The organism is bacterium, from assembly GCA_009926305.1.
In the GTDB taxonomy this organism is placed as follows: Bacteria; Bdellovibrionota_C; UBA2361; order UBA2361; family RFPC01; genus RFPC01.
Window position 1 is genome coordinate 1 of sequence record RFPC01000016.1, and the last position, 40891, is coordinate 40891.

A 40891-nucleotide genomic window follows, 5' to 3' on the forward strand; every position below is an offset into this window, starting at 1 on the left:
AAACAGTTGTGACTCCAGTAGATTTTCACTCAGTGCTCCACAGTTAATAGCGAGAAACGTATGTTCGTTGCGAGGGCTGGTTGCATGAACAGCTCGGGCGAGAAGTTCCTTTCCAGTTCCCGATTCTCCGATTACTAAAACTGGAGCTGAAGAGTCTCTGAATCTTAGGATTTGAGAAATGACTTCTTTTATCTCGTGCCCTTCTCCAATAATCCCATCGAATGGATCTTTTTCATCTTGCTTTTTGGGGTGAGTCTTTAAAAAGAGGACTTCTCTGTAGAGATTTCCAAGGTGCAGACCAGAGCGAATGCGTGCAAGGAAATCCGCTGGTTCAAATGGTTTTCGAATGTAATCTTCAGCCCCTGCTTGAACGCCTGCAGAAATGTCATCCAGCTCATCACGCGAGCTTAGAATAAGGATGGGAATATGTCTTGTTGCGTCGCTGTTTTTCAGTTCTCGAGCCGCCTCAAGGCCACCTTTCAGCGGCATAACGACATCCATAACGATTAGAGCTGGTTTTTTTGAGTTCGCGAGTTTGACTGCTTCGAGGCCATCAGTGGCGGTTAGTACTTCAGCTCCTGCGGACTCTAGCAGAGTCTGAGTTGTAAAAAGCTGCTCTTCATTGTCATCAGCAACGAGAATAAGAGCTCCATCCAAACTTTCAACTGCATTATGCATTCAGTTCTCCAGCAACCAATTTATACGGCTTAGAAAGCCCAATTCTTAGAACCGATTCGGCCAGACTGATCGAACACAGACTGATCGAACACAGACTGATCGAACACAGACTGATCGAAGCAGCATCAGCCTCCCTTCATCATTTCTAAGAAATCTTTATTACTCTTGGTTCCATCCATTTTACTGATTAGCCACTCCATTGCCTCAATGGTGTTCAGCGGATTGAGGACTTTTCTGAGTAACCAGATCTTTTGCAACACATCTGGTTCCAAGAGGAGATCTTCTTTTCGCGTACCAGACCGATTCAGATCGACGGCTGGATAGACCCTTCGGTCAGCGAGCTTTCTGTCTAAGACAAGCTCCATGTTTCCAGTTCCTTTGAATTCTTCAAAGATGACTTCATCCATTCTAGAGCCAGTTTCAATAAGCGCAGTCCCAATGATCGTTAAGCTTCCTCCTTCCTCTACGTTACGAGCGGCACCAAAGAAGCGCTTTGGTTTATGAAGAGCATTTGAATCAACTCCTCCCGATAAGATTTTTCCGCTAGGTGGTACCACGGTGTTATATGCACGGGCTAGGCGCGTGATCGAGTCAAGAAGAATAACGACATCTTTTTTGTGTTCAACTAAACGTCGTGCCTTCTCAATTACCATTTCGGCAACCTGTACGTGCCTCTGCGCTGGCTCATCAAAGGTGGAGCTAACGACCTCGCCTTTAACAGAACGAGACATATCAGTTACCTCTTCTGGACGTTCATCGATCAGCAGAACGATGAGTACGCATTCTGGATGATTCTCAGTGATAGCATTTGCAATTCGTTGTAAAAGAACGGTCTTTCCCGTTCTAGGAGGGGCAACAATCAGTCCTCTCTGACCTTTGCCGATTGGACAGAAGAGGTCGATGATTCTCTGGGAGAAGTCTTTCTGAGTTGTTTTTGTTTCGAGCTTCAGTCGCTCGTCAGGATAAAGCGGTGTGAGGTTGTCGAAGTGAATCTTACTTTTTAAAGCGTCAGTGGAGTCACGGTTTACCGATTTTACCTTCAAGAGAGCAAAATAACGCTCCCCTTCTTTCTCTCTTGGAGGACGTATTTGCCCCTCGACAGTATCTCCTGTTCTAAGGCCGAATCGTCGAATCTGATTCGGTGATACGTAGATATCGTCGGAGCCGGGAAGATAGTTGTCATTTGGAGAGCGGAGAAAGCCAAAGCCATCAGGTAAACATTCGAGAACACCATCTCCATAAATATTACCGTTTGTTTCGGATTGCGCGGTTAAGATGGAAAATATGAGTTCCTGTCGTCTCAAGGTGTTTGCGTTTGTAATTTCAAACTCACCTGCAAGTTTGACGAGTTCTTCTGACTTTAACCCTTTCAGTTCACTTAGGTTCATTTCTCTTCCTCTTATTTCTGTATTTGCACATTAAGACGCAAACACTGATTATCTACTAATAAAACTTGTCTTATTTGCTAGCTAGCAAACGCGAGCTTTGCGCTGCTTTACCTCTTCTTCTCCAACGTCCGTCAGCTACTCCTAATTTCTCTAATGGTCGTCAACAAAATCTAAAGGGGGTATCTTCATGCGAGCAAAAAACTAAATTTTGAAATCTGTTCTTTACATCCCTTACATAAAATTTCTCAGTATGGATATTTCTCAGTAAGCCTATTTCTCAGTAAAACTGCGTCCGTACCTTTAAATCCTCTTTCTTTCTTTGTGACGTTCTAATTTCGTCAGAGCATTCGCACTAGAGCATTCTCTTTATAACACACTGTCTTAAGGGATTGGATTATGCGAAGTGTAAGAGGAAAGACTCCCCTATCCCAAAAGTCTACCTGAAGACTCCCTCTATCTCAAGCTACCTTCTTTCAGAAATTTTGCGAGTTTTCGTCTTCTTTTGCTCCTGAAGGGTAAGAGCGGAGAATTTAAGGCCATAATCAGGCTCTAACCTTGATATCGCCTCTGGATCATAGGTCGAGAGGCCTTCGACTGGTCCGCTCAGGTTTGCTACTGACAGCTCCTCAGCAAAGCAGATCGGATAGGTCTTCTTTTGATCGGCTGTTTGGAGACTCAGTGGTTGAATAATAACTCCGTATTCAGAGACGTTCAGCAATTCAAGAGCATCCTGTTCACCACGAATTTCCCAGTTTGAGACCTCCGAGGGCTGGTGAATGGATAGCTCCTCAACAATCCACCTATCTTTTCCGATGGATTGCCCGAAGCGTATAGTTTTTGGCTGAGAGAGCTCCCTAACGAGTCGATGCCGTGCAACCTCGAAGGTCGAGGTTGGAATTAATGGAATCTGCAAGGCTGTAGCGAGTCCCTTTGCAAAACACATCACCATTCTTAGACCAGTGTAACTCCCTGGCCCGGAAAGGCATCGGATCATATCGGGTTGGAAAGCGATGTCCTTTTTCTTAAGACATTCCTTTAGTTCGGATAAGAGACCCCCCAGAGTTTTTTCCGCTAAGCGTAGAGAGTTATTCGTGGAAGAGAAGCTTAATAACTCATCCTTCTCTGTTCGATAGTTTAGCCTTATTACGTCTCCGACCACAGCTATGCTAAGAATCTTTACCATCTTCTTCTCATCAGGTACTTCAGACTGATAATATAGCTACCCGAATAGCTTTTTAATATCATTTGATACTGCAAATAACATAAGACCCAGAAGAAAAAGCATCCCAATCTGCGTCGCAATTTGTTGTAGTCGCATACTTACTGGTGAACCTTTGATAGCTTCAATGGTAAAGAAGACCAGATGGCCACCATCAAGCACAGGAATTGGCAGCAGATTTAAGAGCGCTAAGCTCACACTGAGAAACACCATGAAGTCGATAAGACGGTCTATTCCACTCTGGGCAGCATCAGCACCATGCTTAAAAATATACAGGGGACCTGATATGCTATCAGTCGAGAGCCTTCCCTTGATCATTCCATAGAGCCCCTTGAGTGTTAGTTCACTGATAAATAAAACTTGCTGCACACCAAGGGTAGCAGCTTCGAAAAATCCAGCTGCCTCACGAGTCGTGGCAGGAATAATTCCCACTTTATAACGTTCTCTGTATTCATCGTCATCTAAGAGGATATCCAGCTCAGATTGCTCAAGGGTGGGAGTTAGGGTGAGTGAAACAATTTCGCCATCTCTATCGAGGTCAAGTTGTAGCGACGCTCCCGCAGAGTTTTGAATAGTTCGTGCCATTTCATCCCACAGGGTAATCTCTTTTCCATTTATTCGAATCACGGTATCACCTGCCTGAATTCCAGCTTGCTCAGCAGGTAAGTCTGGAATGGTCGCGCCTATTTTTGCTATCTCCACAGAAGTTGCCTTGCCGAATAAAAACAACGCGAACCAAGCAAGTAAAATTGCGAACAAGACATTAAATAAGGGTCCAGCGAAGACAATCAGGAACTTAGGTATATAAGATTGCGAAAGAAACCACCTATTACGATCCGTTGTTACTGGTGGTAAGAACGAATCATCGCTGAGCTCATCTGTTAGGCTTTCCGAAGCGAGATCTGCGGCTCCACTCATAGGCTCTTCGCTCGTCGTGTCACCCTTTTCTTGGTCAGGAGGAGTGTTATTTTCAGAGACAGTTGGGGAAGCACTTTCAAAGTCTAGAGGACTCTCTCCAGCCATTCTTACATAGCCACCCAGCGGAATGGCTCTAATGGAATATGCTGTCCCGCGGAACTGGCGCCCCCAGATTCGCGGACCGAAGCCGACAGCGAATTCAAGCACTTGCACCGAGAAAAGCTTGGCGAAAAGAAAATGTCCGAGTTCGTGAACAAAGACGAGAATGCCGAGTGCCAGAATGGCTGTAATAATACTCATAGAATAACCCCTACTCCCTTATTTGTTGCACCTTCTTGAAAAGTCTACTAACCACTCTTTCAGTTGTATTCTTTCTTCGTTTAATAGAGTCCGCAAGTCTTCTGGCTGCCTCAGTGGAGCAATGCAATTTCGCATCAAGGCTTCTTCAATAAAGGAAACAATTCCAGTAAATGGTAGCTTTCTTTCCAGGAAGGCATCAGCCGCAACTTCATTTGCCGTGTAGAAGCGCAACGCGATTCCAGCCTCCTCTTCTTGCTTTGCAACCTGGCGCCCTAGTCGAATAGCTGAAAAGCGTTCCTCATCACATGCCAAAAGTTCAAGTGCTCCTTCAACAAAAGGGGGCATGACGATCGGAGAAATGCCCGGATAATGCAGTGCATAGGTAATTGGAAGTGCCATATCAGGTGGCGAGCCATGAAAGAACTGACTACCATCACTACATTCTATGAAGCCATGGAGAATGCTTTGTGGATGGATCTTTACGGATATATTCTCAGGAGCTACATCAAACAACCACTTTGCTTCAATAAGTTCAAAGGCTTTATTCATAAGGGTAGCTGAGTCGAGGGATATGCGCTTCCCCATTTTCCACGTCGGATGAGCAAGCGCATCTTCAACGGAGACTGCCTCGAGCTCCTGAAGAGGAGTTCGGAAAAATGGTCCTCCTGAAGCAGTTAATCCAATCTTGGCAATAGAATTTTGAGGTATACACTGAATAAGTCGAAAAAGTGAGCTGTGTTCGGAATCTACTGGAAGTAAGGTTCCGCAGTGGCTCTCTTTTAATGCATCACGGAAAAATCCTCCTCCTACCACGAGTGCTTCTTTATTTGCTAAGGCTACCCGCTTCCCGCTCTTATAGGCTGGTAGAGCTGTAAAAATCCCCTCTATCCCAACGATAGCACCGATATGAATGTCGTAGTGGTTTGAGGTCGCGAAGGTGATAAACTCATTTTCTGATTCAAGCCACTCCCCCTGGTAATCGTTACCAAGAGCGGCTTTCGCTACTTTGTTTGCTGCATGATCCGCTAGACCTGCAAATCGAGGTTTGAATTCACGGACTTGCTCGACAAAGAGTTCCACTGAACTATTTGCAAACAGGCCAATCACTTCATGTTCTGGCGATTGTCTCAGAACGGATAGTGATGTCTTTCCGATTGATCCCGTTGAGCCAAAGAGTGCAACGCGTTTGAGCTGAGCGATGCTTGAATTATCTGGCGGTTGCGATGGAACAAGCATACTTAGGGACCTGTCTGAAGCAAAAGATAGAAAGCAGCGAAAACTGGACAAGAGGCTAGAATGCCATCAAGTCGATCTGACATGCCTCCATGCCCTGGCAGCGTAGTGCCCATGTCTTTCATCCCATGGGCTCTTTTGATGATTGATTTCATGAGATCTCCCAGCTGTGCGATAAGAATCACCGCCAGCGTTCCAGTACACAGGAGGAGATTGCTAGGAGAGTTCGCTGGCGTGGATAATGTGCTTGTAAGTAAGAAGCTAAGCATGAAGCCCGTCAGCATTCCACATCCGAGACCACCAATCGAGCCTAGAACCGTCTTTTTCGGCGAGAGAACAGGACTCAGGGATGGCGAAGAGAAGCGAGCCCCAACGAAATAAGCGCCAGAGTCATTCATGGCATTAACAAGGATAAACCAAACAAACAGGCGAAAAACATGTTCACCTGAAACGAGCGATACGAATGTTCCACCTCCTAGGGCTACAAGTATGACCGCTATGATTCGCTCAAGAACTCTTTTTTCTATAGCAGTAATACTCGACTTATTCTGAAAAATAACTGGGAAGAGTGCAAAGAAGAGAGAGATGCTACTAGCAAGTAATATGACTGGAAGCATGAAGTGCACTGCATGCTGACTACGAAACCAAGCGGCGTCATATCGCAGAAAAAGAATAGTAGTTGGTGTTAAGATTAAAGAGAGGAAAAAGACTAATTTCCCGACGAAGGTGATGTCTTCTTCTGAATTTTCAGACGAGGTGCTACAGGCCGCAACAATTTCTGCAGCAACGAGCATGACAAACAAATAGGTGCAGAGAATGATGCCCCACGACAGCAGCGGACTTAATGTAGTGCCAATCAGCAAAGCAACCGCCAGAAGAATCAATAGTGAAGCTGTGCGCAAGCGCTTCATCAAGCCAGGATATGCTTTAGGAGTGTCCCTGTGTGTTTCTTTAACTGACATGGTTTCCAACTGTAGCAAACTCTCCTATCTGCTATTTTTAAAATGGTGAATTGATTTTCTCTTTTCTAAGCGCTATCACTCGCTGCTATGACGTGACTGTCTATCGTTGTCCTCCCATAGCGTCGATCTCTTTTCGCATAAGCACTCAAGCAGGAGGCGAACTCCTCTCGAGAGAAATCTGGCCAGAGTGTCTCTGTTACCAAAATTTCTGTATACGCCAGTTGCCAGAGGAGAAAGTTAGAAATTCTATACTCACCGCTAGTTCTGATGAGGAGATCCGGATCAGGAATACCTGCTGTATCCAGACATTGAGCAAAGTTCTCGTCATTAAGTTCCTCGACAGAAAGAGAGCCTTCTATCACCTCTTGCATAAATCGACGTGAGGCACGGAGAATCTCGTCGCGACCTCCATACGAAATCGCAAGAATCAGATCCATTCCCTCGCAGTGCTTCGTGTCATGTTCCAGCGCCTCGAGCTTTGAGCAGACATCATCTGGCAAGCGGGAACGGTCACCGATCGAACGCATTCGAATATTCTGATCGAGTAGAGCCTGGCGCTCTTTTACTAAATATTCAGCAAAAAGGCTCATGAGGGCATTGACTTCGTCTTGTGGTCTATTCCAGTTCTCACTAGAAAAGGCATACAAAGTGACGTAACGGATGCCGTACTTTCTAGACTCTTCGAGCACTCTTCGTACGGAGTGTACGCCAGCTTCATGCCCCTTCACTCTTTGGGCACCTCGTTGCTCAGCCCAGCGACCATTTCCATCCATGATGATTGCCACGTGTCTAGGAATGCCATCCATATGCAGCGTGCTGGTAGCGGATAAAGGTGGTGAGCTGGAGCCGTTTTCCAAATTCTTACACCTCAAGTACTTCGTTTTCCTTCTTCTGGAGCAGCTCATCAACTTGTGCAGTATATTTATCAGTGATGCCCTGCACTTCTTTCTTGAGCGTATTGAGATCGTCCTCGGAAATATCCCCTTCCTTCTTTTGCTTACTCAGTATATCGATAACTGCTCTCCGATGATTTCGGATAGTAATCTTCATATCTTCGCCCTGCTTATTGAGTCTTTTCACGATTTCTTTTCGTCGCTCCTCAGTCAACGCAGGTATAGGGACTCGTATCAAACTGCCATCACGCGACGGATTAAGGCCTAATCCAGATTGGTGGATGGCTTTTTCAACAGCATCCACAGCTCCAGTGTCATAAACTTGAATAGTCAACAACCTGGCCTCTGCGACGTTAATCAGTCCAAGGGAATTAAGAGGAGTCTGAGTTCCATAGTAGTCTACCATGACCCCTTCGAGGATGCCGGTTGAAGCTCTGCCAGTTTTTGTTTTTTGAAGCTCTGCGCGAAAGTGCTCTATTGTTCTTTCGCATTCTTGGGTAAAGGCATCAAGTTCTTCAGATGGCATAGTTCTTCTCCAGTTTTCTCTTCATAAACTGCATTTTGCTTATTCGCTTCGTTTATGCGCTATCTCTCCAACAACTGTTCCTACCTTTTCGCCCAGTACAACTTTGCGGAGGTTATCAGCAGTGTTGATATTAAAAACGACGAGCGGAAGATTATTATCCATACACAGTGAAATAGCGGCAGCGTCCATTACCTTCAATTGTTTCTGAAGGACCTCTAGGTGAGATATCTGATCATATGGAGTTGCCTGCGGATTGGTCACTGGGTCCGAGTCATATACCTTACCTACCTTCGTACCTTTCAAAAGAATATCGGCACTAATTTCCATGGCACGTAAGCTTGCAGCTGTATCTGTGGTGAAGTACGGGTTCCCTGTGCCACAAGCAAAGATTACAACTCTATTTTTTTCGAGATGTCGAACTGCTCTTCTGCGGATATATGGCTCTGCTATCTGTCGCATCTCTATAGCAGAGAGCACTCGGGTATCCACCCCTGCTTGCTCTAGACTATCTTGCAGAGCCAGTGCATTCATGGCTGTTGCTAGCATGCCCATGTAATCACCAGAGGCCCGATCCATGCCTTGAGCTCCAGCCTGAGCACCTCGGATGATATTTCCGCCGCCTATGACAATTCCAACTTGAACGCCCAAGTCTGAAACGACTTTGATCTCACTGACCAACTGAAGAACTACCGATGGGTCGATACCAAAGCCCTGCTCACCAGCAAGAATTTCTCCAGAGAGTTTGAGGAGTATTCTGTTAAATATTGGTGAGCTCATGGCACTCCTTCGCTTGTTTCGACATACACGCTCTTTCAGGTCATCGGGGATTCGCGTCCTCGATAACCCCTCGTTATAATTGCGTCCTATCCAGCAGGTTAGCACACATTTCGGCAGACGCCAGAGAGGGAAACTACGCTCGTATCAAAACAGAGTAGCCCTTGACCGCTCTGCGACCGTGTATTCCCTCATTTCCGATAAATTTATCCACTAGCGATGGTTGCTGCCACCTCGTCAGCAAAGCTCTGTCCCGAGCTCTTTTCAATGCCTTCGCCAACCTCAAAGCGTTGAAAGCGCCGGATGGTGACTTTCTCTCCGCACTTTACTCCGAGCTCTTCGATGATATCTCTCACGGTTTTTTTGCCTGAATCATCTTTCACAAATGGCTGCTCAAGTAAAACGCATTCCTCAAAGAATTTCTTCAGCTTTCCAGGGATAATTTTGTCGGCTTTCGCTTTCTGAGCATCATTCAAGGATTCAATGATGATCTCCTCTTCCTTCTTCACAATTTCAGAGGGGATTTCCTCAGTAGTCACATACTTTGGCTTCATCGCAGCAACATGCAGCGCGATCTCAGCGGCTGCTTTTTGGAAGTCTTCTCCCCGTGCCACGAAGTCTGTTTCGCAATTAAGTTCTACAAGCACTCCGACCTGACTTCCAGCGTGGACATAAATACCCACAGTACCTTCCGCTGCAATCTTACCAGCTCGTTTTCCAAGGTCTTTTAAACCTTTCTTTCGTAATATCTCTATTGCGCCATTCACATCACCATTAGCTTCCTGAAGGGCTCCCTTACAGTCCATCATACCAGCTCCAGTCTTCTCTCGTAGCTCTTTTACCAGTGCTGCTGAAATTGCTGCTGACATACTCCTCTCCTTTTTTCTTCTCTTTGTAGTCTTTGGTTTTGGTTCATTTATGTTCGGCTAACGAGCCTTCCCTCAAATGCATCATGTAGCTCGTCATGTCCTACATGTCAGAGATAGGCTCCTGCCATTCACGAGCTATGCCGAAACGGCTAGTTCAGCGCCATCTTTCAGCTCGGCATCTTTTTCTCCGCTGGATCCTTTTCGAGTAACAACTTCGACGTCACTTCCCGCCTTTTTCGAGCGGTTTTGTTGCCGATCCGCTCCTCTCGACAAAAAGGAATGTCTGCCACGTGAGAATGCTGCAGCAACATTTTCTACGAAGAGCTTCAGTGTTTTTGAAGCATCATCGTTTGACGGGATTGGATAATCGATAAGTGATGGATCTACGTTTGAATCTACGAGTGCTACAACTGGTATGTGTAATTTTCGTGCTTCACGTACTGCTATAGCTTCTCTGGCAACATCTATGACAAACAGGACATCTGGAACGTGCCGCATGTTGCGAATTCCGCCAAGGTTCGCTTCGAGCTTCTCCAGCTCTCTACGTATGCCGAGTCGCTCTTTCTTTGCGATACGGACAGTGCTGCCTTCTTCCTCAGCCTTTGCGAGAAGTTCCTCTAGCTTCTTGACTCGATTGATAGAACGTTTGATTGTCTCAAAGTTGCTGAGTGTGCCGCCTAGCCATCGCTGAGTGACCGAAAAGCCGCCGACTCTTTCGGCAGTATTGCGGACTAATTCTCTCGCCTGCGGTTTGGTGCCCACGAATAGAATATTACCACCTCTGTTTGCTATGTCCTCTAGGAACTTCTCAGCCTGTTTCCAGAGCTCAAGAGTAATATCGAGGTTAAGAATGTGTGTGCCATTCTTTTCCCCAAAGATGTATTTAGCCATCTTGGGGTTCCAACGATGGGATTGATGACCGAAATGGGCTCCAGCCTTTAAAAGGTTTTGAAGGGTGATCTCGGAACCCTCGGCTATCTCGAAGACCGTCTCTTCGGCATAGGTTTTTTGAGATGGGGAAGCCTCAGCTTCAATTGCGGCTTCAGCAACAGCAGTTTCTTCTCCAGTTGGTGCTTCAACTGTACCCTGCTCGGTAATGTTTTCTTGTGCTGAACTCGTCTCAGCAGAGGGCTTGCCCTCACCGTTTTCAATAGTCATTTTTCTACTCCGTCTTTAGCCTCCTCGAACCTTTATGATGGCTTTCCCGTACATCCCCTTTTACCACTGCATCCCCTTTCACCACTTCTTGCAGCGGCGGATGCGGGATGTGCTAGATTCCGTAATTTCCAAGAGTCATCATCTCCTAGACGAAGAATCTAGGCATACGGAGTCTATGACGGGAAGCCCCAAGACGAAAAGTCCGAGTGCGTATTATTCAGCTGCTTATAATGCTGATATTTCAAGGGGTTTTCAAGTCTTGGGAAAAGTATAGTCTTCTGAGCGTAGGCGCATCATCCCTTGCATCCACCAAACGAAGAGCGAAGCGAGGCATTGGCTGAAAGCGGTTTGACCTACTACAGTCAAGAAGTCCAAAGGAAAATGAGATCTAAGATATTGATTTAATTATCTTTATTGAAAGAGACCTTCAAAGAGACGAACTGCTGCCCCTGTGCGATTCGGGTCAATCTCTGGCTCAAATGTTCTTTCAGGATGAGGCATGTATCCCACTATATTTCCAGCCGGGCTTCTGACCCCCGCTATAGAGTGACAGGAGCCATTCGGATTCCATTCAGGGGAAACCTCATCGAGCGCCCCATCGGGGCTGCAATAACGAAAAACAACTTGATCGTTGTCCTCCAACTCTTTGAGTGCGTCTTGTGTAGCGAAGTAGTTCCCTTCGAAATGAGCAACTGGTACGTGAAATATCTCTCCTCTTTCCAGCTTAGAAGTTACCACGGAGTTTTGAGACTCTACACGTATTGAAACAAGACGCGAGAGAAACTTTGTGGAGCGATTTGGAAGAAGAACCCCCGGTAGGAGTCCAAGCTCACATAAAATTTGAAATCCGTTACAGATGCCAATAATAGTTCCTCCCTTTGCAGCGTACTCTAGGATAGCGGGTGCAATAGAAGAAACCTTCGCCATAGCCCCGCAGCGAAGGTAGTCGCCATAAGAGAAACCACCGGGGATGAAAAGAATATCAGTGTCTTCTGGTAGCGTGCGATCTGCAGCCCAAACTTTCTGGGGGTCTTTACCAGACAGGTGTTTAACAAGCACTGAGACGTCGTGGTCGCAGTTTGTTCCAGGAAATGATACCACTGCCGTTTTCACCGAACCTCCTCGACCTCGTAGCTCTCGATAACCGGATTAGAGAAGAGTTCCTCGCAAACCTTTTTCAAGAGCGTAGCCTCTGATTGTTCACTTCCTGCAGCACCATTTTCCGCGTTGGAAGAAGTGTCGAGATCGAATTCGATTACCTTCCCTACTCGAACGCCAGATATCGTCGAGATCCCAAGCTCGGGTAGGCTGGTTTCGATAGCCTTTCCTTGCACATCCAGGACGCCTTGTTTGAGGAGTACTCTCACACGAAATTTTTTCTTTGCCATAAGTGATTCCTTTTCTCTCGTCATCATGTGTGGTTTCCAGCCGACCTGCAATACTGCAATAGGTTTCTATCCAAAGGAGTTCGACTCACGCTGGAGTAAAAGTTCTTTCAAAGATAAGATCCACAGCCTCGAGGTGTCGATCAAGCGAGAAGCACTCTTGGATTTTCTTCTCACCCAGATGTGCAACAATCGCCTCGTCCTCAATAACCCATCCTTGAAAATTCTTCTCGCTAGTACTCCTCGTAAGAGCTTCAGCATACTGGAGCGCTGGTTTCTGGACCATGCGGTAAGCGGTGTCTCTCTCTACCCCTGAATCTACAAGAGCGAGTAGGAGCGTTCCCGAAAAGACAAGTCCTCCGGTTAACGCAAGATTATTTTTCATAACCTCAGGCTTTACGACGAGTCCATCTACCACTTTTTTCATGCGAGCGAGCATGAAGTCCGTCAAGATACATGCGTCTGGTGCAATGACACGTTCTACCGAGCTGTGACTAATATCTCGCTCATGCCAGAGAGGCACATTTTCAAATGCGGCAAGCGCATGTGAGCGGAGCAGTCTCGCTAGTCCAGTGAGATTTTCAGTCAGGATCGGATTCTTCTTGTGAGGCATGGCTGAAGACCCCTTCTGCCCACTGCCAAATGGCTCTTCAACTTCTCCGACTTCAGTCCGTTGTAAATGGCGTATCTCAACACAAAAGCGCTCAATAGAGCCTCCAATTTGAGCGAGTATTGAAAAGTAGTTCGCATGTCTGTCTCGACTGACTACTTGAGTAGCTACCGTTTCGGGGGCAAGTCTCAGCTTTTCGAGTACGGCTTGTTCAATACTTGGAGGAAGAGAGGCGTACGTTCCAACTGGACCTGAAATTTTTCCTACGGCAACCTCTTTGGCTGCCGAGCGAAATCGCTCTCGCTGTCGTGAGAGCTCTGCATACCAGCTCGCAAGCTTTAGTCCAAATGATGTGGGCTCTGCATGAATACCATGACTCCTTCCGATGCAGGGAGTCTTCTTAAATTCGTATGCCCGATTTTTTATTGACTCTAAGAGATTCGTAATACCCTCTTCAATGAGTACAGAGCTTCTCTGAAGTTGTACGCCAAAGGTGGTATCAAGCAGATCATTAGAGGTCATGCCTCGGTGAAGAAATCTCGCGGAGGGACCGACGGATTCAGCCACTACATCGAGAAAGGCAATGACATCGTGGTGAATGGTCGCTTCACGCTCCTGGATGCGTGAAACATCAAAGCAAGCTTTAGAACGAACATCCTTAGCCGAGTCAGCAGGTGCTAGTCCAAATTTGACCATTTCTTCGAGTGCAAGCGTCTCTACTTCAAGCCAGATAGAATACTTTTCATCATCACTCCATAGCTTGAGCATTTCTTCTCTCGAATACCTTGGAATCATAGTGCTCTTCCTCGTTTCATAATATCTGAAGGTTTACGTTTCTCGATTAAATTCGCCCGTAAGAGTAGTACAAGGACCGTAAAAAGAACACTTGTTAATCAGTTTTTTATCGTTTTTAGGAGCTTTCACCAGCTACGCGAGTTGAAGCCTATTTCTGTTTGTCTAATCGGCACGAATTTATCACGAGATAGCATTCTTGAGCATCGCTCAGGCGATAGTATTCAAGCTGAAGGCATGGGTTCTCTAGCAAATCGTGTTTTCGTTCATGATCAACGATGGCTAACGGATAGTCTGCGAGCAGGCTCATTCCTTCCTTGAAGTGCTGATAGTCAACTTGTTGTCTTGCAAATTTCCTTAGGTAGTATGGGAGCGGCCAATAGGAGTGAACGCCCACTAAAACTTTGGTTGAAGGGTTCTCTCTGAGGTATGGGGTAATTCGCTGAGTGAGATCCAGCATGCCTGATGTGGTATGCACGTAAGAAAAGGGATTTTGAGCACCATACGGAATCAGAAAATTGAAACGAACCATCGAGAGAAATTGCAGTGGCACGGGTATACTTACAAGGATTATGAGAACAACCTTACGAATGAACGAGAGCGCTTTGTTTCGAATGAGGTACTCGACTAAAGTTCCGATGGCAATTCCCAAGCTCAGACTGAGAGGACCAGAGATCTGTAATCCCAACCACGGCATTTTGTATGGGATACATGACTGAACAACAAGCACGAGTGTGCCGAGAAGCGAGAAGTATGTGATGTACCACAATCGCGCGCCAAAAATCTGCTTTGCGAGAATCGTTCGTGCTATGACGGGAAATACTACACAAATGAGCAGTGTAGGCTCGGTTCTCCAGAGGAGATTGATATAGTAATACCAAGGCTTGAAGTGCCCAATGTCTGCGGTACCCCTCATTATCCACTGTGAGAAGGCAAGAAAGAACTCTCGCATTCCGGAGCTCCACTGAAATCCGCCAGTAAATAAAAGAATCAGAATAAATACTGATAAGAGAATCCACCATCCTCCGCCGTGAATGAGCTGCCCGAGTCTATGCATGAAATGGCGTGGCGTAGTGAGAAGTAGCAAAGCAAGGAGATTCGCAGTTCCTAGGATGACAGTCGTTTCCTTTGTTGCAAAGCAGAGGCTGGCTGAAATGGTTGCAATTCCTCCCCACGTAACGATGGACTTCTTTTCATGAAAAAAAATACCAGCGGCGCTTGCCATTAATAGAAAAGAGAAGAGCAAGAGGCTTTCATGTATAGCGTACCGTGAAAAGAAAACGGTAGAGCTGCTGAAGGTGAGAGTAAGGCTGGCAACGACCAATACAAATGACGATATCCGTCGATAGAATATTGCTATGGGAAGAACGCATGCCATCGCTCCTGTGAGAATTGATGCAAAGCGTATGGTCAAGATGCTATCACCGAACAAAGATTGAAAAAATGCAGCTAGGTAAAAATAGAGAGGACCGTGATAGTTTTCATGCGAATACTGATATAGGCCGCTATGCCCTACCTGTTCAAAGAAATAAAAATTAACTCCTTCATCATGATGGAGTGGCCGAAGTTCGGGCCATAATATGCGAAGGCCAATTGAAAGAGCGAGGAGAGCGATGAAAAAGAGCAGTTGCTGAGGGATAGTTATTGATTGCAGGGGTCTCGGTATTATTTTTGTTGAGAAGGGCATTCGAGTTGTCATGAAGGACAATGATTACTCCTTCGTAGACACTTTCGCTCGAGGTAGCTTGAGCAGCCGTTCAGCAATTATGCCACGCTGAATCTCCGAGGTTCCTGCGGCAATAGTTCGCCCACGCGAGTACAAGTATCGTTGCACTGCACCCCCTTCGAAGATTCCAGTATCTCCCTCTTGTTTGGCAGCATACCGAGATAGTCGTTGGAAAAATTCAGACCATCCGAGCTTATTTAGTGAACCTTCCGGACCAGGATTCGTTCCGGATGCGTACTGGGTAAGGTGACGGTATGCAAGTGCTCTGGTGGCATACGCATCCACGACCAGCTCTGAGAGTTCTGTGTAGTCTCCGGTGTGATCCTCAAGGAGAGTCCGTAATACTCCCTCTGACTGAATTTGCCGAGCAAATGTTAAGATAACTCTCTCATACATGAGCGTGCGAATAGCGATATTCCAGCCCTGCCCTTCATCCCCAACACGGTTCTCAGCTGAAATGAAGACATCATCGAGGAAAACCTCATTGAATTCGGAGTCTCCTGTAATCTGCTTCAACGGTCGTACGGTGATCCCCTTACTGTCCATGGGAACGAGGAAGTAAGTAAGGTTTTTATAGCGATCGCTTTCTGGTCCAGTTCGGGCAACGATGAAGCAGTAATCAGCAATATGCGCAAAGCTAGTCCAGATTTTCTGACCCGTGAGTTCGTATCCTCCTTTTACCTTCTTAGCGACCGTATTCATGGCTGCGAGATCACTGCCCGCATTCGGTTCAGAAAAGCCCTGACACCATATTTGTGAGGCATCGAGAATGGGAGGAAGGAACTTCTTTTTTTGAGCCTCATTGCCCAACTCAATGAGCACTGGTCCAACCATGGTAAGACCAAAGAGTCCAAGCAACTGAGGAGCTTTGCGCCTGGCCAGTTCTTCTTGAATAACGGCTTCTTCAACGAGCGTTAGACCTTTTCCACCATACTCGACTGGCCAATGAACACCCACGAGACCTAATCCAGCGAGTGTCTTCTGCCACTGCTTTCCGACGTTAATAAATGTTTCAAGAGCAGAGTCGTCTTGAACACTAGGAATCTGTATTGTGTCTAGCTTCTCACGCACTGATGCGCGGAATGTATCCAGAGTTTCAGTATCAACTAGAGAAAACATACTCAAAGAGCTCCCGCAGATTCGGAGTCAAGGAACCAGAGAGTCCTATCGGCGGCCCGTTCTCCATAGAGCGCAGGAATCTCAGTTGGTGAGCCCTCCCCACTGAAGATTCGACCGACGATCTCAGCTTTACCGACACCCATTACCAAAAAGAAAATGCGTTTTGCGGAAAAGAGCGCTTTTGGCGTTAGGCTGATTCGAGAGGTGCCATCGCTAGGATGTGAGCAGCTAAAGACTAAGCGTTCTTCTGGAACAGGCATGTTAGGAAAAAGAGAGGCCGTGTGCCCATCTTCCCCAATACCGAGCAGAACGATGTCAAATACCTCTTCTCCTTCCCCTGAGATGCCTTGAGCAAGAAGCGTATTTTCGTAGTCTTCTGCTGCTTGCTCTACGGTTGGAAGAGCAGTATTCATGGCAAAAGCTTCGGGACCCGGTATCGCTCTAAACTGATGGAGGAGCGTGTCATGTACCATTCTTTGATTACTTCTTGAATCTTCCTGTGGCACATACCGCTCGTCTCCCCAAAAAAGTGCTACTTGTTGCCACGAGACTTCATTTACTCTTGGGGGAAGCCCCAATAATCGATAGACGGAAGCAGGTGTGGTTCCTCCAGCGAGGCATAAAGTACATCGCGGTTGTTCCTCAAGAACCTCATTGATTGATGCAACAATCTCATCTGCTACCGTTGTCGGGTATTCATGAGTGGGGATAACTTCTGTCTTCATCACACTCGCTTCCTCTTTCATCTAGGACATGAATTGCAACCTTGATTACTATAACTCTGACCAAAAGGTCCGTCATCTCTTTTTGTCTTATCTCTTACAGAGATGGTAAGGGGCGCCCTCCGGTCCATGGAGCTTCAGGTGCTGGTGATAGCTCTGTATGGAGCAGGTCCCCTATGTCTAATGAAGCACTCAGGGCATCTCTGTAGGTTGCTGTTGACTCTCCCCTCGTGTAGTAGCGACGTATGGTAACTTTCGTTGAGCCTTCGTATCGAGGACCAGATAGATGCGATACTGTCTCTCCAGTTTTTAGTGTTGTTTCAAAGTATCCCTCGTCTGTCATGTAAATGTGGATTACGTTTGGTGGAGATTCGTGCAACGTGTTCCGCTCAGAAGCTGAGAACGTAAGTTTACAGTCTTGGACTCCGTGCAGACTGCCTTCGGTGCATGGTACATGCTTGAGTAGCCATCGTCTTCCTTTAGAGGTTATACACTCAATGCCCTTGGCAGAAAGAGAGACCACTCGGCTCTGTAGTTGAGAGACAAACCATCCCATGAGTAATGCTCCTGACGCAGGTACTCGGTTTTGCTCGTCCACATGAGTTCTTATTTCTATGGCATCTAATGATTCATTTATGCGCGAGAGGTTATACTTTAGCGCAACGTTACGCATCTGAGCCCTCCACAAAGCAACTTTTAGCCACTCAACGTCCACAAGTTCACATTCAGATCTTAGAAGATGGCGGAAAACAGATTCTGAGTCTCCCCAATAACTCGACGAGAAGAGGATAGTCGATGCATCGTTGATGAGGCCATTCACAAGTTGATTATTTTCTGGCGCACCGAGAATGATTATTGAGGGACGGAAGCCAACTTGCATTGTCCCACGAACAACACTCAATAGAATGGGCAGAGATGACGGAGTGATACGAGAGAAGATAAGGTCGCTATAACGCTCTCTTCCATCTTCACCTCTAACGATTACACCACCAGCAACGACTTGCTCTTCCAGGGTCTCTCCATGTGGAAGTGGCATCGCCTTCTCATCTATTCCCTCTGTGAATAAAAAGATTCGACCAGGGTTTACTTCCGAGAAAAACTCCGACCATTCGATCGCGCGATTTTTCTGGTCAGATTCTATTCGTGTCTTTTGCGTCTTATCAGCCTTAAGATAATCAAGCACGACAGAATTGGCATTCAGGGGCCGTGAAACTCGGCGTCCCTTGCTCAGCGTTTGCCAACTCTCTTCCATGGCTTGGGCGACGTCTTTGGGCTGTGTTTGCTTTAGATGCCACTCTCTTTCTACTTCATTTTTCATACAATCCTATAGGAGACGCCACTTATGGTCGTAGCGGGCCAGTAGATCCTCGCTTTCCTTTGGCCCCCAAGTTCCACTCTCATAGTTATAAAGTGCTGAAGTCCCTTTTTCCTGCCAAGCTTCGAATAACGGCTCAAGTAGCGACCAGGATTCTTCAATCTCATCACTTCGCGTAAATAGAGTTGCATCACGCTTCATGGCATCAAGCAGAAGGCGTTCGTATGCTTCTGGAGATGAGAGCGCAAATGAATCTTGATACTGAAAGTCCATGAGAACTGATTTCGCTCGCAATCTTGGTCCCGGCGGTTTGGAATTTATACAGAAAGAGATCCCCTCTTCTGGTTGTACCTGAATGGCAAGATAATTCTGTTCAAGGCGAGTAGTCAGTCGTCCCTGAAACATAGTTGATGGTGGTTGTTTGAAGTATATCGCAATCTCCGTTATCCGACGAGGTAGTCGCTTTCCAGCTCGCACATAAATGGGAACTCCACTCCACCTCCAGTTATCGATTTCTAACCGCATGGCAGTATATGTTTCGGTTGTTGAACCTCCTTGAACACCCTGCTCATCGTGATAGCCAGCCACTTTCTCACCCGATATGAAGCCAGGAGCATACTGGGCCCGGATTACTTGAGAGGGCTCTACTCTTTTAAGGGACTTTAATACCTTCACCTTCTCATCTCTGATGCTATCTGGGTCTGATAAGCTGTAAGGTGGCTCGATGCAAACCAGCGCTAACATCTGTAAGAGATGGTTTTGAATGATGTCTCTGGTTATGCCGCTCTGATCAAAATAGCTTGCTCTCGATCCAACCCCGATGCTTTCACAGACGGAGATTTGAACATGATCGATATGCTCACGTGACCAAAGTGGTTCAAAAACCCCATTGGCAAAACGGAATACTAAAATATTTTGTACTGTTTCTTTTCCAAGGTAGTGATCAATTCGATAGATTTGAGTCTCATCAAAGTATTGTTGAAGTTCCGCGTTTAACTCTCTGGCGGAGTTGAGATTAAATCCAAAGGGTTTTTCTACAACCAACGCTGATTGTTGAGGTGAGCCCAGTAGCTTCTTTCCAAGTCCGACCGCTTCTAAGTGTTTAGCAATCGGTCCAAACTGATTTGGAGATGTTGCCAGGTAGAAGAGCGGATTAAAACTTTCTTGAGAGTCCTTCCCCAGCATTTCGATACGAGTTTTTAACTTTTGAAAATCATGTGGATTACCACTATCGAGTGGTTGAAAGAAAAGGCGTGATTCGAAACGTGCCCATACGGTTTCATCAAGAGGACGGCGAGAGTACTGTTGCAATGACTCTTTGGACCGCTGTCGGAATTCATCATCTGACAGCGGAGTTCGCGACGCTCCGATGATATGAAACTCAGAAGGAAGGTAATCGTCTGCAGCGAGATTATAGAGCGCCGGAAGAAGCTTTCTTTGGGTCAAATCTCCTGTAGCCCCAAATATTACTAAGGCCGTACTGGGCGGACGAAGTACCCTGTTCTCACCTTCTTGAAAGAGCCCTTCCATTATGCTGTTCCTCAATGAACTACTTGATTCTCTTTGTATTCCTCATCGTAAGCAGAGTGCCAGATCTTGAGCAGATTCCCAGAACATCAACGTACGCACCTAGACTCGATACTAGCATAGGGCGTATTGACCAGAAAACGCATAACCTGGATGAGTCTATGGGAGTTGGCAGCAATTTAAGCCGCAATGAGCTTAGCCCTCTTCTGTTCTACCGCACTCAGAAGTTCATCATATGATGTTATAAAGGCCTCGACCCCACTTTGCTGAAGCTCCTCAAGGAGGGCTTCAAGATCAATCCCATGCTCCTCCAGTTCTTGGAGCAAGCTCTTTGCTTCTGGGAGACCCTTTGAGATGGTTTCTCGAATCTCAGCATGAGCGAGGAGTGACTCTAGCGTTTGGGGTGGTAGCGTATTAACGGTATCGGAGCCGATGAGCTGCTCCACATAGAGAACTGGAGAAAAAGCCGGATTTTTTGTTCCGGTACTTGCCCAAAGAGGTCGCTGAGCTCGAACTCCCCTTTCTGAATAGTTCGAGAAGGGGGCGCCCCTAAATATCTCTTCGAATGTCTCGTAGGCAAGCTTTGAATTTGCTATCCCAACCGCTCCAATGAATTGCTCTGCTGATGTGCCAAGCGTTTCGCCTCTACGGTTGAGCTCTCGTTCAATGATAGAGTCCACTCGGGATACAAAAAAGCTTGCTACGGAAGAGATGGTTTTTAGCTGATTCTCATTGAGATTATTGAGCGCACTCAAGAATGCGTTTGCAACATTCCGGTATACAGAACAAGAGAAGATCAAAGTAACGTTAACATTAATTCCTTGAGATAAGACTTGTTCGATAGCTCGAATACCTGCCTCTGTTGCCGGTATCTTAATCATGATGTTCGGTCGCTGTAGTCGGTTCCACAGAGACACCGCGGCTTTGACGGTTTCATCAACATTATGAGCGAGTCTTGGAGATACTTCGATACTCGCATATCCATCCGCACCATTTGTTTTATTGTAGGTGTCAAGTAACAGATCTGCCGCTGTGCCCACATCGTCGACCATGAGCGTCTCGCAGATTTGTTCTGCGTTATCACCCCGCCCGGCAAGTTCAGCAATTTTTTCGTCGTAGTGGCTTGTATCTGCAATTGCTTTTTTGAAAATAGTTGGATTACTTGTTAATCCACTCACTCCTAAGTCGAGAAGGCGCTTCAGTTCACCAGAGCGGAGCACGTCGAGCGAGAGGTTGTCATACCAAATTGATTGTCCCAGGTGATTAATCTGTTCCACATATGTATTGAGCGCCATGATTTTCTTTCCTTTAGATTCATCCCCCTCGTCCCTTCAGAGTACACCGAGAAAGATAGAGTACACCGAGAAAGATAGAAAGATGAGTTAGTAGATGAATGTTTTGACGTTGTCCAATGTATACGGCAAAAGTCACCGAGTCACCAGAGAGTTGTAGCAAATTCTCTATGAATGGACGAGAGGAATCCTCTCTTGTGTATAGACTGTGTTCAGGCGTGGAAGAAAGGGCTTATTCCCCTCTTTTAGGCGAAGAGTCACTGAGCTTCTGGGAGGCTCTAACACTTTCGAGTGTATGCAAGCCATCAGTAATGAGCAGAGCTCTATTGGGTAGTGTTGGCTGTCCGACTCGAACAATCGGAGCTGACCCAGACCGAACAGAGATGCAGTTTCCAGTTTGTAAAATGTGTCCTCGAGAGCATTGATTTCTGCTGAGTGGACGACGAATAAGGGGTGGAATGCTGTTCACAAAGAGCTCCTTTACACGTTTGAGACCTTAAACTCGATTGTCCACCCTAATGGGGTCAGCGAAGTAGTCAAATAAAATCTGTAGATATCTGTCTTTCCTGCCCTTTTTGAGAAGAGATTCCGTTTCCTAGAGAGAGGAGAGAGATGTGAGTCTCCCGACAAGGTCATAGCCCGCAATCTCGGTTATTTCTACAGTTCCGAAACTTCCCGCGACACACTCATTTGAGTCAACTGCTTCTTCAATATCATTGATAATTACCTCTCCATCGACATCAGGACCTTGCCAGGCTGTTCGACCTCTCAGTAACAAATCACTCTCTTGATGTAATCCCTCCAGCAAAATCGGTTGAGATGTTCCGATGAACTGTTCTAGATATTTTGCTTGAATATCCTGTTGTAGCTCCATGAGATAGTCGCGTCGAGCCACCTTCTCTTTCTCTTCGACTTGCCCATCAAGTTCGGCTGATGGAGTTCCTTGTTCTTGTGAATACGTAAAAATTCCCACGTGCTGAAAACGAATCTCTCGAAGAAAATCAGCAAGCATCTCAATATCATCCTCCGTTTCTCCTGGATGTCCAACAATGAAAGTCGTTCGGAGTGCTACTTCTGGGGCGGTCTCTCTCATCATCTCGGCCAACGGACGAGGAGCAAACTTCCCAAGCGGACGTTTCATCGCCTTCAAAACGGATTCGCTCACATGTTGCAGGGGAATATCGAGATAGTTCACGACTCTTTTCGCTTCAACGATAACCCTCATGAGTTCTTTTGAAATCCCAAGAGGATAGGCATAGTAGAGGCGTACCCACGGGATTGAAGTCTCTTGATCGATACATCGAAGGAGTGAAGTAAAGTCGTGAGCTGTCGTTTCATTGTCGGGCTTATTTTCAGAGCTGAGTTTTTTTAGGTCCGACCCATAGGCCGTAAGGTCTTGAGCAACCAGATTGATTTCTTTTACTCCCTGAGCGGAGAGGTTATTAATCTCAGATACGATGGATTCTGGCTTTCGGCTTCTAAAGGCTCCGCGTATTTTCGGAATAATGCAAAAAGAGCACGGTCTATTACAACCTTCTGCGATCTTGACATAGGCAGACACAGCGTCAGTCTCAATGACGCGTGGAAGAGTGTCGTCATAGAGAAAATAAGGCCTCGCGCCTTCAAGCAAAGGGGAGTCATAACCCTCTTTGGCTGATTCAATAATGCGAAGCAGGTCATTGCCTCCGAGAAAATGGTCAACTTCTGGCAGACTTTGTTTGAGCTCAGACCCATATCGCTCAACCATACAACCAACAACAATCAATTTCCGCAGACGTTCTTTCTTCAACTCGGAGAGGTCGAGGATAGTATCAATACCCTCTTCCACAGCAGGTTGAAGAAAGCCACACGTATTTACGACTGCAACATCTGCCTGTTCAGGATCATCAACGATTGAGAAGCCAGAACTCCGAAGTGAACCGAGCATAACCTCAGCATCCACTTGATTTTTAGCGCATCCGAGATTGACTACTGATACGGTTCCTAGAAAGTCTTTGCTCGCATCACTTTCATCTCTTTGATTTTTCGTAGCGTTATATGTTCCTGGTTCTAGTGATTGTTGTCCGACTATTTTGAATCGTGAAGTCATAATCCTACTACCTCCTGACCTTATCTCTGAGGTCTTGTATGTCTGTTCCATCTGGAATGTTTATTTGGAAATCTTTTACGGAAAGGGGGACTCCAAGAGCTCGGTCATATATCCTGACAGTAGTACGATTACCGTCTGCATCAACAATCTCAGTTGTCTCAGGGAAATAATCCTCGGCATGAAACCGGATCTTTAGCGTCTTTAGCGCTCCCGCATCATTGAGATTCGGGATGAGAGTCAGTGATATTGCCTCCCCCCTTTGACATCCTTGTATGACTGAGAAGCGCTTACTTAAATCTCCTACGCCAAGAAGAAAAGAAACTGGGATATCAGAGGTGAAGCTCGAGGCTACATTTTGCACGATGAGCTGCTGGTCAACTGGCTGATAAAGTTGAAATTCATTATTGAGAAGTAGAAAGGTCTGAGACTCTGGCTTTTGATACTCCCAGAATAGCTTTCCTGGCATTTCTAACAGCAAGTTGCCGGATGATAGTTCCTCTAGGTCAAGACTCTTTAGATAAGAACGTTGCTGGAAACTCGCTCTTACCGTCCGAATCCTTTGATAGTGTTCTTGAACTGACTGGAGGGCTGCTTGAGATTTTCCTTCAGAGAGTATCATTCCAGAACTTTCGTTCTTGTCTCCAGAGAAACCAAAAATAGCGCATGAAGACTGTTTGAGTTGAGAATGAGTGAAGTTGCTTTCTATGGCGTTATCCCCGAGCTGATGAGCCACCGCGATAATCTCCGCCAAGGGCGCGGCAATAGCCATGGGCACAGCACCCACCACGGATATGGCAATCAGGAGCGAGCTCTTAATGAGAAGTGCAAGGAATGTAGTAGTTATGATGGAGACGCACGGAGTTTTTCTCATCGTGAGAGAGTATCCCGAATTGAGAAAAAGACAAAGAGCAGCGGTAGAATAATAAGCACTCACTCGATTTGGGGAGCTCCGCTTCATCATAGGATCTCACTGGGCCTTTAGGATTCGATAATGAGACACTATTCACGAGGTCTCGCTGGTATCAAAGGACAATCAGGGGATTTTAGTCCTCGTTCGACGCCAAGGGCACTATGATCTGACGAGGCTTGGCTCCATCTTGGGGCCCAACTATCCCCTCTTGTTCCATGGTATCGACGATTCGAGCTGCTCGATTATACCCAATCCGAAATGCCCTTTGTACCATACTTGTGGAGGCCTGACCTCTTTCTAAAACAAACTGAACTGCTTTGTCGTAGAGTGGATCCGAAGTATCAGCCTCCCCTGGCTCAAGGCTGGCACCATTATCCTCGAGTGCCTTCTCGCACATCTCCATCACCGTTGCGTCGTAGTCGGGTGCACAGGTGTCTCGTAGAAAACTGGTTACCTTTCGCACTTCCTGGTCAGAGACGAATGCTCCATGTACCCGCTGGAGGTGGTGTGCGCCCGGCTGAAGAAAGAGCATATCACCTTTGCCAAGCAATCGCTCTGCTCCAGTATTATCGAGAATCGTTCGTGAGTCGATTCGAGAGGAGACGCGGAAGGACACACGAGCGGGAAAGTTCGCTTTAATGAGACCCGTGATGACATCCACGGAGGGACGCTGAGTGGCGAGCAGGAGATGGATACCGGCTGCCCGAGCCTTTTGAGCAAGCCTAGTGATCAGTTCTTCAATGTCTCGACCAGCAGTCAGCATCAGATCTGCCAGCTCATCAATGACTATCAATATCTTAGGAAGCTTTTCTAGTTCTTCAGTAATTATTCTTGAGGGGCCTTCGACTCGTTCGGTCTCACGCTTTTTTAATGATTCATTCACAGTTTGACCAGAAGCCAGATTATTATATGCATCGATATTTCGAACGCCGTACCTTTTTAGTGTTCGATACCGCTCATCCATCTCTTGCACGGCCCATTGAAGGACTGCTTTTGCTTTACGAGGGTCTGTAACTACCGGAACCTTCAGGTGAGGTATACCCTCGTACACGCTGAGCTCAAGTATCTTGGGGTCAATCATGACGAGTTGGAGATCAGAGGGATGCAGTTTGTAGAGTAAGCTCACGAGAATTGCATTGATGCACACACTTTTACCAGTACCGGTAGCTCCTGCTAGCAGCAGATGGGGCATATCCGCGATATAACCAGTTACAGGTGCTCCGTATGTATCCTTCCCCAAAGGCACGGGAAGTCTTGAGCCACCCCCATCTGGTGCGCACTCAAGAAGATCTTTCAGCAACACGGTTTCTTGTGATTCATTGGGTACCTCAATTCCTACTGAACCACGCTGAGGAAGAGGAGCAATTATGCGTATTGATTGAGCTCGTAATGCCATCGCAAGATCATCCTGCAGCCCTGTTATTTTGCCCACTTTTATTCCTGCTGCTGGCTCGAATTCATACATGGTGATTACAGGACCTGGATGCACGTGAGTGATCCTGCCTTGGACATTAAAGTCAGCGAGTTTTGACTGTATCACTTTCGATTGAACCACAAGTTTATCCCGACTGACTGGTTTTGCGGAGGAATTTTTTTGGTCCAAGAGCTCCGTGCTTGGAAAAACGAAGGTAGAGAATCGCTCCTCTTCGTGATGGTCATGATCCTCGTTTATTTCAGCACGACCTTTATGTGCATCCAGATGCCGACTATATGTAGTCGAGTGATCAACCACGACTATTGATTCCGAGAAGTCTTCTGGCTCCGTATGCTCTTGGGACAGTGATTCACTTGATTTGTTTGTTTTCTTCCGTTGTTTGACAGGGGCCTCCTCTGAGGTGATGGCTTGTCGAGATAATATTCTTTCGCGCCGGGAGGTAATGATATTCGCATACGCACTTGTGAGTCGCCGCATTCCCCAGAGCGGAAATGAAATGAAGACAATTGACGAAATCGATATGAAACACCCCATCCCCCACGTGATTGCTTTTGCAAGGAGCCCAAAGACGTGGTTTATAGTCGAGATAAAGGAAGGGCCAAGGCGCTGACCATATGAGACGAGCTGTCTTCCGAGCTTTCCAACCTGCAATCCAAATAAAAGATAGGTAATGGCACTGAGAGTGGTTCCAAGAATGAGCATCGTTCCTGAAAAACCAAAGAGAGGAGTGATGCTGCTCGCAATTGAGTCTCCGACTAGACCACCAGAGTTTTCAGGACTTGCAGATGTGCCGAGAAAGGGTGTCAGTGTAGAAATACATCCCGAGAGCCCCAATAAAAATGCAGTGTATAATACGAGACGGTTTGTCCAGTGCCTCTCAGGAGCACGCTCTTTCTCTCCTTGAAGATTACTGATCATGGAGATAGTACGAAGTATTAATGCAAGCGGTAAAAAGATGCCCGCATACCCAAACCAAAGTGTTACATAGTGCCCGACCATTGCACCTGCTGGCCCCATAATATTTGACACACTTCCCCTGGGCCCTGATTCGAGAGCTTCACTGCTCAGTTGCCAAAAAATATCCGAATAAAGAGGCTCAGATAGGAGTGAAAAGGACAAAAAACAAGCCACGGCGGCGGATAGTAAAGCTCGCATCTCAGCTGTTGGAAGCAGTCTGCTGCTGAGGATGCTCAACAAGTTGGAGAAGCGGCTACTATTCTTGAGGTCTTTTTTTACAGGCCGTTTTTTTGAGCCATTTCGCTTCGCTGCCATAAACAATCTCCCCTTTTCATCCACACGGATAAAAACAACCTTTTACTCTATTTTGTTCGAGCTTTTGTTAACCTTACTACTTTACTGGATTGCAAAACTGCCCGCTCTTTGGAGTTCTAGCTCAATGAGAGCTTGTCGCATACTTTCCTCTACGAGAGACGGCGCTCCTTTCCATCCAGCGCCGTCAATTCCAGAGAAGCGATTATCCACAGAGAGAAGATTGTCTGTGAGGGCGACATCAGTAAAGTGAAAGGTTGCCTCCCATATCGGCTCGCGCGCGTTAGCATAGAGGAAATAGTGAATACCTACCTGTGCGGGAGAATCGCTCCCTATCTTCGAACCTTGACGATCTTGAAACTGGGTGATGACAGTCTCTAAGAGAGCGTTACCGCCCAAAGCGCTCATGAGTTCGATACGTTTTTCGTGTGTGGTTCTATTCCTTCCAAAAATTTTCTCCGCCCTCTGTTGAACGGCTTTCCCAGCGATAGTTTCAACCTGAAGAGTTCCTTCAACGATTTCACCAAGCGAGTTGTCAAATCTTCCTCCATACGAGCGCGCTGAGTCGGCACTGGGGAGAACAAAAATTGGCGCGATGACAACTCGTCTGAGGGCACGCAGGTCATCAGTAGCAGCCCTTTTTGCGATAAGCGGAGGAGGTGTAACCTTTGAGCTGTATACTTCGACAGTCGGTGGGGCCCCTGCTCCTTTCCGTCCTTCGAACAGCGATTTAAGAGCGCAGCCCTGCAAGCCTAGAGAAGCGAAGACAACGATGAGCAGACTGACGGATGGCACAAGAAGATGAGTTATTCCCAACTGTCGGGAAATGCAGTGCTTTTCCATATCTTCGTCTATCCTGGCATCCTGGTACAGTAACATAACAACGCTCTCCCGACTCCTAAAACCTCGTGTTAAGAATAAACTTTCTGAACCAACCATGCCAGTAAAGAAATGGGGTTTTGGGTGAACAATATTGAGTCAATGACGAAGACCATGCCCTCCCAGGCAAGAGGTGGGCACTTTTTGGCGTTTTATCAAAAATCTGGCTCGAACTTCATCCTTCACTTGCTCTCTTGCATTTCTCGATTTAACGTGGCGAAATTCAGATTGTCAGATTAGTTTCAACGAGGAGACCAGTGATGCGCGCCGCGGAAAAAATCATTGAGGGACTTACCCAATTAATGGAAGGATTCATCGAGCTTCAGGGAAAGATCGAGGGCGATTTTGATTCAGATAACGAGGGCCTCGATGAAGAAGACTCGGACCTGAAGATCGAGGTGGATGCGGCGCTCGTTACAGAGATACGTGCAACTCTAGAGGCCGTGATGGATGCAGAGGATTACTCAGCTGATGAGATTGCGAACCTCATTTCTGTGACGCAAGATGCGCTCGAGGAAATTGATCCTGACGTGTTTGAGGATGTAGAGGAAGATGCCGTCGAGGAAGCAGCAGACGATGACGACGATGACTATTATGTCGATGATGACGGCGATGACGACTTCGATTTTGATTATGATGAAGATGAGGACGAAGATGAAGATGAAGATGAGGACGACGAAGAGTAGTCACTTCTGATTGTCACATTCCCCATCGTCTCACTCTTCAGTGCTCTGCTCCTCGGTATTCTCTGGTTTCTCAGCGTTTTGTCAGTTTCTCAGCGCTATCTTCTTTTATGATTGTGTTCTTCTATTATTGTACTGGGTTACTCTTAAGGTGCTGCTCTCTATCCCGTCCAACTCGTAGGACGTATTGGCTCTACTCATACGAATTAGGGCTGATAGCAATTCGGCCCGTATGAACGAGAGCTGTTGAAGCCTAACTTCATATCCTCAAAGGCGATACTCAGGACTACTCCGGGAGCATCACATAGACATTCTGCGAAGTAATGGGGAATTTCTCTAGTACGGCGTGACAGTCAGATAGGGTTACCGCACGGATCTTTTCCATCTCATCCCGAATTGAAAAAATCTCTTGTCGGTATTGAAAGGAGAGTGCATTGGCCATTGCCTTTCCTAGGGGAAGTTCGCTATCCATGACAAGTCGGCTCAGCGCCTTAGTTCGAGCACGCTCAAGCTCATCGTTCGAGATATGGTCATGTACACCCTTAAAAACCTCAAAACTCTTGTCGCGTACCTCCTCCCAGCTATCAGGAGCGGTTGAGGAACTAAACATCCAACACCCCACGCCGTCTTTTTCCTCCGTATCAATACTTGCATATTCCGCAATCCCTGAATCAACCAGTTTCCAGTAGAGACGTGAGTTTTGAGAATCTCCAATGATACTCGATAGAAGCATTGCAGCATGACGAAGAGGATCTTTCGCAGCTGGTCCATCACAGAGCCCGAGGAGATGCGCTTGAGTGTTCTTTTTATGCCGAAATAGAAATTCTCTGCCTCTATTTTGGGTGTGACTTGCCGGAGAGTCTTCAACGGCATTCACTGGGAGCCCAAAGGAGCGAGATTCGGTCAATTCAGCATAATAATCTGCATCCAAGTCACCACAAAGAGATACCACCAGGTTTGGAGACGAGTAGCGCCGCTTTACATAGGCAGACATCTGAGGTTGAGAAATTGCAGAGACTGAATCAGTTGTTCCGAGGACTGACTGTCCTACCCCATGCTCTCCAAAGAAGTCCGAAACGGCGCGCTCATAAAGAACGTAGTTGGGTTTATCTTGATAAAGAGCAATCTCTTCGAGAATAACCTTCTTCTCCATATTGAACTCTTCCTCAACAAGCGAAGGCATCATCATATCGAGAAGGAGATCATGCAGTCTTTCAACGTTTTCTTTTAAAACAGTGCCGTAGAAAACAGTTTGCTCATCAGAGGTATATGCATTTACCTGTGCACCGAGGTCGCCAAAGGCAAGAGTTAAGTCCATACCACTCCGATTCGGAGTGCCCTTGAATACCATATGCTCAAGAAAATGAGATATGCCGTGTTCGTCATCTCTTTCATCCCGGGCGCCCGTCTTTACGAGAACTGCAACTGATGCCCCCTGCCCTTGAAAGCTGCGGTCAAGGATAAAGGTTTGTTGATGAGCGAGTTTTCTAAGCGAAACGGCTGATTCACTAGTCATAAGAACTTCCCTCTTCTATCTGTGTCCATGTTCCAAAATTTTTGGCCCCCAGTGTTAAGGCCATCGGATTAGCGAGAGGATATTCCCTCAATAGCTGATTTAAAGCCTCAAGGTTTACCTGTTGAATGCCATCCTGCAACTCTTGCATACTTCGAATTCTTTTCACGAGGAGCCAGTCAGAAGCATTTGAGCGTGCCCGCGAGCTTGTCGACTCTTCGCCCAGAATCATCTGAGTAATCAGATTGTTCTTAGCGCGGTCCAGTTCTGCATCGCTGAGATCCTTGAGTGGATCAGCCATGATATCTTGTATCACTGAGTACGTTTCATGGACCCGCTCTGGTGTTGTTCCAGCATAGACTGTTAAATGACCATATTCTGGTCGCCCTGCGTGTTGTGCAAAAACTGAGTAACAAAGCCCTCTTTTTTCTCTCACCTCAATGAATAATCGCCCGAACATTCCTCCAGAAAGAATCTGTGAGAAGACTTTTCCAGCATAGTAAAGCTCAGAGCCGAATGGTGGTGCTGAATATCGAAGTACGAGCTGTTGTTGCGAACCTTCAAACGGCAGATAGAAGAATTCCCGCTTAGGAAAACTGGTAACTGCAGGCATTGTCTCGCACTTTCCCTTCCAGTCGGAAAACTCGCCGGATATTAAATCTCTCATTTCAGTAAGGTCAAATTTACCAGCGATAGAAAGGATTGCACCATCTGGACCAAAGCGGTTCCCCCACTGTTCTTTTAGCTCTTCTGCCGTTAGGGAGAGAATATCGGACTCCTCACCTAAGGGACTCTTATTGAAGGGTTGAGGGAAATATCGCCGCGAGAGCTCCAGCATAGCCCACCGACTTGGAGATTCTTTCAGTGAGCGTATTTCATGAAGAAATAATGATTTCACGGACTCCACTGCTGCTTCAGGGAAAGTAGGACTCGTAATCATTACCTTCATAAGTTCAAGAGCCTTTTTACAGTGCTCTGGTAGGAATTGAGAACGGAGAGTCGTTGTTAGTGACGATGCAGCCTCTCCATGGCGTATCCCCTTATTATCAAATTCTGTGAGAAGTTCTTCACTCGAGAGCTCTCCTGCACCTCGGCTTAGGAGCTCAGCCAGGAGTAATGCGGAGCCCGCCTTGCCCGGAGAATCGTGAATGACACCGCCTGGACACAACATATCGACAGCCACATAGTCAACATACGCAAGCGGTAGGCAGATGACCTGAAGTCCATTATTCAGTTGCCATTGGGTAGTTCTTCCGTCGTCTAAATCTCCCATGCTTCCCCCAGCAATAAATCAGAGATGAAAAAATTGAGCGCTGATTAACCCCTATCCGATGCAAAGACCCCATAGGGAAACAACCCTGAACAGAGACTCTCCACGAAGATACACGCTTTACGCAGGAACCAAAACTGCTTCTAAAGACAACACGAATAGTATTGCGTAGATCTATGCTCTCATTGACAATATAGAAAGTTTGTTTAGAGAGAACCAGTGTATTTTCGGAATATGGCTGAATTACCAAAAGATAGCGCCTCCTCTCGATCATGTGCTCAGTGTGGGACTCCGGTGGTCCTTGCTCCAGGGCAATCCATCGGTCGTACTGAAGTGTGTGATTCTTGTGGAGCAGATCTACATGCCTGTGTGCAATGCGCGCACTACGACGAGAGCTCGTATAATGAATGTAGAGAGCCTCAGGCTGACAGGGTGGTTGATAAGGAACGCTCAAATTTTTGTGACTACTTCTCGATGTCTAGCACGGGAAGGCGAGCCAAAGATGGCACTAATAAAGAGGCTCTTAAGAAGTTGGATGATCTCTTCAAGTAAGGCTACTCAATCGAAGCATTTGGACTTTCTTCATCCGACGAATCGACTTCTTCTCCCTGCAGTTTCTGATCCTCTTGTTCCTCTTCCGCGGCTTCTTCAGGATTCAGATCTACAATAGCCGTTTGTGGGGCTTCTTCAGTACTAGGAGCACTGTCTTTTACGGTGTTTTCCTTGGTAGAATTTCGGTTGCCTTCTAATGATTCAGTGATACCAAGCTTGTCCATTTTGTACTTAAGAATGCGCCTGCTTATTCCAAGAAGCTCAGCAGCACGAGTTTGTATGAACCCAGTTTTTTGAAGAGCTTTCATAATAATCTCGCTCTCGAATTGTTTCTCAGCCTCTTCAAAGCTAAGGCCTTTTTCAAGCACTCGAAACTGCACAGGCTCGATTTCATTATTTTTCAGAAGTCGATTCGGCAAATGCTCTGGCATTACGAGCTCACTGGGGCATAGGGCAAGTACACTTTCGATCACGTTTTCTAATTCTCTTATATTTCCAGGCCAAGAATATTCGCGGAAGATAGTCCATACCTCCTCTGAGAATTCAAGCGTTCCTCGTTTGTAGGAGTCTTTAAATTGTTCGAGAAAGTGGCTGACAAGTATTGGAATATCTTCATAGCGATCTCGAAGAGGAGCAAGTTCAAGATTTACGACATGAATTCGATAATACAAATCTTGTCGAAACTTGTTTTCTTTTACAAGGTCTTCAAGCTTTTGATTTGTTGCTGCAACCACTCGAACATTCACTCGACGTGCAACTGAGCTGCCTACTCTCAGAAATTCTTGCTCTTGCAAGAATCTCAACATTTTGACTTGAACGGATAGACTGAGTTCCCCAATTTCATCGAGGAATAACGTGCCTCCATGAGCTAGTTCAAAGTGTCCAACCCGCTCATCTACTGCGCTTGTGAATGAGCCACGCTCATGACCGAATAACTCGCTTTCAACTAAACTTTCTGGAATAGCAGCACAGTTAATCGGTACGAAAGGACCATCTGACCGCTCACTCTGTTCATGAATACGACGAGCAATCAGCTCTTTTCCAACCCCAGATTCTCCTGTGATGAGGACTGTACTGTCATGTTTCGCAACTTGGTCGACTTTATCGAGTAGCTCTCGAATGAGAGATGACTCGCCAACGACTGTGCCGTTGTTCAGAGGAGCATTTCTTATCACATTTTTACTGCTTGCCAGTCGTTCGTTTACGGAGGATGAAGAAGATGTTATCTCTTTCTTCGATTCATTGTTGAGAGTTGTGACGATGAGCGAGCTGAGTTCGTCAACATCAAAAGGTTTATTTAAAAAATCAATGGCTCCATACTTCATAGATTGGACGGCAGTTCTTACTGTATTTGCTCCGCTCAGCATAATAACTGGTATGGTTGAATCAATTTGACGCAACTCTTTGAGCGTCTCAATCCCATCTTTTTTGGGCATCGTAATATCAAGAAGAACGAGGTCCGGTCGTTCGCTGGAGAAAAGGGTAACTGCTTCCTGACCATCTGAGGCAGTTACAACTTGGAATTGATTTTTGAAAAGTAGAGAAAGAGAGCTCCGTACACTCTCTTCATCATCGACAATCAAAATACTCTTCATTTTTACCAACCCTTCTTAAAACGCTTAGGCCATGGTTATGACCAGTTGAGTGATGAGGCTTGCGAGGAAGTATCGGCTACAAGCTCTCTATCTTCTTGCAGGGGACGAGCCTGACACACACACTTCAGTTCCATATAATAAACAGGCCTCTGAGGTTCACCAGCCTTATTCTGTTAAGATGCTGGTATGTTCAAAAACGAACCACCCATGGTAATAATTGTACACGTAGTGCCCGCACAGAAAAAGTTCGGTATTTCCAGACACTAATCCCCTCATTCTGGCGGCGGACTATTGCTCAGTGCTACTTGCGCTGCTGGGAGTCTAAGGAAGACCTCTCCCGCATGAAGATTTGGGAATGTTAACGCAGTAGTACCTGCAACACCTCTGGATGGGGTGCATTCTCTACTGGAGTCATAAGAGCACTAGACAGGCTAGACTTTTCCTTTTCGGTTCGTGGAATATTACGCATACAGCGAACGAGGTCTGGCAACGCGGCCCTGACGGTTGCCGTTGAGCTCTGAAGGACTTCAAGAACTCCAGCGACATTCACGTCATCAGCACTGCTGTGCCAGCAGTCATAGTCAGATACCATCCCGAGTAAGGCGAACTTCATTTGAGCTTCAAAAGCTAAGCGGACTTCTGGGCAGGCCGTCATTCCAATGATTGAGACCCCGAAGCTTCTGTAGATTTGACTTTCAGCCCGTGTTGAAAGATGTGGTCCCTCAATGCAGATGTAGGAGCCTCCTCGGTGGACTTTTGCTCCACTACGTTCAATGGTCTGATTCTTTGAGAGAGTGAGAGACAGATCCTCTATCAGGTCGAGAGCAAAGGGATCGGCTGAAGCAGGATATCCAGTAAGCCCATCACCAAGATACGTTTGATTTTTTCTGAGCGTCCAATCAATGAGCTGGTCTGGGAAGAGGAAATCACCCGGTGCCACATCTTCTTTCATGCTTCCAACGGCAGAGATGCTTAAGCAGCTTGTAACACCCACTTGCTTAAGAGCGAAAATATTCGCTTTATAATTGAGTTCGTGCGGAAGGTGCTCATGATGCTCACCGTGTCGTGCAAGAAAGAAAACTGGTTGCTGCTCAAAGTTCAGCTCGACAATGGATGCCGAAGGTTTTCCGAAAGGAGTTGTAATATCGTGTTTCGCTTTAAACTCAAAGCCTGGCAGCTCGTACATTCCAGAGCCACCGATAATACCAATTGTTTCCATAGTCATCTCTTACTCCCTACCATTCCTTCATCTGGACTCATTATCAGATCTGACAATCTTCGAATGTAGAACTCAAGTCATCAAGGGACTCGAATCCCATGATAGCTATTCCATAGCTGTTCGCCAATCGCTTAATCTCTTGAACATCTGAGAGTATTGCGCCATTCATCTCAAGTATCAAAGCTGAACACCCTGAATCCTGCATGAGGGTAATTGTTTTTGGACCAATAGCAGGGAGATCGACTCTTCTATCTTGCTGAGGTTTAGGAAGCTTTACAACGACGCCTCCGCCGGTAGATAAATACTTCTTCGAGCGACGGATGCAACTATCGGTCCCTAAGAAGTTTTCTTGAGCAACAACCAAATGATCCTTCACAACTACAGTCTGTCCCTTATCCGCGGCACCGAGCTTTTTTGCTGCCTCCCAGCCTACCATAGCCGCTTTCCACTCTGATTTTGATAGAGAGCGATTGGTCAGTAATTTCGTAGAGAGGATGTGATCAGACAAAAAATCAACTGGATTGAGGACCTTGAATCCAAGCGCCTCGAATGCCGTTGCCACATTTCTGAGTATGCCATCATCTCGTAGGGAGGGAAGTTGTAATGCAACCTTTAGCCCAAGCCTATCTGGCAAGAAATGTTTCCATAAGGCACTTCTTCGTATTCCACCGAGAAATACAACATCCTGAACCCCATGATGACGAAAGAATCGAGAGATTTTCCCAAGTTGACCTACCCGAACTGGAATACTTGCGGTTGCCTTTTCCAAGACCTGAGGCTCCGTCTCCCCGCTATGGTAGGCGACCACAACAGAAAATCCTCTGGCAACAGCGCTATCCACGAGGAGACACGGAAAAGAACCATTTCCTGCTATGAGACCGAGTGGAGGTTCCTGTTTTGATGCAGCATCATGCATGCTTTCATCCATTCTTGCTATGAGCTGGTTGTGTCACGTTCTTGCTGTGAGGAAGACCCTGAGCGATCGGTAGAGAGGCTTGTAGAGGCAACTCCGCGCTCTGACTCAGAGATGAAGGATATGAATTCCGCAGTATAGGGAGACTTAAAATCTTGCTGTCTTAGCTGCTCAAGCTTTTCTTTCATTTTCCCTTTCTTCAGCAGGAGTTCTCGATAAACAAGTTTGAGTTCTCGAACGACATCTGGCTCAAAACCCCTACGCCGAAGACCGATAGTATTGAGGCCATACAGTTGCGCACGATTTCCTTCTGCAAGACAAAACGGGGGGATGTCTTGAACGACCATAGCTCCGCCCCCGATGAAAGCATGATTGCCGAGGCGAACGAACTGGTGTACTCCACATAGACCACCAACGGTTACAAAATTTCCAACTGTGACATGACCTGCTAGAGCCACATTATTCGCTATAATGTTATTGCTGCCGATGATCGAGTCATGTCCAACGTGACTCGATACCATGAAAAGATTTTTATCACCAATAGTAGTTGCCATTACTCCACCCGCTGTACCCGGCTGGAGGGTTACATATTCTCTTATAAGATTATCATCACCGATGATGAGTTCACTGTTTTCTCCGGAGAACTTAAGGTCTTGTGGTTCTGAGCCGATGGAGGCAAACGAAAATACCTTGTTGCGTGCCCCGAGTCGCGTCTTACCACTAATCACGACATGAGCGGCTATTTGTGAGCCGTCTCCCAATTCAACATGAGGACCAATGATAGAATATGCACCAATTGAGACACTCTTTCCAAGGCGTGCTTGGTGGTGGACTAGAGCAGTCGGATGAATTTCTGAGGGATCATTATTAAACATGTGTTCTCTTTTTCCTCGCTAAAGGGAAAGTGATATCTCAGTCTCTCTATAGCTTCTCTGATGTAACTCTACACCTCTACCTCAGCGGCATTGATAATAGCGCTAGCTGCAAGTTCTCCGTTTACGGTGGCAGTCCCTTGAATAATTAGCAATTGACGCTTCTTCTTAACCAGTTGGGTTTCAAGTACTAGGGTGTCACCGGGAACTACCTGTCTTCGCCATTTGACATCTGTAGTGCCTACTAAGAAATACTCCCGCCCTTCCTCTGGCTCAAAACCTGGGCTCATTTTTGATAGAATACAGGCCGATTGTGCAAGTGCCTCTATCATGAGTACTCCTGGCATAATAGGCTTTTGAGGAAAGTGACCTTGAAAAAACTCTTCGTTTGCGGAGAGATTCTTTATGGCTTTAATCCGTTTCCCAGGCTCCAACTCCACGACCCTATCAACAAATAGAAAGGGATATCGATGGGGTATTAATTTCTTAATATCATTTACATCCAAGACCGTCTCTCCAGCATGTGCCTGAGATTCTATTTCCTGTGATTGTTGTTCTGCCACTTCCACTTCTCCTCCTATCTTCACGGTGACGAGCCGCCCGCTGAGCTATGCAACTTACCGCTTATTCAGACTACAAAGACATAACCTGTTCATTCAATAGCTTTATAAGTTTATCTGTAATATCTCTATTCGGAGCCGCATAAACCACTACCTGCGGATCCTTCTCCATGACAATTGCTGTGGCATTTCCCTCGACACACTGCGGGATAATCTCGCGAATCTTCTCCACGAGCTTTGCGATTTGCTGATTACTCTTGCGTCCCAGTAATTCTTTTTCATCTTGCACTTTTCGAGCAAGCTCTTTTTGTCGGAGGACAATGCCATCTTTTTTCTCCTGTAGAGCATCTGGAGAAAGAAGAGAGGACTGTTTTTGGAGCTTTTCTTCGTCAGCACGAATTTCTTCTGAAATTCTTTCCAATTCAGAGCGGCGCTCAAGAGCCTCACTTTCCATTTTCTTTCGAAGTGCTTTCCCCGCCTCACTCTTTGAGATCACATCTTGAATGCTCACCACAAAGATCTCTTCGGCAATAGCGAGAGCAGTTTTCTCTATGGGAAGGATAGGTATGAGGAAAATGAAGGTAAGTGCTATTTTCGCTCTTACATACAAGGTTTGAAGTATATTTCCTGAACTACCCATGCGATTTCACTCCCTCTCTCTTTCTTTAACCCTACTTCGAGTCAGGTAGACTATAAAGAAAGTTCACGATAGAGACAACCAAGCGCCAATTTAGAAGTATTGGGGGAATCTGCTGTTTGCTCCAAGGGTTATAGCGGCGCACCGAAAGAAAAGAGGGTTACCATTCCGTCCTCGCCATCCTCTTTATCAAGCGGAAATCCGAATTCAACTCGAATAGGCCCCATCGGTGAACTCCATCGTACGCCAAATCCATACGCCTGGCGCAAAGCTCCAAAGTCTAGGGACTGATTGTCATCAAAGGCTTGCCCGATGTCGTGGAAGAGCACTCCGTTAAGACCGGCAGATGTCAGGACCGGGAAAATGATCTCAAGACTATTCACGACTTCTTTGCTTCCCCCGTACTCATTGCCATCAGCGTCCTTGGGACCAAGTGTTCTCGCTTGAAATCCTCTTACCGAATTAATGCCTCCGGGAAAGAACCGTCGAAATAGCGGCAACTGGTCATTCTTATCAAACGTTTCGCCGTAACCGAATCGTGTTCTCCAGCCAAGAACTACCGATGTTCCATTTTCAAAGCTGGTCAGTGGACGGTAAAACTGATTTCTAAAGGAAAAAAGGTAGTACTCCTCAGTGCCCCCTAGTCCCGTTAGCTCCAATGACAATCTCTGACGTGATCCATTTGTTGGATTTAGGGGATTATTGATGGTATTTCGAAATAACTGCGGAGTAATGCCAGACGCAGTAGAGCGTCCTTCTGAATCAATAACGAACTGAGCCGCATCTGCAGGATCAACATTGGAAATCTCTACTTCAAGATATTCATATTGCATTGAGAAATTTATATCTTGAGACCATTCTCCAAAGAACTCCTCCAACGGATATCCGAGAGAGAGGCTTCCGCCATTGATCTGCCGATCGAAGTCGATGAATTCCCTTTCTGTGAAACTGAGTTCAGTACCAAAAATCCAATATGAGTCATGGAATCTTCTATCTCGGTACGAGAAAATGAAGTTCTCACGTTGGGCGCCCAGGTCCGCATTGAGCGTTATTGCCTTTCCCGAACCAAAGACATTGTTTTCAGATAAGCGAGCATTAAATAGAGCGCCTTGACCGCTAGAAAATCCAGCTCCTGCGCTAAAAGTTCCAGTCGCTGCTTCTCTAACGTTAACCGTTAAATCGACTTGGTCATCGCTGCCTTCGATCGTATCGGTTGAGATATCGACCTCTTCAAAATAACCAAGCCTCCTGAGAAGTTGTTCACTTCTCTTCAACTTTTTACTCGAGTACGTCTCTCCCTCTATCAGCCGAATCTCTCTTCGAATTACATTATCATAGGTCTTCGTATTGCCCTTGATTTTTACCTTGTCAACGGATACCTGCTTTCCTTTGTCAATTTGATACACGACTTCAACAGTCCTTTCTGAAGGATTAATTCGGGTATCAGGAACAACGTTGGCGAACGCATATCCTCGATCACTGAACTTTTCAGTAATTTGAAATACATCCCCGCGCATCGCTTCTGAGGAAAAAGTATCCCCTATACCAAGTCGCACTCCTTCTACAGTTGCTGCAACAGAACCGTCGATGAGATCTCCTTTCGCCGAGACTGCAGAGATCGAATAAACCTGCCCCTCTTCTATATCGAAAGAGATATGAATCCCGTCATCCTGAACCTCTACGGAAGGCTCACTGACCGTTCCATCGAGGTATCCATGGTTCAGAAAGTATTGTCGGATGAGTATCCTATCATTTTTCAAGAGCTCTTCGCTCAGGCGTCCTGAACCGAAGAGCCAGGAGTTCCACCATTTATAGCGAGATGTTTGCATTACATCCCTGAGATCACTTTCCTCGATCTGGCTGAGTCCGCGAAAAGTGACCGAACGAATTTTTAATCTCTTTCCTTCGGTGACTTGAAAGGTAACGTCAACCTGATTATCGCCCACTGGAGCGATTGAGTAGTCAAAGTCTGCTCGAAAGAAGCCGCGGGACTGATAGAAAGCCTTTGCCTGTCGAATCAAGTGTCGGATAACAGCAGCATCCAAAAATCGCCTCTGTTCGAAGTCGAATACGGGAACCAGATCTTTTTCGTCGATCTCCATATTCCCTTGAATGAACACCTTTCTTACTACTGGCTTCTCCGAGAAGGAAAATACGAGTACACGTTCACCAGAGGTGCTTCTTTCTAGTCCCGCACTCACTTGGTCGAAGAAGCCAGTCTCGTATAAGCTTTTGATTTGTTGAGAAATATCACTTCGTTTCGAGATTCCTGACTGGATCGTAATTTGTGATCGAATTGCTTCCTCATCAATTCGCTGCATACCTCTCAGTTCGATATGTTGAAAGCGAAGGGTCGTTGATGCATTTCCTTGATTCGAAAACTCTTGTGCTAAGAGAGATAGTGGGAGTAGAGAAACCAGTACTACGTTGAGCACAGCAGCCAATGAAACAGCAGCCAATGAAAACGAACGCGCATATCTCCGCCGGCCGATTTGCCCTTGAGTTTTAGATTCTCGGGTATTCATCCCCCTCCCCATCAATTTGCGTGATCCTTGTCATACCCTTCAGGGAGAAAACTCTCAAGCTATTCAGTATATTCACGGGTTTTGAGCCATTTGGGAGCTCAAGTATTATTGGCTTTAAGGGAGGGGGCTATGTCAGGAACGCGGTTTTAGAAGCTGGCAGAGAGGTTCCCCTACAAAGGGATGGCTATGCCTTGAGAGAAAGTGCTCCTCCTGAGCTCATGACATATTCAACATCCATGCTAGTCGATAAGTCAGCACTATGAGTCACTACGATTAAAGTCCCACCATATTCAGTCACGAGTTGTGAGAGGAGTTCGGTCACTGATTGAGAATTCTTGGGGTCAAGATTGCCCGTTGGTTCGTCAGCCAGCAGAAGTTGGGGTTTCGCTACAACTGCACGCGCAATAGCCACACGCTGCTGTTCGCCGCCTGAAAGTTCTGATGGACGGTGTTCACCCCTATTTGCTACATCCACTCTTTCCAGAAGACTATCTGCTGTTTCCGCAGCATCTCTTTCGTTCTCACCTTTTATCAGAAGCGGCATCATCACATTTTCTTTTGCTG

At 46.4% G+C, this 40891-nt stretch carries 37 protein-coding genes; 3 read left to right on the plus strand and 34 right to left on the minus strand.

Going from position 1 to position 40891, the window contains the following annotated elements:
- The 20 genes from EBR25_04370 to tal form a co-directional block, all read right to left on the minus strand.
- The coding region (locus EBR25_04370) for a sigma-54-dependent Fis family transcriptional regulator (GenBank protein ID NBW40225.1) at nucleotides 1–678 on the minus strand (678 nt) is incomplete at its 3' end.
- Between the two features lie 125 nt (nucleotides 679–803).
- A complete protein-coding gene (gene rho / locus EBR25_04375) occupies nucleotides 804–2066 on the minus strand; it encodes a transcription termination factor Rho (protein ID NBW40226.1) in 1263 nt (420 codons plus the stop codon).
- Between the two features lie 463 nt (nucleotides 2067–2529).
- On the minus strand, nucleotides 2530–3249 hold the full coding sequence (locus EBR25_04380; protein ID NBW40227.1) for a hypothetical protein: 720 nt from the start codon (nucleotides 3247–3249) through the stop codon (nucleotides 2530–2532).
- A 36-nt stretch (nucleotides 3250–3285) separates the two neighbouring features.
- Complete coding sequence (gene rseP / locus EBR25_04385) at nucleotides 3286–4503, minus strand: RIP metalloprotease RseP (GenBank protein ID NBW40228.1); 1218 nt, start codon at nucleotides 4501–4503, stop codon at nucleotides 3286–3288.
- A gap of 18 nt (nucleotides 4504–4521) precedes the next feature.
- Entirely contained in the window at nucleotides 4522–5739 is a 1218-nt protein-coding gene (locus EBR25_04390) for a 1-deoxy-D-xylulose-5-phosphate reductoisomerase (protein ID NBW40229.1), read from the minus strand.
- Between the two features lie 2 nt (nucleotides 5740–5741).
- Nucleotides 5742–6698, minus strand: a complete 957-nt coding sequence (locus tag EBR25_04395; protein ID NBW40230.1) for a hypothetical protein — start codon at nucleotides 6696–6698, stop codon at nucleotides 5742–5744.
- 65 nt (nucleotides 6699–6763) lie between these two features.
- On the minus strand, nucleotides 6764–7603 hold the full coding sequence (locus EBR25_04400; protein ID NBW40231.1) for an isoprenyl transferase: 840 nt from the start codon (nucleotides 7601–7603) through the stop codon (nucleotides 6764–6766).
- Complete coding sequence (locus EBR25_04405) at nucleotides 7560–8117, minus strand: ribosome recycling factor (GenBank protein ID NBW40232.1); 558 nt, start codon at nucleotides 8115–8117, stop codon at nucleotides 7560–7562. Before EBR25_04405 ends, EBR25_04400 begins: the two co-directional genes overlap by 44 nt.
- A 39-nt stretch (nucleotides 8118–8156) precedes the next feature.
- A complete protein-coding gene (locus EBR25_04410) occupies nucleotides 8157–8894 on the minus strand; it encodes a UMP kinase (GenBank protein ID NBW40233.1) in 738 nt (245 codons plus the stop codon).
- A 203-nt stretch (nucleotides 8895–9097) separates the two neighbouring features.
- A complete protein-coding gene (tsf, locus tag EBR25_04415) occupies nucleotides 9098–9760 on the minus strand; it encodes a translation elongation factor Ts (GenBank protein NBW40234.1) in 663 nt (220 codons plus the stop codon).
- Between the two features lie 135 nt (nucleotides 9761–9895).
- The gene (gene rpsB, locus EBR25_04420) at nucleotides 9896–10918 is read right to left on the minus strand and encodes a 30S ribosomal protein S2 (GenBank protein NBW40235.1); all 1023 of its coding nucleotides are present in this window, start codon (nucleotides 10916–10918) and stop codon (nucleotides 9896–9898) included.
- A 411-nt stretch (nucleotides 10919–11329) separates the two neighbouring features.
- A complete protein-coding gene (gene purQ / locus EBR25_04425; GenBank protein NBW40236.1) occupies nucleotides 11330–12031 on the minus strand; it encodes a phosphoribosylformylglycinamidine synthase subunit PurQ in 702 nt (233 codons plus the stop codon).
- On the minus strand, nucleotides 12028–12306 hold the full coding sequence (gene purS, locus EBR25_04430) for a phosphoribosylformylglycinamidine synthase, purS protein (protein ID NBW40237.1): 279 nt from the start codon (nucleotides 12304–12306) through the stop codon (nucleotides 12028–12030). The genes purQ and purS overlap by 4 nt, the downstream gene beginning before the upstream one ends.
- A gap of 85 nt (nucleotides 12307–12391) precedes the next feature.
- Nucleotides 12392–13708 carry an adenylosuccinate lyase gene (locus EBR25_04435; protein NBW40238.1) on the minus strand — a complete coding sequence of 439 codons (1317 nt, stop codon included), beginning with the start codon at nucleotides 13706–13708 and terminating at the stop codon, nucleotides 12392–12394.
- A gap of 148 nt (nucleotides 13709–13856) precedes the next feature.
- Complete coding sequence (locus tag EBR25_04440; protein ID NBW40239.1) at nucleotides 13857–15404, minus strand: hypothetical protein; 1548 nt, start codon at nucleotides 15402–15404, stop codon at nucleotides 13857–13859.
- Between the two features lie 12 nt (nucleotides 15405–15416).
- A complete protein-coding gene (locus tag EBR25_04445; GenBank protein ID NBW40240.1) occupies nucleotides 15417–16550 on the minus strand; it encodes an acyl-CoA dehydrogenase in 1134 nt (377 codons plus the stop codon).
- Between the two features lie 2 nt (nucleotides 16551–16552).
- On the minus strand, nucleotides 16553–17296 hold the full coding sequence (gene pgl / locus EBR25_04450) for a 6-phosphogluconolactonase (protein NBW40241.1): 744 nt from the start codon (nucleotides 17294–17296) through the stop codon (nucleotides 16553–16555).
- 73 nt (nucleotides 17297–17369) lie between these two features.
- A complete protein-coding gene (locus tag EBR25_04455) occupies nucleotides 17370–18590 on the minus strand; it encodes a hypothetical protein (GenBank protein NBW40242.1) in 1221 nt (406 codons plus the stop codon).
- A 6-nt stretch (nucleotides 18591–18596) separates the two neighbouring features.
- On the minus strand, nucleotides 18597–20117 hold the full coding sequence (gene zwf / locus EBR25_04460) for a glucose-6-phosphate dehydrogenase (protein NBW40243.1): 1521 nt from the start codon (nucleotides 20115–20117) through the stop codon (nucleotides 18597–18599).
- Nucleotides 20118–20293: 176 nt separating this feature from the next.
- On the minus strand, nucleotides 20294–21409 hold the full coding sequence (gene tal, locus EBR25_04465) for a transaldolase (GenBank protein ID NBW40244.1): 1116 nt from the start codon (nucleotides 21407–21409) through the stop codon (nucleotides 20294–20296).
- A 116-nt stretch (nucleotides 21410–21525) separates the two neighbouring features.
- Here tal and EBR25_04470 point away from each other — a divergent pair, with 116 nt between their 5' ends.
- The gene (locus EBR25_04470) at nucleotides 21526–21831 is read left to right on the plus strand and encodes a hypothetical protein (protein ID NBW40245.1); all 306 of its coding nucleotides are present in this window, start codon (nucleotides 21526–21528) and stop codon (nucleotides 21829–21831) included.
- Nucleotides 21832–22001: 170 nt separating this feature from the next.
- Here EBR25_04470 and rimO read toward each other — a convergent pair whose 3' ends face one another.
- The 4 genes from rimO to EBR25_04490 all read right to left on the minus strand — a co-directional run bounded on the left by rimO (nucleotide 22002) and on the right by EBR25_04490 (nucleotide 27988).
- Nucleotides 22002–23546: a 30S ribosomal protein S12 methylthiotransferase RimO gene (gene rimO / locus EBR25_04475; GenBank protein NBW40246.1), complete on the minus strand. Its 1545-nt coding sequence runs from the start codon at nucleotides 23544–23546 to the stop codon at nucleotides 22002–22004.
- Entirely contained in the window at nucleotides 23503–24456 is a 954-nt protein-coding gene (locus EBR25_04480) for an outer membrane lipoprotein carrier protein LolA (protein NBW40247.1), read from the minus strand. Before EBR25_04480 ends, rimO begins: the two co-directional genes overlap by 44 nt.
- Nucleotides 24457–24538: 82 nt before the next feature.
- Nucleotides 24539–27112 carry a DNA translocase FtsK gene (locus tag EBR25_04485; protein NBW40248.1) on the minus strand — a complete coding sequence of 858 codons (2574 nt, stop codon included), beginning with the start codon at nucleotides 27110–27112 and terminating at the stop codon, nucleotides 24539–24541.
- Nucleotides 27113–27193: 81 nt separating this feature from the next.
- Complete coding sequence (locus tag EBR25_04490) at nucleotides 27194–27988, minus strand: hypothetical protein (GenBank protein NBW40249.1); 795 nt, start codon at nucleotides 27986–27988, stop codon at nucleotides 27194–27196.
- A gap of 260 nt (nucleotides 27989–28248) precedes the next feature.
- Here EBR25_04490 and EBR25_04495 point away from each other — a divergent pair, with 260 nt between their 5' ends.
- Nucleotides 28249–28674, plus strand: coding sequence for a hypothetical protein (locus EBR25_04495; GenBank protein NBW40250.1), 426 nt, complete (start codon nucleotides 28249–28251; stop codon nucleotides 28672–28674).
- A gap of 283 nt (nucleotides 28675–28957) precedes the next feature.
- On the opposite strand, the gene EBR25_04500 is transcribed toward EBR25_04495, so the two are convergent.
- Nucleotides 28958–30187 (minus strand): insulinase family protein, encoded by a 1230-nt coding sequence (locus tag EBR25_04500; GenBank protein NBW40251.1) that lies wholly within the window; start codon nucleotides 30185–30187, stop codon nucleotides 28958–28960.
- On the minus strand, nucleotides 30180–31457 hold the full coding sequence (locus EBR25_04505; GenBank protein ID NBW40252.1) for an insulinase family protein: 1278 nt from the start codon (nucleotides 31455–31457) through the stop codon (nucleotides 30180–30182). Before EBR25_04505 ends, EBR25_04500 begins: the two co-directional genes overlap by 8 nt.
- A 231-nt stretch (nucleotides 31458–31688) precedes the next feature.
- Here EBR25_04505 and EBR25_04510 point away from each other — a divergent pair, with 231 nt between their 5' ends.
- Nucleotides 31689–32006: a hypothetical protein gene (locus EBR25_04510; protein NBW40253.1), complete on the plus strand. Its 318-nt coding sequence runs from the start codon at nucleotides 31689–31691 to the stop codon at nucleotides 32004–32006.
- A gap of 2 nt (nucleotides 32007–32008) precedes the next feature.
- On the opposite strand, the gene EBR25_04515 is transcribed toward EBR25_04510, so the two are convergent.
- The 8 genes from EBR25_04515 to EBR25_04550 all read right to left on the minus strand — a co-directional run.
- Nucleotides 32009–33601 carry a sigma-54-dependent Fis family transcriptional regulator gene (locus EBR25_04515; GenBank protein NBW40254.1) on the minus strand — a complete coding sequence of 531 codons (1593 nt, stop codon included), beginning with the start codon at nucleotides 33599–33601 and terminating at the stop codon, nucleotides 32009–32011.
- Nucleotides 33602–33959: 358 nt separating this feature from the next.
- On the minus strand, nucleotides 33960–34826 hold the full coding sequence (locus tag EBR25_04520; protein NBW40255.1) for an S-methyl-5'-thioadenosine phosphorylase: 867 nt from the start codon (nucleotides 34824–34826) through the stop codon (nucleotides 33960–33962).
- 37 nt (nucleotides 34827–34863) lie between these two features.
- Complete coding sequence (locus EBR25_04525) at nucleotides 34864–35748, minus strand: LpxI family protein (GenBank protein ID NBW40256.1); 885 nt, start codon at nucleotides 35746–35748, stop codon at nucleotides 34864–34866.
- A gap of 5 nt (nucleotides 35749–35753) precedes the next feature.
- On the minus strand, nucleotides 35754–36608 hold the full coding sequence (locus EBR25_04530) for an acyl-ACP--UDP-N-acetylglucosamine O-acyltransferase (protein NBW40257.1): 855 nt from the start codon (nucleotides 36606–36608) through the stop codon (nucleotides 35754–35756).
- A 68-nt stretch (nucleotides 36609–36676) separates the two neighbouring features.
- Nucleotides 36677–37111 carry a 3-hydroxyacyl-[acyl-carrier-protein] dehydratase FabZ gene (gene fabZ, locus EBR25_04535; GenBank protein ID NBW40258.1) on the minus strand — a complete coding sequence of 145 codons (435 nt, stop codon included), beginning with the start codon at nucleotides 37109–37111 and terminating at the stop codon, nucleotides 36677–36679.
- A 127-nt stretch (nucleotides 37112–37238) separates the two neighbouring features.
- Complete coding sequence (locus EBR25_04540) at nucleotides 37239–37805, minus strand: OmpH family outer membrane protein (protein NBW40259.1); 567 nt, start codon at nucleotides 37803–37805, stop codon at nucleotides 37239–37241.
- 128 nt (nucleotides 37806–37933) lie between these two features.
- Complete coding sequence (gene bamA, locus EBR25_04545) at nucleotides 37934–40339, minus strand: outer membrane protein assembly factor BamA (protein ID NBW40260.1); 2406 nt, start codon at nucleotides 40337–40339, stop codon at nucleotides 37934–37936.
- 172 nt (nucleotides 40340–40511) lie between these two features.
- A partial coding sequence (locus tag EBR25_04550) for an ATP-binding cassette domain-containing protein (protein NBW40261.1) occupies nucleotides 40512–40891 on the minus strand: 380 nt, incomplete at its 5' end.

Bases quoted from the DNA above. Each gene is read 5' to 3' on its own strand.
- rho (NBW40226.1), bottom strand. From the start codon at position 2,066: ATGAACCTAAGTGAACTGAAAGGGTTAAAGTCAGAAGAACTCGTCAAA.
- EBR25_04380 (NBW40227.1), bottom strand. From the start codon at position 3,249: ATGGTAAAGATTCTTAGCATAGCTGTGGTCGGAGACGTAATAAGGCTA.
- rseP (NBW40228.1), bottom strand. From the start codon at position 4,503: ATGAGTATTATTACAGCCATTCTGGCACTCGGCATTCTCGTCTTTGTT.
- EBR25_04390 (NBW40229.1), bottom strand. From the start codon at position 5,739: ATGCTTGTTCCATCGCAACCGCCAGATAATTCAAGCATCGCTCAGCTC.
- EBR25_04395 (NBW40230.1), bottom strand. From the start codon at position 6,698: ATGTCAGTTAAAGAAACACACAGGGACACTCCTAAAGCATATCCTGGC.
- EBR25_04400 (NBW40231.1), bottom strand. From the start codon at position 7,603: ATGAGCTGCTCCAGAAGAAGGAAAACGAAGTACTTGAGGTGTAAGAAT.
- EBR25_04405 (NBW40232.1), bottom strand. From the start codon at position 8,117: ATGCCATCTGAAGAACTTGATGCCTTTACCCAAGAATGCGAAAGAACA.
- EBR25_04410 (NBW40233.1), bottom strand. From the start codon at position 8,894: ATGAGCTCACCAATATTTAACAGAATACTCCTCAAACTCTCTGGAGAA.
- tsf (NBW40234.1), bottom strand. From the start codon at position 9,760: ATGTCAGCAGCAATTTCAGCAGCACTGGTAAAAGAGCTACGAGAGAAG.
- rpsB (NBW40235.1), bottom strand. From the start codon at position 10,918: ATGACTATTGAAAACGGTGAGGGCAAGCCCTCTGCTGAGACGAGTTCA.
- purS (NBW40237.1), bottom strand. From the start codon at position 12,306: ATGGCAAAGAAAAAATTTCGTGTGAGAGTACTCCTCAAACAAGGCGTC.
- EBR25_04435 (NBW40238.1), bottom strand. From the start codon at position 13,708: ATGATTCCAAGGTATTCGAGAGAAGAAATGCTCAAGCTATGGAGTGAT.
- EBR25_04440 (NBW40239.1), bottom strand. From the start codon at position 15,404: ATGACAACTCGAATGCCCTTCTCAACAAAAATAATACCGAGACCCCTG.
- EBR25_04445 (NBW40240.1), bottom strand. From the start codon at position 16,550: ATGTTTTCTCTAGTTGATACTGAAACTCTGGATACATTCCGCGCATCA.
- pgl (NBW40241.1), bottom strand. From the start codon at position 17,296: ATGAAAGAGGAAGCGAGTGTGATGAAGACAGAAGTTATCCCCACTCAT.
- EBR25_04455 (NBW40242.1), bottom strand. From the start codon at position 18,590: ATGAAAAATGAAGTAGAAAGAGAGTGGCATCTAAAGCAAACACAGCCC.
- zwf (NBW40243.1), bottom strand. From the start codon at position 20,117: ATGGAAGGGCTCTTTCAAGAAGGTGAGAACAGGGTACTTCGTCCGCCC.
- tal (NBW40244.1), bottom strand. From the start codon at position 21,409: ATGGCGCTCAATACATATGTGGAACAGATTAATCACCTGGGACAATCA.
- EBR25_04470 (NBW40245.1), top strand. From the start codon at position 21,526: ATGTATACGGCAAAAGTCACCGAGTCACCAGAGAGTTGTAGCAAATTC.
- rimO (NBW40246.1), bottom strand. From the start codon at position 23,546: ATGGAACAGACATACAAGACCTCAGAGATAAGGTCAGGAGGTAGTAGG.
- EBR25_04480 (NBW40247.1), bottom strand. From the start codon at position 24,456: ATGATGAAGCGGAGCTCCCCAAATCGAGTGAGTGCTTATTATTCTACC.
- EBR25_04485 (NBW40248.1), bottom strand. From the start codon at position 27,112: ATGGCAGCGAAGCGAAATGGCTCAAAAAAACGGCCTGTAAAAAAAGAC.
- EBR25_04490 (NBW40249.1), bottom strand. From the start codon at position 27,988: ATGTTACTGTACCAGGATGCCAGGATAGACGAAGATATGGAAAAGCAC.
- EBR25_04495 (NBW40250.1), top strand. From the start codon at position 28,249: ATGCGCGCCGCGGAAAAAATCATTGAGGGACTTACCCAATTAATGGAA.
- EBR25_04500 (NBW40251.1), bottom strand. From the start codon at position 30,187: ATGACTAGTGAATCAGCCGTTTCGCTTAGAAAACTCGCTCATCAACAA.
- EBR25_04505 (NBW40252.1), bottom strand. From the start codon at position 31,457: ATGGGAGATTTAGACGACGGAAGAACTACCCAATGGCAACTGAATAAT.
- EBR25_04510 (NBW40253.1), top strand. From the start codon at position 31,689: ATGGCTGAATTACCAAAAGATAGCGCCTCCTCTCGATCATGTGCTCAG.
- EBR25_04515 (NBW40254.1), bottom strand. From the start codon at position 33,601: ATGAAGAGTATTTTGATTGTCGATGATGAAGAGAGTGTACGGAGCTCT.
- EBR25_04520 (NBW40255.1), bottom strand. From the start codon at position 34,826: ATGACTATGGAAACAATTGGTATTATCGGTGGCTCTGGAATGTACGAG.
- EBR25_04525 (NBW40256.1), bottom strand. From the start codon at position 35,748: ATGGATGAAAGCATGCATGATGCTGCATCAAAACAGGAACCTCCACTC.
- EBR25_04530 (NBW40257.1), bottom strand. From the start codon at position 36,608: ATGTTTAATAATGATCCCTCAGAAATTCATCCGACTGCTCTAGTCCAC.
- EBR25_04540 (NBW40259.1), bottom strand. From the start codon at position 37,805: ATGGGTAGTTCAGGAAATATACTTCAAACCTTGTATGTAAGAGCGAAA.
- bamA (NBW40260.1), bottom strand. From the start codon at position 40,339: ATGGGGAGGGGGATGAATACCCGAGAATCTAAAACTCAAGGGCAAATC.